Origin of the sequence: Paenibacillus sp. J45TS6 (genome assembly GCF_018403285.1) — a bacterium.
Classification (GTDB): Bacteria; Bacillota; Bacilli; order Paenibacillales; family Paenibacillaceae; genus Paenibacillus.
Genome location: NZ_BOSJ01000002.1, coordinates 288358 through 346028 on the forward strand (window position 1 = coordinate 288358; position 57671 = coordinate 346028).

Below are 57671 nucleotides of genomic sequence, written 5' to 3' on the forward strand. Positions count from 1 at the left end.
CGTGACTGGAGATAGAGGAGTGTAAGCATCCGCCGTTGTAATGCCAAGCGTCGGAATTTCCTGAAAGCTTTTCTGTGATATGGAGGTAATACTATCTAGTCTTCCGGCTGTAATTGTTGCTCCAAGTACACTTGTGATCGTACCGTTTAGCAAACTCGATAGAGTTCCTGCCGTGATGGTTGTTCCCAGGACGCTCGTAATCGTCCCTGCGGTAATCGTGGTTCCTAGCACACTCGTCAGCGTTCCTGCTGTAATTGTTGCTCCGAGCACACTTGTCAGGGTTCCATCCAGCAAATTCGTGAGTGTCCCTGCGGTGACTGTTGCTCCCAGTACTCCCGTTATCGTCCCTGCGGTAATCGTGGTACCTAGTACACTCGTCAGCGTTCCTGCTGTAATTGTCGCCCCGAGCACACTTGTCAGGGTTCCATCCAGCAAATTCGTGAGTGTCCCTGCCGTAACTGTCGCTCCCAGCACTCCCGTTATGGTCCCTGCTGTGATCGTCGTTCCTAACACGCTCGTCAGCGTTCCCGCTGTAATCGTTGCTCCGAGTACACTTGTCAGGGTTCCCGCCGTGATTGTCGCTCCGAGCACACTTGTCAGTGTTCCATCCAGCAAGTTCGTCAATGTTCCTGCGGTGACTGTCGCTCCCAGCACTCCCGTTATGGTCCCTGCTGTAATTGTGGTTCCTAGTACGCTCGTCAGCGTTCCCGCTGTGATCGTTGTCCCCAGTACACTTGTGAGTGTTCCCGCTGTAATCGTTGCTCCGAGCACACTTGTCAGTGTTCCATCCAGCAAGTTCGTGAGTGTCCCTGCGGTCACTGTCGCTCCCAGCACTCCCGTTATGGTCCCTGCTGTGATCGTCGTTCCTAGCACACTCGTCAGCGTTCCCGCCGTAATTGTTGCTCCGAGCACACTTGTCAGTGTCCCCGCCGTGATTGTCGCCCCGAGTACACTTGTAATTGTACCCGCAGTAATGGATACGCTCGTGATGCTAGGCATGTTACTAATCGTACCATCCAAAATAACACCCACCAGGTTACCCGATGGATCTGTACGAACAGGATGGGATACTTCCTCATTGTCCGTGCCATATATCAGCGTCCTTAAATTGTCGGGGTTTAAGTTAAAACTCGAAAAGTTTGGCATCAAGGGCCTCCTCCATAGAACATGATCTAACACCGCAGCAGTGCTACGTCATTCTATGCTAGGACCTAGCGAGTAGTAACGGCTCAAGCCTCACTCTTTTTTTCAGGGTAAGGACAACCCAAACCAAATACGCACATTTTCCATATACTAGTCTTGGATAATACTTATCATCAACCGTGTTTGAGCAGCCATAACAGAGGGAACTTAGGAACTGAATTTTACTAAAGGAGGAAGATCGATGACCAACTATAATGTATTTAATTCACCCAATCGGCCTCTGTATACACAGCAGATGAACACTTATGTATCGCCTGGTGTTGAAGCTACTCCTGATGCAGGAGCTGCTGCCGCTGGAAGACTGTTCTCCTTAACAACGGGAAACGTTGCGGTAGCTTCGGGTAGCAGTCTGTTATTACAGGTAGTTAACCCAGCAGGCAGCGGTCGTGCTCTATACTTCTCGCAAGCGATCGGGGGGACTACAGCTGCTGCTTCGCTTATTTTATACCGGGGAGGTACGTTAACTGGCGGAGCTGGATTAACCCCGATTAACAATCTTTTTGGAAGCCCGGTTACAAGTGTAATGACGGCGCAGCAAGTGGCGGGTTCCATTACAGGAGGCCCTGTGAGCATCATGAGCATCCCCCTAACCTCTGGCGCTTATGATATCCGTCTTCCAGGGACTATTATTGTTCCACCAGGTCAATCCGTAACATTTAGTCTTGGAACCGGTGCACTGACGGGATCCATCAATGTAAGCTGGTGGGAGTTCTAAATGAAAAGTTTTTAAGGAGGGATACTAGTCTATGCCTAACGATCATATTTTTAATAGTGCGAACAAACCTCTGCAGCAGCTGCAACTGAATACGTATCAATCTCCAAGCGCAGCGGCTCCTGCAGAAGCAAGTGCAAGTCAGGCGGGAAGGCTATTTACAGCAGGAGCAACGAACTCAGCTACGCTCGGACTGCTTGGTGGGTCTTCTATCATTACCATACAGCTGACCAATCCCGCAGGCAGTGGAAGAACCACTTATATCTCTCGCATTTCGGGCGGCATCAATGTCTCACTTAGCTTGTTATCCTCATTTTCCGGCTCCATGACAATCATTAGAAATGGTACTTTAACAGGACCGACGACCCTGACAGCTTCTAATTTAAATTTTGCAAGCAGTAACACAAGCCTAATGACCGTCCGCTCGTCTACCTCTGCTTCTACGGGAGGAACTCCGATCCTCTCCATGCCTCTAGCTGCAGGACCCCTTGAATATAATGAGTTCGGTGATTTTATCATTCCTCCAGGTCAATCTTTCACACTAACCATAAGCGGCGCTTTGTCCGTTGCAGGGGTTCTTGCCAGTACAGCCAACCTCGTCTGGTGGGAGGTCTAAGCAGACTCTGTTCTTTTCATAGATTCTATGGCCTCTCGGTTAGACTTTTCTCCCCATAAAAAGGAACCTAGTGCAAAACCGATAAGTCCAATCACTGCCACAGTACATCCAATCCAGAAGAAGGTCGCTTGCACCCCAGCAGATTCAATAACAAACCCTCCAAAGAGCGGCGCAGATACAAGTACGACACTAACCACCGTATTACTTATACCAAACACACGTCCGACCATATCTTGGCGGCTTTCTTTTTGCATAATGGTCTGGTTGGTTACCATGAATAGTCCATTTCCTACTCCGATCAGAACAGCAAACATGACAATATATAGAGCACCATGTACTTCCCCAAGCAATCCCAATCCAGCGATGCCAAGCCCAATTCCAAGGTATCCGCCTCCGAGTCCAAGCACATAGGAGAGCTGCCCTATCCTGTTAACAAGTATCATAACAACAACCGACCCTGCTCCAATAGCGGCCACAAGAATACCAAGCATCGACTCCCGGTCCGGAGCTATTTCCCTGAGCAGCACCGTAAACTGATAATCAATCATAAGCAGCGCAAATAACCCAAACACAGCATAAATTAAAGTGCAAATCAGTACTCTCTGCTGAAAAAGATACCCCCATCCTTCCTTCCATTCAGTCCATAGGGAGCGATGCCCGCCGGCAGAATCTAATGCCTCTGAATCCACGTCAAGCTTCTTGCCTTCATGGGACAAGTTCTCAGTGAGCAACAACTTGTCCTTCACCGATTCCACACCTTTTATACTCCACAACAATGATGCCGAGATAAATCTTGCACAAGCCCCGATCGCGATACATACTTGCGGTGAAAAAATAGCAAGCGTAACTCCTCCGAGAAGAGGACCTGCAATCTTAGAAAACTGGCTAACAAGACCATTTAGTGAAGTCGCCTGAACGAGCTGCTCTTCCCTTACGAGCGATCTTGTCATTGCTTGATGTGCAGGCATGATAAAAGAAGAGACGGCCGCACGGCACATGAGTATGGGAATGACTGCATAAGGATGGGAAGCCGTGAGAAGGATCAGGGTAAGAATACCTGTTAGCAGATCCGCGAACATCATGAGCTTTACTTTTGGGAAACGGTCTGCTGCCACTCCTGCAAATGATCCGAGAATAAGACCTGGCAATGCCATTGCCACAGGTACTAGGGCTAGTGTTACCGGGCTTGCTCCCCACCTGTAGACCATGATAATTTGGATCGCAATCGCATCAAACCATTCTCCAAAAGAAGCCGTAGCATAAGCGGTAAACATCCGCATAAAATGCCTGTTTTTAAATAAGCTGCTCTCGCTAGTGCGTTTGCGGTTTGAAAAATCTGTTTTCATATAAATCCCCCGTCATCGTAAGTTTGATCTTACAATAACGGAACATTGTCAGAGGAATATCAGACAGAAGCGAGGAAATTTAATATTTGGTCACTAGCTTGACCTAGTAAAACGTCATATTGGTGCTTCTCATTTAAATCAGCGAAAATACGTTTTATCTTAAGGCGCAAAGTTTTGACCTCTTTTTCCTGTTCAGGGCGGGGATTTCGATCTATATAACGCATGAACTGTCCAAGCGAGATGAGCAAATGCGGGGTGCTTTTGGATTCATAATATACTCGCATTCCTAGATCAACAGAAGAAGTAGCCTCTTGAATAAGCCCCTGCGAATACTGCCAGATTCCCTCCAAAAAATGAAACCGAATCAGCTCTCGAAGATAAGGTGTATCCTCCAGCATGAGACGGATCTGCTCCATCTTCTTGTTCACTTTTTCAGGCTGATTCTGCAAGATATAGAGGTACAGCTCAGCAGCAGCCACTGGAATATGGAACCCGATCAGTTCATCTTCCTTCACAACCCGGCGGGTCTCAATTAATCGTTCCTCCGCTTCTGCAAATCGGCCACTCTCTGCATAGATATCTATGATATTCAGGATATACATCTCCCTATGCTGATGAGGAGATAGCAGACCCGATTGAAGGATCTTCTCTAAGAGCTCAAGTGCTTCTTCAGGCGGAATAAGGATTCCATATAGTATCGATATCCAGTACAGCTGATCCTGGACTGGCGTTGTGCTGTCATGTACAAAATAGGCCAGATCTCCATCTAGAAAGTGCAGATATCTGGAGTAGTATGAATTAACCTCAATCCCAAGCACCTCCTGCTGAGCAGCAAGGGCCATCATGGAGTCGCCTTGACCAAGCAAATGGTATTTCTGAAAAAGCTGACCTACCGCCGCTTGTAATTCAGCATCGTAGAGGGATGGACGCATACGCAGGCCATTCGTTTCGTGTACACTCAGTCGATATCCTGTACCACGTACGGTGAGAAGTTTAAACTCAGGAAGAGGAACGAGCTTTTTACGAAGCCGGTAAATGTGATCATCCACCGTACGCTCTGAGGGGTATTCCATCCCCCACACCTGATTCAGAAGATGCTCCCTGGTAAAGGTCTGCCCTTGATGACGAACTAAAAAGGTAAGGAGTGCATACTCTTTTGCCAGCAGTATCGCTTTCCCTGACGGGGTAGTAACAGAGTAGGTGCCTTCATCAAAATCAATCATGAGATCTCCTCCGCTTGTCTTTATCGTTCACTTTCTTTCATCTCATTGTACACGCTGCGTTCCGGCATTACCTCCGTCTCCATTAACAAAAAAACCGGCACGCTAAGGTGCCAGCTTCCTGTTCCATTCTATAAGAGCACGGCTCTATCCAAGGTCTCTATCCAAGAACAACCCGATCATCAGCTAGCGTAGTTCCACTGATCTGCTCGAACTCCCGCAGCAGTTCTGCCACGGTCAAAGTTGCTTTACGCTCTGCATTTACATCAAGGATAATCCGGCCTTTATCCATCATAATTAGCCTGTTCCCCAGCCGAATCGCTTGTTCCATATTATGAGTCACCATCAAGGTGGTCAGGTTCATTTCTCGGACGAGCGATTCTGTGATGCTCGTAATCAGCTCAGCCCGTGATGGATCAAGTGCAGCGGTGTGCTCATCGAGAAGGAGAATCTCAGGGCGAGTAAATGTCGCCATAAGCAGGCTGAGCGCCTGTCTTTCCCCACCAGATAAGAGTCCTACCTTGGCTCTAGTCCGATTTTCAAGTCCAATCCCCAGCTTCTCCAGTTGTTCTCGGAATAGCAACTTCGTTCCCTTACTAATACCAAAAGAAAGCCCTCTTGATTTCCCCCGGCGGTAAGCCATCGCAAGATTCTCTTCAATCGTCATCTGAGGTGCAGTTCCTGCCATCGGGTCCTGAAATACCCGGCCGATCCACTGGCTCCGCTTATACTCTGGCAAACCGCTTATCGTCTTATCCTTAATTCTCACTTCTCCGGCATCGGGTTTCAATACCCCTGATATCACATTCATCAAGGTAGATTTGCCTGCGCCATTACTGCCAATAACCGTTACGAAATCACCATGGTTCAAAGTTAAATTTGCATCCATCAACGCAATCTTCTCATCTACCGTACCTGGATTAAATAATTTGGAGACATGATCAATGTGCAGCATTAGAGACCACCTCCTACATTTTTCCCTGTATAACCTGTTCCAGATAACAGATCTGCCGTCCGTTTCTTCGCCATCTTCTTCTGTTTTATTTTCCGCTGAGTGGAAGGAATAAGCAGTGCCAGAATGACGATTACCGCTGTAATAATCTTAAGGTCAGAAGTCTCCAACCATTCAATGCGATAAGCTAACATGACCACAATTCGGTATACAACCGAACCAAGAATGACGGAAACAATCGCCCAGAAGATACTGCGCTTACCAATGATCGCTTCCCCGATAATGACAGAAGCCAGTCCGATCACGATCATTCCGATTCCCATCGAAATATCTGCAAATCCAGACTGCTGTGCAATAAAAGCACCGGACAAAGCAACAAGACCATTGGACAAGCTGATCCCTACAAGCTTTGTTGTGTCTGTATTCGCACCAAAGCTGCGAATCATACGCTCATTGTCACCCGTCGCACGAAGAGCAAGTCCTAGATTCGTTTTAAAGAAAATATCAAGAAGCAAGATAACGATGGCGGAAATGATCAGCATGAAATACAGAGGAGATACGCCTGTAAACAGAGTATCCGTATTAATCAGCGATACGTTGGGTGCTTTGAGAATTCGCATATTAATCGAATAGAGAGCAATCATCATCAGAATACCGGATAACAGACCGTTAATTCTCCCCTTGGTGTGCAGCAGTCCTGTACATGCTCCCGCCGCAATTCCTCCGCCAAAAGCAGCCAGGGTCGCAACCCAAGGAGCGTGCCCCGCTGTAATCATCACCGCCGCAATCGCCCCGCCCGTCGTAAAACTTTGATCAACGGTTAGATCGGGGAAGTCGAGAATCCGAAATGTAATATATACGCCCAGCGCCATGAGTCCATACAATAGCCCCAGCTCAATCGCTTTTGGCGTGGATGCAAGCAGTTCGAGCAGTGTACTAACCATACTTTTCTCCTCCTAGTTAAAGAGAACAGGGTGGGAGTCCCGCCCTGTTCCGCATTGCTGTCCTGTTTCTAGTTACCATACATCTTGCCTAACCTATTACTGAATAATATTGGTTTCCTGATCTGTTACACTTGCCTTCATTTCCTCTGTGACTTCAATTCCTTGTTCTGTAGCCGCACTGAGGTTAAGAATAAGATCAAGTTTGTCTGGTACGGTAATCGCAAGATCGGCTGGATTTGCGCCATTTTTCAAAATATCTACAGCCATTTCGCCTACTTGATATCCATGGTCAAAATATTTAAAACCTACGGTTGCGAATGCACCTTTCTCTACCGTATCACGGTCACTGGAGAAGAACGGGATGTCTTTATCGTTCGCAATTTTGATAATCGTATCTACCGCACTTACCACGGTATTATCGAGTGTAATGTAGAGGGCATCTACTTTACTGACTAGGGAATCCGCTGCCTGCTGTACCTCGGACGTATTCGTTACTGAGGCTTTAATGAGTTCTATATCATGCTCCTTGAAAGCCGCTTCCGCATTCCCTGCCATAACTACCGCATTCGCTTCTCCTTCATTAAGTACAAGGCCGACTTTTTTAATCTCCGGCATTTGTTTTGCAATGAAAGAAGCCAATGTCTTAATTGCTTCTGGATTCGTATCCGATGCTCCTGTAACATTGCCGCCCGGCTTCTCTAGATTGGTCACAAGTTTTGCATCAAGAGGATCTGTTACTGCGGCGAACAATACAGGCTTATCTTTGACTTGCTGAACGACAGCTTGAGCAGAAGGGGTAGCTATACCGAGCACAAGATCACTTTTATCTGTAGCAATCTTCTGAGCAATGGATAGGTTATTCGCAGCATCGGCCTGTGCATTGTTCAGGTCAATTTTCAGGTTGTCTTCCTCTACCAGACCGCCGTCCTTCAATGCAGCAATAAATCCATCTCTTGTGGCATCAAGCGAAGGGTGTTCAACGTACTGCGAGATCGCAATGGTATACGCCTTCTTCTCGCCTGCCACATCTCCACCTTCCCCGCCCGAGGTACCGTTCGTACCAGTACTCCCTGCATCGTTTCCACAACCTGCTGCCAAAGCCATCGAAGCACCAAGAATCAAAGACATCCACATTTTTTTCTTCATATATAAGACCCCTCTCTTTTTCTTCTCGCTTACTTTGCTTCCATTTAATACCTCTAACATACAGTGTCACATAGTAGCATTACTGTGTTAAAGCACACGGAGCTGAAAAGGCATAATTCCTCCATGATGAAACCGTTTGTAAGAATCTTAAAAATAGGACGACCAGTCATTTATTAACGCATGGTCAGAAACAACTTTTCCCTAATATTACGGGTGCTTGTACTATTCGTCAATTACTACTTTTACTGGAAGTACAAATATAAAAAGAAAACGCCACAATAGAACCGAAGTTCCATTATGACGTTTCCATAATTAAGATGGTTTTATCTTATACGTACAGCAGCGTCCGCCTTTGGCAAGGCATTCGGTGCGGGTTACCGAAGCTTGCAGCAGGGATTCAAATAATTCTAACTCACAGCGGCATGCCTGTTGATATACATCGGCAACCTCAGAAATCGGACAGTTGTATTCACGAAGAATATATCCTTCTTCGTCCTCAGTGAGTTCGGTCATATAACCGCCATCATTTTGAATCCGTGCCAAAGAATGAACACGGCTTTCTAGATCTTTGTCTTCCATCTCTTTAATATATCGTTCGCGAAGCTTGTTTCTGCGCCTCTCAAATAACAGATCGATCATTTCCTCACCGGCTTCGTCTTGTAGTTCCTCAAGCAGATCCAGCGTAACCTTTGGATAGGTTTTGGGGAACAACGTTTCGCCTGTATCCGTGAGTCCATACACGGCAGAAGGACGGCCAGCAGTCTGCCGAACTAAATGAGGGGCAATATACCCGTCCTTCTCCAGTGTTGCAAGATGCCTGCGTACCGCCATCTCTGTAATCTTCAGTTCGGCAGTGATCTCACGGGCACTCAGCGGACCTTGAAGCTTTAACATGTGCAGCACTTGCTGGCGTGTTGACATATCTCTTGGTGCACTCATAAGAATCACCTGCTTTCGTATTATGAAATCGAAGCAGCCGCTATGTTTGCTTTTTCCCGGCAAGCATCCGAACAGAACAAGTCATGCTCTTCCGCACAAGAATCACAGGACACATACTGTAAATTACATGTCGGGCAGTTCACATATTGGTCTTCTATCGTTCCGCAGTGATAGCAGGAAGCAATCACAATATCTTCGTCTGTACGATTAATCGGTACAGAAATACGTTCGTCAAATACATAGCATTTACCGTCAAACAGTCTGCCCTGAACCTCAGGATCTTTACCATAAGTAACGATTCCGCCTTCAAGCTGAGCGACATCCTGGAATCCTTCTTTTAGCAAGAAACCGGTAAGTTTCTCACAGCGAATACCGCCTGTGCAATACGTAATGACTTTCTTGTCTTTCACATCACCCAGGTTCTCACGAATCCACTGCGGGAATTCACGGAAAGACTCGACTTCAGGGCGGATCGCTCCGCGGAAATGTCCAATTTCATATTCATAATCGTTACGGCCGTCAATTACCACAACATCATCGCTTTGCAGCTCTTCATAAAATTCTTTAGGAGAGAGGCGTTTGCCGAACAAGACGTTTGGATCCAGCTCTTCTTCATAGCGGAAAGTCACTAGTTCTTTTTTGTGACGCACAAACATTTTTTTGAACGCGTGACCTTCTACTTCGTCAATCTTAAACCATATATCGCTAAACAGCGGGTTTGCTTTCATATCCTGCATGTATTGCTCTGTTTGTTCATAAGTTCCCGATACCGTTCCGTTAATTCCTTCTTCCGCAATCAGTATCCGGCCTTTCAGTCCAAGATCCTTGCAATATTGTAAATGTTCCTGAGTTAACGTCTCTGGATCATCAATGTGGACAAATTTATAGTACAGCAGTACACGGTAATTAGATTGACTCATTCTCTGTTTCCACCTGTCATTATTTATAGTTCCAAGCTATGAATTAGACGACAACAACGAGGAAGTAAACCTTACTGTTGTTCACTTCGCAGTTCAATTACAGACCCTTAAACAACAAGAAGCAGCCACAAGAAGGATGAAAAAGATCCCTCTGCCGCTACATGTAAATTCATGGTCAAAATGATATTCCTAGTCTAACGAAGTGTCTCTACTTAGTCAATATAAAGGTATAAAAAGTTGATTAAGTCCTTCTTCTTGATCCTCCTTTTTTAATAAAAAAACGCCCTGCACTTCCCTTGTTAGGAAATACAAGACGTTCTTATTTAGCTAGAGTATTAAGCTTTGATGGACCCCTGAGTTACTCCGTTAATAATCCACTTCTGAGCAAAGATGTAGATGATGATCATCGGCAGCATTGCCATGAGATAAGAAGCGAAGGCCAGGTTAAAGTCCGTGTTAAACTGTCCTTGGAAAATATACTGCACAAGCGGCAGTGTATACTGACGTTGATCGCTAATCATAATCAGCGGCAGCAGGAAGTCATTATACGTTGATAAGCACGTCAGAATTCCGACAGTAGCACTCATGGGAGCAAGCAGCGGGAAGATAATGCGCCAGAATGTACCCCAAGTCGTTGCTCCATCCACTTTCGCTGCTTCTTCCAGTGCCATAGGGATGGAACGAATATAAGCAACATAGATAAAGATATTAAAGGCAAGTCCATACACAGTATGCAGAAAAATGAGACCCACCAAATTCGTCATATGCAGACCAGACGTTAATTTTACGACAGGCAGCATAATGATTTGGAAAGGAATAAACATGGCACTGACAAAATAAAAATATAATCCTTTAAAAAATTTATGATTCATGTTTCTTGCAATCGCATAAGCGACAAGCGAATTTGTCAGCAAAGTAAGAGTGACGGTTGCTGTAGTAACCAAGGTACTGTTCCCGAGTGCTCGGAAGAATCCAGTCATCTCAATCGCTTTTGAGAAGTTACTCCACTGGATATCCGCAGGAAAAGCGAAGATGGACTGACGCATCTGTTCCGGGTTTTTCAGTGCGATGGTAACGGTCATATAGAGCGGAAACAACACCACGATGGTCCCGAGAACGATCAGGGTCATGACGATCCAATTCGTACGATTACGAGGTTTCTTCATTATACGTCACTCTCCCTTCTCTGCAGGAATCGTAGTTGTATGATCGAGATAAAGGCAATCAGAATAAAGTAAATGATGGCATTCGCAGATTGATAAGCAAATTCCCCGCCTTCAAATCCGCCTGTGTAGATCAGATGGGCAATTGACTGGGTTGCCCGCCCAGGTCCGCCATCGGTCATGGCAACAACCAGGTCAAAGACCATAAGCGAGTTCTTCATCGCAAGCACCATATTAATCGTAAAGAAAGGAGCGATCAGGGGGAATGTAATACTCCAGAATTCACGCCATTTTCCTGCCTCGTCTAGATTTGAAGCTTCATATAAATCCGTTGGGATGGTTTGCAGACCCGCTAGATAAAGAATCGTGTTAAAAGCAATCCCTTGCCAAATGGCAACGGTAACCACACCCACCCAAGCCAGATCCTGACTGCCTAGAATGTTCGTTGTCAGCGCCGTAAGCCCCAGGCTTTCTCCCCATAATGGAAATACGTTAGAGAAAAGATAATTGAAAATATAGCCGACAATGAGAATACTCAGAATATTCGGTAAGAAGTAGACTGCACGAAAAAAGTTACGAAACTTAATCTTGGCGTTAAGACCAAGGGCAATGAGTAAACTGATGACATTAATAAAAATCGTAGCAACCACAGCAAACCGGATGGTAAACCAGTAGGCATTCCCAATATTGCTGTCCTGGAACAGGTTAACGTAGTTTTTGAATCCAATAAAATCGTATGTATCTCCGAAACCGTTCCAATTGGTGAACGAGTAGTACAGGCCCTGCAAGGCAGGCAAAGTCATAAATATAAAGAAAAGTACCACAGCAGGCAGAGTCATCCAGTAATACGGAGTGAGCCGGTTCTTCATCTTCCATCCTCCTTAGTGGGGAGAAGGACTTTTGGTTCCTTATTTTCAAAAGCCCGTTCTCTCGTCATTCTCTTGTTGATTTATCTGCGATTCGCTACCTTATCCCACTCTTTATCGAGTTTGGCTAGATACGCGTCAATATCTCCATTTTGCAAAAACTCCTGTACGATAGAATTCAGCTGTACTGCCGAAGGAATATAGTGATCAGCAAAATCGGTAACTTGTCCTTTTTCTATGTAAGGAATTACACCCGCTACACTTGGATCATCCTGCTTCACACCCTCTACAGCAGAAAATAAATTCTGTTCCGTAATGTACTGTTTAATGTTGTCTTCACGAAGCAAAAACTTAATAAATTCCAACGATTCCTCTTTATATTTTGTATCATTAGATACCGTCAGGAGCGTATCGATTCCATTAACAAGATTGATTTCTTCCGGGTTGTTACTCGTCGGAAAAGTAAAAAAGCCAATTTCGATATCCGGATTCGCTTTCCTTATTTCCGGAATTGCCCAAGTTCCTTGTATGTACATAAAGGCTTCGCCATTTGCAAACGCTCGGTTGCCGTCTGCATACGTTTTACCAAAGTTATCACTGTGTCCGTAATCTAGAATGGCCAGCTGTTTCTCCGCGATTTCTCTGTATCTATCCTGAAAAGTCGTTTTGTCTTCTCTACGATCGATATAAAAATCAATACCTTCTAGATTCAGAGCTAACGCATTAAAGGAAAGACTCGCTTGCCAATCATCCTTATAGGTTAAGTAAAATGGAATTTTGCCTGCGTCCTTAATCTTTTTCGCGGTTTCGAGCAGTTCGTCCCAAGTCTTCGGAACGTCCAGCCCCATTTCTTTGAAAAGCGTTTTGTTATACATAATGCCGTTTGCATTCGTTGCATAAGGGATACCGGTAAGCTCGTCCATACCGCTTGTATCTGTTACCATTTGGAGGTAACTCGGATTAATAAGATCGATCATCTCTTGATCCGTTTGTTCCATAAAAATATGGCTTTGCGAGAGGACTGAGAATGTATCCGTCGCTCCAAGCGCTATGATGTCAGGGACATCATTTTTGACAAGTCTTGTCTTGAGTACCGTCTCCGCATCTGGCGGATTCACTTGTGTTACCTCAATCTTGGATTGTTCACTATTGAATTTTTGAACCAACTTGTCGAAGGATTCCTTCGCCTCCGATTTATTCTGAAAAAACTCCAGCTGAATTTTGTCCGATGCTCCGCTGGTACTGCACGCGCTCAATGTCAGCACGGCTCCTCCGATAAGTAAAAGCAGCTTACAACCTTTGAGCATACTAAATCCCATGGTAGCCCCTCCTCATGATGTACATAAAATCGCTTACATTTCCTTATGTAAAAAAATGCGCTGTGCTCGTCCATCGAAAACGATTCACATCACACCCAAATCAACCACTTATCCTTATTAACCTAAATCGCACAAAATTACACATTTTCTTATGTTTTTTATATCCAAATGCTTATAACAAAAAAAGGCCATCTCAGCAAGGAGATGAATCCTTGGAGATAACCTTTGTGTACCATTATAATCGGTTACTACGTTGTCCAAATCTGAATGAATAACGCGATCACCATCATCAGTCCACATAATACAGAAGACTGCTGGGAAGCTCCAAATAGAGGTAAATAAGCTTCCGTAGGATTTTCTTTGTTACTTAGTGTTTTATACACTTTATAAAGCGGAATGACAGAAATGATGGCAATAAGACCATACACCGGCAGTGCACCAAACACAACGGCGATAACCAAAAATACATAAGCAAGGGCGGTCATCATTTTTGATGCGCGCAGCCCCTTCTCTTCTCCCCAGACCACAACTAAAGTGTTCTTACCGGCTGCAGCATCCGCATGTCTATGCAAGAAATGATGATTATACAAAAGCATCGTAGTGAGCATCCCGATCGGGAATGACAATAACAGCGGTGTAAGATGGAATTCACCCGTCTGTACATAGTAAGCACCGAGCACAGGCAAAACGCCAAAGGAGATAAAGATCGCCATCTCACCATACCCTTTTCCTCGGTAACCTAACTTAAGCGGTGGTGCTACATAGAAATAAGCAAGTAAAGCGCCTATTATAGCCAAAACCAGAATAGGCCAACCGCAGATCATCGTAAGTACAAGACCGCACACCGCAGCAAGCAGCAAGAATCCCCAAGTAATACTTGCAAGACGCTTTTCCGATATTTTACCTGACGTTAGAATCGCGGAATGTGTAGCAATGTCACCTTCTAGCTCGACCGCTTTTGTATCTGCCCCGTTGCGGTAATCCCAGAGATCATTGATGAGATTAGAGAAAATATGTGCCGATACGGCCCCCACCAGTGTGACTAAAAATAAAAACCAATGAAACTCTTTCGTCACTGCATAAGCAGCTACCGTTCCGAGAATCACGGGAACAATCATAACCGTTATCGAAAATATCCGGGTAAGTTGTTTAAAAAATTCCCATTTTTTCATGATGTAATAAAATCCTCCTACGAAAATTCATGACCATTGTATAAATACTTTGTGACAATGTTCACACAATGTTAAATTATACACCCAAATTGCCAATTTTGTCATAGGAAAATTATATACTTTTCAAAAAAACATTAATCCTGATGAAAGCAACGAAAGGTATTTCGAAATTGATTCATTTAAGGAAATTTTCTTTTCTTTTGTTGAGAAGAAAAATAATTCAAGATCATCCCTATGATATAGAGAATGATTCCTACATTTAGAGCCAGATCGGCAATATTCATAATACCTCCGCCTTCGGAGAAGACAATAAAATCCGTTACCGTACCATGCCAGAACCGATCGATCATATTCCCCGCTGCACCGCCGACAAGAAATCCCGCTCCTGCATTCGAAATACGGCCCTGAATATCCCCTTTGGACCGATAATAAAGAATAAGACAGATAAAGATGACAGCAACTACACCAAATAAACGAGCATACCCCTGAAATAAGCTGAACGCCATACCTGAATTCTCATAATGCTGGAGTTCATAGATAATTCCTCTTACAGGAATCACTTCAGATATTGCGATATGGTCACGTACCCACCACTTACTGAGCTGATCAAGCAGAATAACAAGAAATGCCGTAAAGTAAAATACCATCACTTCCTCCTTATCCGCGCAATATGTAATCCGTATGTACCTTACTAATGTACCATAGCCGCAGCTTGTACATCTAAGTGAGATTATAGATCAGTGCATACAAAAGAGGCCCCCCACGAATGAGAGTGCCTCCTAGATCCATTAGTTGATAGCCGATAATACATCGATCAGCATCTGTTTAAACGCCTCACGATCTATATCTTCACATACGCGTACATTCGGGGTCTGTCCGAGACGACCATTGATATCAACGACGCTGTATCCTCTTGTATATTGCCCTGCCGCTTCTACATCAACGAAATACGTGCCGGACTTCGTCATAATCGATTCATTCGCAGCAACCGCCATCAGAAGTGTATCTGGGTGTGTCGTGCCCGGAAGTTTATGTACCTCTTTATTAAACTGCATAACCACCTTATTGATATCGATGAAGAATTGAGATCCTTTTGTACCCAGTGCCGCAATTTCTTCATGATCTGCATCATCCATCACCGAATAACGAGTACACATCTCCCAGCCGACCATCGTCATTGGGATACCAGAGTGGAGTACAATTCGTGCTGCTTCCGGATCAGTATAGAAGTTATATTCTGCTGCAGGCGTGATATTACCAAGTGCGTTATTCGCCCCGCCCATGATATAGATATGAGGGATAAGTGGAATAATCGTAGGGTCTTTTTGAATCGCCATTGCAATATTCGTAAGCGGTGCAATCGCCAGAATGTGGATTTCTCCAGGATTTGCATGTACCGTCTCAATGATATAATCTACCGCATGTTTTGTTTCGGGACGCTGAACTGCTTTTGGAAAATGAGCTCCGCCCATGCCGTCATCACCATGTACATCATCTACATAACGGTGCTGAGCTGTTCCGAGGGTAAGCATCGGGCGCTCGATCCCTTTATATACGGGAACTTGTCCACCTTTTCCAGCGACTTGCACCGTATATAATGCGTTCTCTACTTCCTGATTAAACTCTACATTTCCCCCGGTGATGGTGATTCCTTCCACCTGAAAATAATGAAGCGCTGTCAGGATCGCTATCGTATCGTCTCCTGCCGTATCCGTATCAATAATCACTCGTTTCATCTGTATACACTCCCTGTTGTCTTGTTCTTTGCCAAAAAAACATGTACTTCTTTCATTATTGAACCATTTCCCTCATCATTCTTGCAAGTATTTATCTCGCCTTCCACCCTATTAGCATGGTCTCTAATACGGTTACAATATTCCCTTTATTTGCATTCCTTCTTCCTTTTCGTTACCATTTTAAAGAACTCATTACGATTATACAGGAGGATTATTTATATGTTAGAAATGCAAAGCTTTATCCATCGTTGGAACACACACCGTGAAGTGCTACATAAACTCGTTGATCTGAATCAAGAAGGACTTGCTGAGTATAAACCATGGGATGGCAGCATGAGTTATGGAGAACTCGCTCTTCATATTGCCGGCTCGATGGAGATGTTTGCAAATACCGTGATTCGCGGCGAATTCACTCCTCCACAAACAAAAAATGAGTGGACTACGATGGAAGATGTGCGTAACCTCGTTCATCGTTATACAGAGTCTACATCCTCCCTGCTCGCTTCCATTACTGAAGAACAGTTGCAACAAGAAATTGCATTGTTCGGAAAAACAGCACCCGGCTTTGCTATCCTAAACATGGCTCTAGACCATGAAATTCATCATAAGGGGCAGCTGTTCACCTTTGCTCGTGTGGCAGGGGTTAGTGAACTGCCATTCTTCATGTAAAAGCATAGATTTGTCCTCTTTGAACCAGTCCTATACGAAGTTTGTAATGGGCTGGTTCTTCTGTTTTTTACCCAAACTATTTATTTTTCCTGAATTCCAATTCATTGTCTTGAGATCTGGGTAATGAGTAATAACTTTAAGTGGGAGGTATTTTCTTTTGAAAAAGTGGAATGTATTTATGATGGGGATCGTTCTTGTCCTCGTACTCGCAGCTTGCGGCAATAACGATGCCGAGCCAAGCAACGGAGGTACAACAGAAGGAACTCCAACAGCAAACGAACAAACTTCAGGTAACAACGAAGACGTAAATGAGACAGAACAACAAACCCCTACAGCAGAAGAATTACTCACACGGATTACCGAAGCAAGCAAAGGAATTCAGAGTTACTCTATGAACAGCAAAATCGAACAAAACCTCACAGTTACCATGGATGGCCAAGAGCAAAAGCAAGATGTAAATATGGATATGAAAACAGATCTGGTGCTGAACCCTGTCGCTGCATATCAAGAGATCAAAACCTCCATGCCCGGTCAAGAGGGTACACAGGAGATAAAACAGTATATTACGGAAGACGGAGTATACACGCAAATGGGAGATGCTTGGATGTCCCTGCCTGAAGAAGCCACCGCTCCCCTGCTGGAACAGATGAAGAATCAGTCCAACGCAGGTTCTCAGTTCGAACAACTTAGCAGTATCGCAAATGATCTAGCGGTTGAAGAAGAAGGAGATATCTACTGGCTGAAAGCTAACCTTTCCGGCGATAAAGTCAAAGAACTTGCAACCACCATGCTGTCTCAAAGCGGTGCTACCGATCCGCAGATGGCAGCCATGATGCAGCAGATGAACATTAAATCCATGGACATTTCCTATAGTGTAGACAAAGAGACCTACTATCCAAAAGACCTCGTCTACTCCATGAATATGGATATGGACATGGAGGGTCAGGCACTCTCGATTCTAATGAAAATGGACAGCTCACTTAGAGATTACAATAAGATGGAAAGCATAAAAGTACCGCAGGATGTAATCGATAACGCGGTTGAACAGCAGATGCCAGCGGAGACAGCGACACCATAGAAGACATAAAAGAAAAATAGCGACTGATCCCTTGTGGGAAGGTCGCTATTTTTCTTTTTAGGATTCATTTATTTTTAATTGTCTTCTACTATATATATTGACTGTATTCTCTTCATTAAAAGTGATATCGTACCACAGTTCGTACATTTTCTATAGTTTATTCAGGAGATTAGACGGTTGCTTCCTTACCTATGTTCTCAAGTAAACCTCTGATCCCATCGGTATATCTGATGGAACCAAGGATTTCCCAACACATATCCCTATCGTTTTTCTATCAATGAGTGAGTTCGAAACTTGAACGGAAATCACTCTTAAATCTAACTCTTTGTTATCGGGTGTTCGAAGTACAATATCGTCACCTATGCTGCTTTTGATTTCAGGATGACTTAATGTATTAAGTTCAGAATTGACTCCTACAATAATCGTTCCGTGTTCTTTGGATTCAAATACATCTCCAATGTCCAGTAACTTGTGCATTTATAATCTTCCCCTCTATTCTATCGGCCGCTTCATTCGGTATCATTTCGAATTTCTTTGACTTGATGTGCCAAATCGACCTGAGAGTGATCCAATTCTACTTTCACTGTGCCTTTACGCCGCAATTCTCGCCATTCACTCAATTGTTCTTCCGTCTCTAGCTTGAGTTCAGCAATTTCCTTTGCCCGATCGAAAATGTATTTGGATGTGTAAAGCAATCGATAGATACCTAGACCACCCGAGATAATTGGCTCTTCTCGTTTGATCCATTTTTCGACCGATAACTTCACATAAAGCTTATCTTCCGTTCCCTTTCTAGCAGGACGTTCCTTTAATTCACCTCTCCGGACGACTTTCCAGTCCCTTACCTTGCCATACCAATGAATTCCCGTTTCACCCGTACCCGCGAATTTTCCTTTCGACTGATAAAGAGCGACGTACTCAATCTGTGTAAGAATCTTATGGTCGGAGATATTTTCAAGCGGTAGATGATAGTAATGATACTGTAGTGCACTTTCTAATTGAGCAACCTCTCTTAATGATCCTACCAGAACATTTTTACCGGATAGCTTATCCTGATAATAACTTTTCGTCCCGCGAGGACGCGTTGATCGCTCATATGCTTTTTCTGGACTATCCATAATAATCTCATCCAAAAATGCATCCATTAACTCCGTGGAGTTTGGCAAAAAGGGAAACGCACCGACGTTAACGAGCTCAATACTTTTATAAAATTTATGTTCACGATACGTTTTTTCGTCATGATATGGAAATAGTACGTAAGCTCCAAACATACTTCGCTCTAATTCCTGCCCCCCATCAGCATACACAATCGCATCTCTATACCTATGCATTGTATTAATATCATCCTCTTCAGGCCCAGGCTGCTTGTACTTCTGATAATAGTAAGACCCTTCATAGGCAGGGTTAATCCGGTACTTTGCATCAAAGATATATTTGTACTCCATAGCAGACTCATTCTTTTTCAGGGTCAACACATTATCTGGTTTTTGGCCAAGGGTTGCACTACGATCACCACGAGGCAGCGCATTATAGTACAGCGTAAAAATTTCTCCCGTTTTCTGATTACGGTATACCATTTTGGCTGCTTGCGATTTATCCAGCGTAAAAAACACACCCGTACGATTAACCTTAATGATATCTTGTTTTAACAACTCATATTTGCGGGCTAACAGCTCATTAATCTTCAGGAAACACCAGTATTCGTACAGTTGCGCTAAATCCTTCATAGACAATCGGAATAAATCACTGTGTACCGTGAGCCCTTTCATGAGCATCAAGTAACTTCGATATACCTCTCTATATCCTGGTGCCATCTGCAGCACCAGCGTGACGGAGAGTTGTTTCATTTCCCCCACATTCTTCAGAAAATCCAGTTGTAAGAGCCGTTGTAACTGATTCTGCATGGATGTCATTTTCTTATCCAACAAAGGGTCTTGGAGTTTCCCTGATACGGCAAGTTTCATCTTCATCTGTTTCAGTTTCTTAGATACTCGCATTAATACCCATCTAACAAAACGATTCTCCATCGTATCATACTCAGCATGACGTTTCGTTTCGAGGGCATGTGTTGGGTATAGCCGTTGCCCTTGATGCGGAATAAAACCATGCTGTTCATGAGGTGTAAGAAGATGTGGACGTTTTGTTATGTAGGCTATATTCTCTTTGCCTGCTTTCTTTACTTTAGACGCATCGACTACTCTTGGTTCTCTTTCCAGCCTATAATGAGGATTTATATGAATCCGTTCCACTGCTTGCTTAAGCTGATCAAAAACATACTGTAAGATTGTAAAAAACTCCGTAAGACTCTGATGATGTGTCTCTTTTAACCCCATTAGATGATACGTTTTCCTTAAAAAATCAAAAGACAGATTATATATCTGCCGATTAATATCACTTAAGATCATCTGGTAATCTCTTTTGTAATCCATCTTAGAAGGATAGATTTCAAGTTGCAGCTGGAATAACGGTCGTCCTCGGTATTGAAGTTCCAGCTCTGTAAGCCCTACCTCATTCTGAAAATTCAAAATGCCAGAAAGAATCGAACGACCTAGTGGCTTTACAGCCTGACGAATATAAACATTGTTATGATGAAAAGTAAGTTCTGACGTTTGCTTTTTTTCAATGACAAGTTCATATGACTGCGTTTCATAGAATAAAGGGTAGCTTTTGTCCCCTGTCTTCCAAAGAATCAACTTCCCCTGTTCAGGTGAAAAAACATACATATTCTCTAGTACAAGCTCATCCGATAAGATCTCCATCTGCAGGGTGTTCGAATCTATCCATGCTCCTGTATCCTTACGATGGAGTTGTAGAGATTCTACCGTAGGATGATATGGCTTTCCCTGGATATATAGGTTAAAGAGATTGGTCTCTATGCGAACGAGCTCTACACTTTGATTAAGAAAGCCAGTATGAGGTGAATCCATCTTCTTCTAACCTCCGTAACATAAAGGCAATCTTTCGTGCGGATTGCGGATATTTCACATCTACATCCTGCTGCTTTCTGCCGTATTTCCCATACAATTCGGAAGCATCATCTAGCAGATCCTTAATTGGGATAGACTTACCTAGAGCTTCCTGCATCAGCTGCAACAACACTCTTTTTACAGATAAGCTGCTTCCCTGAATTCTTGGTAATATCTTTTGAAGGAGCTGTCCGTCAAAAGCCTTATCAATGGGCATCAGATCAAAGCGCTGATTATACACCATATAAAAACAAATGGAGTCGCGAATTCGGAAGCCGACATGAGAATGAATTTCTTCGAGAATGTTGTTGATTCGAACAAGCTTGTCCGTTGTCGAATGCACCAGTTCTTGATATGTGCTATACACATCGGATAACTGTAAATAATCACTTCTCAGAAACAGATTATTTGCCCCTGAAGATGAAAAACCTTCTTCCTCATCATAATCAGGATATTGCTGAAGATTAATGTAGTTGAACTCAATCGTGTTGGCGCGGTCCAACACCTTTTTGCTAAACGGATGCGTCGTTTCATCCATATTAACCGTTCCAATAACGTACACGTTATCTGGTAGTGATACACCGCCGTACATTGGCCGGTCTTCCTCTCTTAATGATTCAGACCCAATCAGGGGAGAAGTAATAATACGGTCACCGTTCCATTCTTGGGTTTCCATGACGCTTAGAATATCACTAAAATAATACTCCACTCGTGCCAAGTTCATCTCATCCAGGCATATAAAATAAGGCTTGTCCTTATTCTCCGGCTTCAATGCTTCTACCAGCACTTCTGTTAATCTTCCGGGTCTGAAGACACCTGCAAGGTCTTTGTAACCTAAGAGATCAGAAGGATCACTCCAGTCCGGCCTAACGGGAATCAAAGTAAATTGTCCGTTATCCATCGTAGCACCTAATGCTTCAGCAAAAAGTTTTACCAGCTTCGTTTTCCCTGTCCCCGATACACCCGCAAGAATGACAAAGGGCTTTGACTTGAGAGACAAGTAGAAGTTTTCCATGAGGCCATCTGGATAAAGGAACCCTTTATGATGAATATAGCTTTTCACTTGTTCCAGTTGTTCTTTGACTGTTAGTGTCACCGGATTTGGCTCCTTATCTGAAGTAAGTTCTTCTCTACTGTGAAGGACGGAATTTAATTTCAGTTTTTCATTATAATTGTTCAGTTCCTGGAGGGCGTAGTTTTGCAAATCAGTAAGTGTGTCTTCGTTGAACCAATCTGCATTCGCGAAAGTGAGACTCTGATCTACTTGATTGAAATGAAGAACAGATGATAAGGCTTCGATCGGTGTTTTTAATAGAGTCTTTGTCTGACCTAATGAGAATTCATTCCATCCGGACGCTTTCTGTTCTGGCGGTGAATCTACTATATTTCCTTCGTTACTTTGATGTTGGTAATATTTCAAAAACTTCTGAGCTATTTGATCTAGTGAGGCGTGAGCAACTTGGGTTTCCTTATAAGCTTCAATTATGGATAGAATAAGAACCATCTTATATGACTTTTGTCTGGCTCGAAAAATATTTGAAAGTTGCTCTGGCAGCATATTGACCTCCGTGTAGATGACATGATTAATGCAATTTTAAAGAAATAAAAGCAGTTTCCTAATTGAGTTTCAGAGAATAGGATTTACCATGGAAACAAATGATTCACTGATAAATTATAACAACAGTAACCAATTCGTGATGAGTGGGCAAATAAAGATCTATAAGATAACATTCCAATTGTTTACTTTTTACTTAATAAGTTTAATTTAATGGGCAAAGTAATAACTATAACAACGTATTGGAGGTAATCACAATTGATAATCTTAACCCTGAAACACGAAGAAAAAATATGAAAGCAATACGGTCTACCCATACGAAGCTAGAAGATAAGGTATGCAACGAATTATGGAAAAGAGGATACCGCTTTAGAAGAAATGTGAGATCGCTTTACGGAAATCCAGATATAGCAATTAAAAAATATAAAATTGTTATTTTTATTGATTCTTGTTTTTGGCACGGATGCAGTGTTCATGGAAATACTCCAAAAAGCAATCAGGAATATTGGATAATGAAACTAAATAGAAATGTGGAAAGAGACCGTATGGTGACAGATTACTATATTAAAAAGGGATGGGCAATTTTGAGAATATGGGAACATCAATTAAAGAAAGACTTGTTTTTTCAAACAATAGAAGAAGTATGCTCATTTATTGATCAAAAAAAATAGAAGCAGGGCTTCATTAAAAGCCTCACTTCTATTAAAGACTGTCCTACCATTAAATCAAGTAACCAACTGATTCTTCTTTAACTTTGTTTTTAGTAAATATAATGGAATCTTCCCTTTGATCAAAGGTCCATTTAGAATCTACATGCTCATATTCAATACCTGCAAAGGTTTTTAATATAGCTTCAACTATTACTTTTGCACCCATAGGAGGCACTGCCATGCCTATTTGTTTTCTAACTGCCTCTTTTCCGCCAAGGAATTCATAATTGTCAGGGAAAGTCTGCAACCGAGCACGTTCACGATTGGTTAATGCCCTTGGATAATTATAATGATACATATGTGTTCCGCCCCCGCCACTTCCAGTAACTGTATAAGCAGGTTTATTCGGATCTAAACGTTTATAAATTTGACTGATCTTTGTTTTTTTAACGTTTAATCTAAGATGTTCTGGTAAACCTTCATACCATGCATTTTCTCCCGGCGGAATAAAAGAAAGCATCTCAACCACTTTATTTTGGTGTTTGGTAAGCTCATTATTCAACGCATCCTTAGGAATAGGAGGATCCTCTAAAGCTTGTTTTGAAGTAATATAACTATCGACCCCATGTGTCGGTGCAGGAATCTTAAATTCGAGCCCTAAGTCTTTACGTATACCCACGATAATAATCCTCTGTCTTGCTTGAGGAACTCCATACTCGTGAAATTTATATAGATGAGGTGTAAGATTATAACCTGTTTGTTCTAAATCAGAAAGTATTTTAATAAATGTTTCTCCTTCATTTGCACTTTCTAAGCCCCCGACATTCTCAACAACAAACCAAAGAGGTTTATGAGCATTTAACACTTTAACGCCATAAGTATAAAGAGGTCCAAAATCACCATTAATCCCTTTTTTCTCTCCGACATTACTATAATCATTACAAGGAAATCCAAATGAAAAAGCGTCAATCTTAGGTAAGGATTCTATATCTATTAATCGCACATCTCCTTCTATTACAGAATCTGGATCGGATGGGCAAATATTATGTCTGAAAGTACGGCATGCATCAGGATCATAGTCATTAGCCCATTTATGCTGTACTCTAAAAACTTCACCGTCTGGTGCTATTACCTCTGCCATTTTGGCACCCAAGGATAATCCGCCAGGTCCGCAGAATAGTTCTCCTTTATTAAATATCATAAAAACAACTCCATATTAGATTGTTTGTGTGTCTCGATCATACACGAACTTAAGTTCTATTATACCTTAAGCTCTCCCATAAAGGGTCTATAAAGAAGAAAAATAAGGTCCATATACTGAACCTTATTTTTCATTTTTCTTTTTTAAATTTTCGATTTATGCGCTTGATTGGGAGTAAAGTCCATATAAAAGGCATCATCACTTATTTTATAAATAAGCAACTTATCTGTACCATACTGATCCAAGTGCTTTCTCTCAACTTTCTCACCTAGAGGAATGCCGAGTCTTTTTCTAAAGTATTTTCCTAGCAAGCTGTTGTCTTTAGTATGGATAGCTTTTCGGTTTTGCTGAGCTACAGTACACACAAATTGCTCTCCGTCATCAGTTATCAGCATAAATTCTATAGATAAATCGGGGAAAAAATCAGGCATTGATTTGTGCACATCACTAGAAATCGGTATATACGCTTGATTAGGTTCCCTGCCTTCTCTTTGCCCCCAATTCAACCCGCTTTTTTCTTGGACTTGCCCGTCTTTTTTCTGCGTTAAATAAAGTTCAACCCTTTGACAACTCTCTAACCTATTCCTCAAGGACCCTATATCAACAACTGTTGAGTTGCTTTCTGGTCTGTAATATAACATTTTTATTTGTGACATTATATCATGATCTCTAAAATCCTTTAGTGAATCTTCATCTGGAAAAATATGAGATATGCTGGATAATTCCGCTTTGGCCATGATTTCACGATAGTTTTTAAAACCATTCCAAGTCAAATTAGCTGTTCCTGTAAACACTAGATCATATTCCCCTGCAGAGTTCCTCCATAAAATCACATTGGCATGTAATGGCGGAAAAGAATTATAGTAACGGACACGAAGCCTGCCAGTATTTTCAGCCATTCTAATATATTCTTTGTGATCCCAAATATACGGAGGATATTTTGAAGCCATTCCAATAATTATATCAAGATTTAAATTCTCATATTTGTATAATAAATGATTAATAAAGGGAGCAGAAGCAAAGCCTGTTATTACCGTAGCGTAAGTTCTCCCTGCTTCGTACTGTTGTTGCAAGATTTGAGAGTATATATCAGGTTGTTTCGCCATGTTAATATCTCCTTTAGGCCTCCTGTTTATTCCATCCAACTTTCAAAATGCAAGCCATTTAAATCAACCGTATAACTAATATGAACAATTGAATCTGGGATTTTTGAGTTTATGAAAGAACGGGATGTAATAGCAGGAAAAGATTCATCAACAATATATTTTCTCATATCCAAAAGTTTATATTTTCTTTGCCTAATACTGCTGCCGTGTTCTAAACCAAGTTTAATTAGTGCACTGTTTAGTTCATCAGAACCTACTCCTTTAGAAACAAGCCGATAATACATGTCATCTATAGATATCCCCGATTCCGAAGGCTCAAATCGGCAAAATACAAGATTTAAATTGTGAGCATTATTATTCATTAATTGATATTGGCTGTTAATTGTAACCTCCGATGAATAACGAGAAATAGTAGATTTAACCTCATAGCTGCTTCCAGTTAATTCTAGATCGTGGGTTGCATTTTGGAGGGCTGACCACTTAGGATTTTGGCCCAAAAACAGAAGTTTCTCGTAGACAATCATCTCTCCCAATATACTATAAACTTCTTTATCCTGTATCGAATTCCCCAGGAGACTTCTCCAATTACTCCACCAACTTAAGGGATCATTTAATATCCTCTTTCTTTCTTCCCCTTTTTCCCCCGGATCTGCAAATTGAGCGCAGACAGACGCAAATTCTCGCCTCAGCTCTTCTACAGTAGATGTAAGTAAAAGCATAGGCACCTCTTTATTTCCTACATTCAGCACCCTAGACCATAGTTTTACATTGGAGAATTTCTCAACAATACATAAATCTTCATCTGTATGGGGAATTCCAACTCCATACCAGTCATCGTATTTAATAACCCAAGCCGAATATTCACTCGGCATTGATTCTAATTCTAAGGCCTTACCATATCCTATTTCAGCAAACTTACGTTTTATTTCTGATAAAATCTCCATTATAATACCGCCGCCTCTGGTTTTAGTACTCTTAAATTTTGTATCATTGTTTCCGCGATGGATCGTGATAACAAAGGCGGCACTGCATTTCCTATCTGTTTGAATGCATCTCCCATTGTACATTGAAATAAAAATCCATCAGGAAAAGATTGCAGTCGTGCAGCCTCTCTCACTGAAATCCCGCGCGGTTCCCACGGATGTAAATGGCTGTAAGTATCAGTACTTAGGTGAGCCACTAGTGTATGAGACGGTTTTTCTGGATGTAATTTTTTCCACTTTGAATGAAACTTATCTCTATCATATGGGGGAACTATCTGCTTTCTTAGTTCCTTATATTTTAAATAATCTTTTTCTTTATCAATTCCTTTAGCATAACATGCTTGTTCCAACATACTTTCTGCTATAAAAGAAGCATCTCTGTAATCATCTCCAGGCTTCATTCGTTCAAAAATAGGGAAATCTCTATCAGTTCTTCTATACGCATGTCCTGTAGTAGATTTTTGTTCCTTATTAAACCACGTTCTCATCAATTGCTGATATTGATTTTGAGCAGAGCTGCTATAATCTATTTTAATATTAAGTCTGTTTAAGTTGTACTTACTATCCGCAGTTGGAAATAAACTTGGGAGATCAGATAGAGCCTCTCTAACTGTAACCCAATTGGGTGCTGACAATCCCGATTTATTAGGCAACCTAAAATGTTTATTTTCAGAAAGTTTTTTAAATCTCAGTTGCCCCTGCGTACATTTTCCGTTAATCGGTTTATGCGTAGGCATAGGCAATTTAAGATCATGTTCAATATCACTCTTTATAGCAATTACAAATACTCGTTCACGAACCTGTGGAACACCGTAATCAGCAGCGTTTAAAATGGTCCAACATGCGTCATAGCCGCGTTCTTCTAAAATTTCGCATACGTGTTGAGGTACATTCAGTCCCCCGTAATCAACAGCCTCTAACACATTTTCCATCACAATCGCCTTTGCATCTAATTCAATAGCAAATCTCAAAAAATCTTGATAGAGATATCCTCTACGATCATTTGTGTGTTTCCTATCTTCACCAAGCGAACGTAATTTTGCTCTGCCAATAGCAGAATATGCTTGGCATGGCGGGCCGCCAATTACTATACACCCTTCATCCCCAATATCATCCTTAAATAATCCGGTCTCCAACTGTGTAATATCACCACAGATATGCTTACCTTCCAATCCATCCCTCCAATATAGATTATAAGAGGCTGTATTAACTGCTGCTTGAATCATCTCAACACCATGTTTGATTTCATACCCTGCTGATTTAAATCCTAATGCAAGCCCTCCACAACCAGAAAATAAATCTATAACTACCGGTAACTTATTTTTTGCTATCAAAATATAAAAACAACTCCTTGACGTACTCGGTTACCCCCCCTGCGGATAACGAAGGTTCAACAACTCTGGTTCTAGCAGTATTCAATTTCATAATTTTACGAAAGATATCTGAGCTTCTTTTACGCTTATCTACATCAAGCGTACTGTAGTGTCTCATTATTTGTCTATATAACTCGACTCTGTATCCAGATCGTCCTGATCGCTCAACTAACTGCACGATTTCATCTGTAGTGTTTCCTTCCAAAACCTCTATTGTAGATTTAATACTTCCCTGCCAAGATAAAAAGATATACCACCAAAGGGTTTTGAGCCATATTCTACGCGGCTCTTTCCAATACCTTGAAGGATTATCCCCCCATCTGACGTTTACCAAATCAGGAACTACACTAATAGATAAGAATCTCCATATTCCATCTTCAGAAGCTTGCCTTGCCGTAAATTGATATTTGTCAGTCAATAAACTGTATATTTTTATACCAAAATGTAAATCAAATAAATATACTTTATTTTGAATTTCATTTCGATCTATATTCAACAAGCTCAACGTATCATTAAATGCCTCCAAGAAATCATCTCTAAGTTGATTATATTGACCCTCGCATTCAATGCGCCGATTTATTAAATATGAATTTAACTGCTCTTCAGATGCAGACTTGTTTAATTTTTTCCAATTCACAAAATTACCCCCTTCTATATTCTCGTTTCAAGATCTTGCCGAATGGAAATGGCAAGATCTTCAGGGGAATTTACGTCCCATTCAAAAGTATTGAGGAAATAATGAACAGCCTGAGCAATACTGCCGGAATCAAAATTAACACCATTCTTAATTTCAGTCCAACTTTCACTTTCTCTAACTTTCTGAATGATAATCTGTACTGCAGTCGAAATTATCTCTATCAATAAAGGAGATTGTCCTATGTTTTCATTTGCTAGTTTCAATACCTTATAATTCTTATGTTTTTTATTTATGCAGATACGCACATTCTCTTCATCAAAAGCATCAGCCATGGGATCTGCCCAATCACACTCGACCCACCATAGCGGTCGAGATTTATGCTCGACTTCAACTATTGGGAAGATTGATCCGTTTCCATCAATTATAATAATATCGCTGTCTAATCGACCCAAAATCACTCCCGAAGTATCCGCTAAATGCTTCTCCTTCTCAGTCAGCTTCCCCGGGTCCTTAAGGTATAGAATCGTTTCTAAATGAATACTTCCTCTCAGCGAGCCTGCTTTAAATTCTGTTTCCAAGCTTAGTTCAACCTCATCGGATGAATTTCGAAAGGATCCGATATGGTTTATTCCTCTTTGATTCGAAGTCTTGGATGACCACATAACCGCTAAGCCAATCTCAGCATCTTTAGAAGCTACACCATTTTCACCAAATAAAAAATGGGGATTATTTATAAAATATTTTTTTTCAAGATATAAAGCATGTCGTTCAGGATCCCATTGTCCTCTTTGATCTATAATTTGATAACTATTGTTTTGTAGCTGTGCATCTGTTTCACATTCTAAAATATGATATTCATTTTCTTCTAGATAATAAAATTTATATCTGCTCGCTTCTACGGCAATTTTATTTTCCAACTCCTCGGTTATTACCGGAAATAAACTTAAAGCTGTACTCATGCTCCTGCTCCCTCATTTTCTTTCAGAACAAATCTGCCTTGTAATTTATTGTCACTGCTCGTGAAAATTAGTGACCCTGATAGTTGAGTTATTGAGGTATCATCAAGGTTAATTCTCACTCCAGATAGCACCTCGTGCTGACTTGTTCTGACAAAAGATATTTTTATATTATCCAATCCTTCGGACGATTGTCTTTCTTTAGAGATACTAAGTTGATTTATTTCCTTAGGCTTATTTGTTCCTTCCCAAATTTTATTTACTGAAAAATGCTTTATTTCAAGCGGAAACGGCCGGTCTAAATCAGACTCCCACCCATCTGGTTCGATGACTCCATTTTCCATAAGAATTTGAGCTTGAATTAAATACAACGTATCTGCTTTTTTACATTTCAACTCATAATCTACCTTTAATTGTCCATCTTCAAATGTTATTGGAGAAAATTTAATTCCTCTTACAGATCTGTTTCCATTTCCTCCGTTTTCTGTACTTTTTTTATTCTTAATACTAGCCTTGCTTCCAAAATTCTCAGGTGGAAGCAAGAGCTGTGCAAGTATTTTTCCAAGGCCGTTATTTTGTCTATAATTGTTTGCTTTTTCTTGATTTTCAGTATAGCGAACGGTTATATGCTTTCTAACATGTCTTTGAATCTTAGAAACTGTAAACGGATTGAAAGAATCTCCACTCCAATCAGACCATGAAGTATGGTCTGCTTTTTCGCTTTTGCGCAGGTACTCTTCTACAGTTAAAACTTCATTTACATTCTTGAATGTGTTCATAGAATTAGCAACAAATATTCCTATGATAAATTCATTAGCATCAGTTTTAGGAATGCCGTCAGTCCAAGGACCGGAAGTTACATACTCTACAATCATTCCTGGTTTTCTGACATACATAATTAATGGAGGGTTGCCTCCGTTTTCTTCAATATCTAATATATTTGCTTGGTAATATGGGCTGCAGTGGTTATTCGGAGGGAGCATCAATAAATTATCCTTAGATAATTTTACAAACGCAACATGACCTGCCGTACTATCACCACTAAAAATATTCCTCAATGAAATCTTTTCTACTGCTACTTCTGCATTTGCAAGAAAATCACACTTAGCATTACTTCCTATAGTAGAGATAGTTCTGTTATATAATGATTGAACTGTTTTAAAGAGCGGCAACATACTCTCCCTTTTAATTTCTTCTTGGTTGACAAATACTCTCATCCATTTCCCATACTCATATTTATCATTTGACAAACGCGGAGCATACCAGCGTTGAACTGCTACACGTATATATTCTTCAACAGACTTTGTCCACCAAGGTCTGTTGTTGAGTCCGTCTTTTCCAGTGTCAGAAGGAAATATACCATTCAGCAATGTTTCTTGATTGATATAAGGTATGATTATTGAAGTTCCTGTCTCATCTTCTGAATATGGTTCAGTATCAAAAATAGATAGTATTTTTCTAATCTCTTCTTCATTGGTAATCGGTATAGTAGTCGAAGGACTAGCTTCATCGCCCCACCAAGCGATACCTCTTTTTGGCTTTTCCTCTATAGAACCTAAAATAGAGTCATGATTCTTTTCATTCTCTACTAAACAAGCAGCTAATCGAGAAGCATAAGAACCATCATCATTTAAAATTCTTGTGTAATAAAACACAAGCCCGATACCAATTCTAAAATAAACCGTTTTGCCAAGACCCCAGGAGCCTCCTGCTCCCTCTTTATGCTGAGGAATACTAATTTCATAAATTAGTTTCAATAAGTTTCCAAAGTTATCGTCCTCAATATCTTTATAATTTAGCGGACCAGTAAGGCCTGTGGTTCCTGAATCTCGTATTTCCAGTAAAGAATACATCTTCTCAGGAAATCTACGATTAAGAGCAGATTCCGCTCCTTCCAATTCATGATTTAACTTGGCAGCTTCAAATTCATTTATTCTAAATGAAATATTTACTGGTTTGTTATTATGGGAAACAGATGCATCCAAGCTGTTCTGAATTGATTCTCTGACCAAGAGATCGAGCAGAGGCATATCATTGTTTTGAATTAAACGTAAGAGAGAGCTTCCTCTCTCTGACATTCTTGTATGTTTGGCAACTTCTACTTTCATTCTTCTTCTCCCCATGTGTTGTTAAGTTTAATAGTAAGGGCTTTTGCCTTCGGTTTACTGCCTTTACTACCCGGAATAATCACATTAATACCAATAATATCTTCGACTGCATTTAAATCAGCTCGATTTGAATCTTTTTGGCCAGTTCTTTTAGAATCGCGTGCTTTTGAGTTCTTATCTATTCTATAAATCAATAGTTGCGGCGTTTTATCTAAACCTGCATTTGCCCTTATCATAGATATATCAGAACTATTTGCAGTGTTTGCACTGCTATTAACATCATCCTCGGGGACATCCGCTAATAAATCTCTTGGTGCACGGAGAACCCCAATATTGATAATATTTTCATCTTGAATGTCGGTCTTTCGAGAACGATTAACTTTTCCTATCTCATGTTCACCGATCTTCCATATAGCAGATTTATCATCCGAAGGTTCAATACCAGCTGCGATAATATTCCAGTCATTAAGATTCTCTTCATCGCTCACTTTTTCTACCCATTCCACAAACGAAGACAGTGTTTCCGAGTTTAATACCCTGGTTCTTTCATGGAATCTAAATTCTTTAAATAAAGAGTTATTGATCTCATCAAATTTAATTCCCTTCCACACTACTGCAGAATTCTTCACAAATTTACTAGGTTGTTCTAATTTTTTTAAGAACTGTTCTGTTATTTGTACATTGTGTTCTAATATTTCCTTATTATTTTCAAAAATAAAAGTTTGAACATTGGTGCCGGTAAAATCCATCTCTATCTCTTGCATACTCTGCATTTTATTATTTGCAGTAATTCGCAGCCAAGACATATCGGGACTATTTAGTATTCTCGGACCATAATCTTTTGGTTCAACTCCAGCATGCATAAAACGATGTAAATCTGCTCTCAATTCATGCTCAATCACAGCCATCAGTTTAAACTTATTTAAAGTATCCTTAGTCATCCATAATCTAGGCAGCAGTTCATAACCTCTCCTATAACCAAACCATCTTCCCATCTGCATTAAAGTATCGGCCTGACAAGAAGATCTGAGAAAATAGGTACTTACTAATCCCTCTATAGTTAACCCGCGTGACAAAGTGCTGCCCCCTACAATTATGAAGGCCGGTGCGGGCTTTGGCTGCTCCTTACCTGGATCAGGATAAGCCAGTCTTACATGCATGCCTTCCTCATTCACACCGTTATTAGCACAATTATCCACACATAAATGTATTCCTTCATGATATTGAAGGTCGCTTTCATCATCTAATGAAATATGTGTTATATCGGTAAGTAAAGTTCGTATATTCATTAGGATATCATCAAAATTAGGATAGTTTCTTATTTCATTGATTCTCCCATAATTCGGGTAAGTAGCTTTAAATGAATCTATAGTGAATTTTCTTTTTTCTTTATCCCAAAGTTCTTTGCACATAGCTACAATATGTTCTTTATTATTTTTTATCCATTTTCTAACAGAATCAGAAACTAGTTTATGATGGTCTTGCTTCTGGCTGGTATGGATGAGCATACTGATCGGTTTTTTATGACCTAAGTATCTCATAGCAGCCGCAGAACATAAGAACCAGCATATTGCATCCTTCAATGATTGAGGTATTGTATCTGTATCCCCCTTGTGTAATCTCCTCAATTCTTCATAATCAATATCCGTTATTTCCCTTACAATATTTAATCCATCACAATCATCCGTGCCTTCAATCCCAAAAATCTGCTTAGCACCGAAGTACTCATTAGAAGGCTCAAGCATTCTAATAAAGTTCCTTGGATAGAGCGACTCAAGGGAAGATTCATTAAGGAAATTAGCATATGGGGTTGCAGTATAGCTGATATAATTCATTGACTTTACTCTTGGCTCAAACATTGTCCCCTTGTGAGTTTTTCCTTCAACTAGATTTACTATTAAACCGTTAATTTTTTTCCTTTCTTGTGTATGAATATCAGCAGTGTTCACGCTAGCTTGGTCAGCTTCATCATCTATCACAATAACTTTCAACTGTTTATACTTGTTTGGATCTTGTTGCATCCACTCTATCAAGTTCTTTAAACGACCTGAATTTTTCAAGCACACATTAAAATACCTTGGATTTGCACCTTGTTCTAATCTTAAATCTTGGATTCTGCTTCCCAGAGCACTTCTTTTAGAAAGGTGCTCTAAACCTATCCAATTTATGTTCCCCGGATGGTTTAAATCCCTTAGCAATCTTTCTTGCGTTTGTCTCCTTAAATTTTCTATCGTGCCGGAGAGCACAATAAACATATTCCATCCCCAGTCCGCGGCCATAGCCATAAGAGCAGCCATATTTGCCGTTTTCCCTGACTGTACGTGCCCCACAACCATTCCTTTAATAGGCTCAGATTGTGTTGTATCATTATTCAAACGTTTTAATATAGCTAGAGTAGCTTGTTCTATTTCGTTTATAGATTCTTTACTGAATTTAGACTGTTCCAAATGTCTTTTATACAACTGCCATGATGAATTGCGGTCAGCAGGAATTTTAACATTAGCATCAGCCCTGTCATCTACTAGTGCAGCTCCCTTCTCAATTACAAAAACATTCTGACTCCTTTCTTCAGCTTCCTTCTCTGATTTAACAATTTCAAACCATAGTCTCGTTGTTAGACTCGATGGCCAATAGCTGTCAAAAATCTGATTTTGTAAAAACTGTTCCAAACCATTTTCATCTTTTCGTCTGCATAACTTTATCTCTTCCCAGTTTAATTTCTTTTCCCTTGAATTTTTTATCCACTCTCTGCAAATGTCATATTCCGGCGTTGTAATATCTACAATATCAGTGGCATTCATTATTTTTTCCTCCTAAGGTTATTGATATAGCTTTTCAATTTTCATATTCTATTAAAAATAATCTCATCATCTAGATTAATTATTACCTGAATAATGTCTCCGGGTTTTGCCGATATTTCTTCAAACCACCAGCCAAACAATTTTAAATTACGATATCCTTGGAATTGCTTAGCATACCTTAAGTTTTCTCCAGCAGATCCAGAAGCTTTAATGAGTGTGTTAAAAAATCCATCTGCTGTTCTGCCTCTATATATACTCCCGGATAAGATATTGTTTTTTCGCGCTTCTGAAAGAGGAATAGGAATATATGCCTCGTAAACACTTCTTTGATTATGACTCCTAGATGAACCTAAAGTGCCCCAGTTAATATGTGCTCTTTTAAGAGTTACTTCGAAAACAGAGGTTGAAGATTTCATTAGAACCCTCCTGGAATTTGTTTAATGTAAAAAAATACTCTGTTAATAAGTGATTTATCTTATTAGTCAGCTACAATTCCTTGAAAATAACTTATATCAACTTGATTCATAATTCTCGTAAGTTCCCAAACACTCTATCTCTATCACTAGGACATATAATAGGTATCCAGTAATATAGAAACTATTTTCAATACTAAAATAGAAGTTAGAAGGTATTATTTTGATAAAACTAGAGTTAGGTATAGACTTTTTCTTTAACAATCATACAACCTGCTCCATCTCTCCAACCTTTCCCTTATAACTTCACGATAACTCACCGGCTCTAGGATCTCGGCATCCGGCCCATACTGACTAAGCCAGTTTAGAAACTCCCGATCGTGATTTAGCGTCACTTCAAATAATAAACTTCCATCATTTAAGTCCCTCATCTTCGGACTGACAAACAGCTCCTCTTCCTTTATGTATCTCGCTACATCAGCCGAGAACTTCACCTTGAAGTGAATCTGCTGTTCTCCCCGCTCAATGGACCATGTGTTCTTCATATAATCCTTCAAATTAAAATCTCTGCGGTTAAAATGGTGATCCGTAATATCCATGGTCCGGAAACGGCTAAGACGAAAAGTGCGAATCTCTCCTGCCTGATGACAATAACCTATTAAATAGAATCTCTGATCTCGCGGAATCAAATAGTACGGAGCAATTTCTCGTTCTGTTAATTCGTTCCGGCTCTGTGTATGATACTGAACACGTATTACTCTCTCTTTTAAAATAGCCTGGATCACCAGCAGTAAATTATTCGGAGACTCTTCCTTATATGCCGGCGACCCCATCTGGATAATATCCGTAACATGTTGAAGCAACTCTTTATCTTTTCGTTTCTTTCTATAGTGGGAAGACATAACTTTGTCATAAGCACTGTCGAATCCAGGCGGCATGTTCGTCTGATCTATAAAAGAAGGAAGCATAGTAAATACCAACTGTTCTTCTTCCGTCCAGTTAAAAGGAAACATTGCAAAGTTCCCTTCAAACGCATAACCCTTTCCATATCCTTGATTAGCAATAGGGACAAGGGTATCAAGAGCTCTCAAATCTCGGTAGATCGTCCTTACATCAGACTCGCACTTGTCAGCAAGCTCGGGAGCAGTTATGCCAGGTCTTGCTTGAATAGCATGAATAATCTTAAACCAGCGAAAAAATTTATCAGACATAGATCTTTTCTCCTACAAAGTGTAATAATTCAACATGCTTATTAACTCACGATATATTTTTATGCAATACGAAAGAACTACTACCATTATATAGAATAAATTAGTTTTGTGTCTTATAAATTTGCAATAATATGAAAGATTACATCAAATATTAAAGAAAAATCATGGATTATCCCTCCACTACCTTCGTTTTTACGTAATTTTTTAGTTTTTTTGGGACACTTGTTGAAATTATTATCTCACATTAAATAAGCAGCCTATTGTCAGCAAACATTTGTTCTTGTTAAAATTATTTTTCATTTGTTCTTCTTTGACCTTTGGACGAGTTTTCAATAAAAAACCCGCCCTTTATGAACTGCACCCCAAATGTTAGACATCAACTAACATTGGAGGTGCAGTTTTTATATGGCTAAGTTTAGTTCAGATGAAAAATTACAAGCAGTTATGCGTTATCAAAATGGATCCGAAGGTATAAAAACAATTGCGAGATCTATAGGGATCCATCATTCTGTTTTATTAAATTGGATTAAACAATATGAGCACCATGGTGAAGAGGTTTTTAAAAAGCGCTATACACCGTATTTCTTACAGGATAAACTAGACGTACTTAATTATATGAACGAATTCGGGACGTCTGCTAGAGAAACGGCAGCAATATTTAATATTGCGAGTCATAGTACCATTTTAAGCTGGCAAGAGAGCTTAGAATTACATGGAATAGACGCCCTAAGACCAAAGAAAAAGGGGCGTACATCCGTGAAAAAAGAATCGATCAAACAAAAGAACCAACCGTTAGTAGAAGGGTCTGTAGAGGCCTTACAGGCAGAAGTGGAACGTTTACGAATGGAAAATGAGTATTTAAAAAAGTTAAATGCCTTAGTTCAAAACAAGAAAAAATCACCAAGGAAGACAAAGTAAAGGTCATCTATGAATTAAGGCATAAATACTCGGTGAAGGCGCTTGTGGCATTCGCTGCTATTCCACGAAGCACGTATTACGATGTAGTGAAGAAGCTAGATCGTCCAGATCCAGACGCTGATTTGAAGGCTGAAATCAAAGCAATTTACGAGGAACATGAAGGTCGATATGGCTATCGTCGCATTCGTGATGAACTAGCCAATCGTGGGCAAAAAGTGAATCATAAGAAAGTGCAGCGTATCATGAAAGAATTAGGGTTAAAAAGCGTAGTTCGCATGAAAAAATATAAGTCGTACAAAGGAACGGTGGGCAAAATTGCACTAAATATTCTAAACCGTAACTTTACGGCTGAAGCTCCGAGCGAAAAATGGGTTACGGATATTACAGAATTTAAATTATTCGGTGAGAAGCTCTATTTATCACCTGTATTAGACTTGTTTAACGGTGAAATCATTTCCTACACAATTGGCTCTAGACCAACGTATTCCCTTGTTTCTGAGATGCTAGAACAAGCATTAGAATGTTTACCCGAAGATCACAAGTTAATATTGCATTCAGATCAAGGCTGGCATTATCAAATGAAACCATATCGCGAAGCTCTTCGAAAGAAAGGGATCACACAAAGTATGTCGCGTAAAGGTAACTGCTATGATAACTCAGTAATGGAGAATTTCTTTGGGATTATAAAGTCGGAACTCCTTTACTTAAAGGAATTTGAGAGTGTAGAACATTTTAAATTAGAACTAGAGAAATATATGAACTACTACAACACAAAACGATTGAAGGCAAAATTAAAAACGAGTCCGGTGCAGTACCGAACTCGTTTTACCCAAGCTGCCTAATGAAATAACCGTGTCTAACATTTAGGGGTCACTTCATTACGGGCGGGAGCATTCTACTCTCTCTTCTTCTAATCTACATCCTCAAACTCTTACCTACTGCTCACTTCGCTTCACCACATAATCATCATAGTTCCCCAGGTAAGCACTCAGCTTCCCTGAATCCAGGGACCATACTTTCCCCGCAATGCGATTAATAAAATACCGATCGTGTGAGATCGCAAGTATGGTGCCTTTGTATTCGTCCAACGCTTCTTCGAGTGCTTCACGAGAAGTAATATCCAGATGATTGGTCGGCTCATCGAGCAGAAGTACATTTGGTTTCTTGTTCACAAGAACAGCTAGACGAAGCCTTGACCACTCACCGCCGGATAACTTGCCGATCTCCCGGAATACCTGCGGTCCATAGAACATATACCTCGCGAGCACCGACCTAGCCTCTCCTTCTTCCATGGGAGCATGCTCACGGAAATAGGCGAGTACAGTTTGTTTCGGTGTCTTGATCTCTTCCTGTTGCGCGAGATAGCCAACGCTAACTCCCGCACCCCATTCCATATATCCTGCATCTGCGACCTCTTGATCTAACAGCAACTTGAAAAAGGTAGTCTTACCAGATCCATTTGCGCCAAGCAGCGCAATCTTATCCTGATAAGCCATCATTCCTTCTACTGCATCTAAGATGTTCTTATCTCCATAATGCTTGGTGAGTGCTTCAAATAGGAGCACGATCTGACCAGAACGCTGATCCGGTTTAAGTGCAAATTCGGCTTGTTTCTGTACAAGTTTCGGTTTCTTCATCTGCTCCATGCGAGCAAGCGCTTTGCGAATAGAGGCGGCACGCCGGAAGAACTTTTCGTTCCCGCCGACTCTTCCCCACTCTTCGAGCTGACGAATCGTCTCTTTCATCTTCTTGATTCTCTTCTGTTGTTCTTGGTATTCGGCAAACTGGTGCATGAGCCGTTCTTCTTTTGCTATGACATAACGGGAATACGTTCCCGGATAAGAGAATGCTTCTCCATCTTCTAACTCGATGATCTGACTTACAACACGGTCCAGAAAATAACGATCATGCGACGCAAGAATACATGCACCAGGATAGTTTCGCAAAAACTGCTCCAGCCACTCTACACCGGAGAGATCCAGGTGATTCGTTGGTTCATCTAATAGCAGCAGATCAGGCTTTCGGATAAGCTGTGAAGCAAGCGCAATCCTTGTCTTCTCCCCACCTGACAGGGTGCTGAAATTTCTAACATACATCGCTTTATCTATCTGCAGACCGGTTGCTACCATGTCGATGCTGGCATCCATCTCATAGCCGCCTTCTCGCTCATACTCTTCCTGGAAAACTGCATAACGATGCAGCAGCTTGGCTAGGAAATCCTCATCCGCGGCTGCTTCGAAGCTTCCCATTTGCTGTTCTAACCGCGTCATTTTCTGCCGCAGCAGCAGCAAATCCTCGAATCCATGAGCCAGCACCTCATGTACTGTCTTCTGCTCAAATTCCGCGGGAATCTGTGGCAAGTATCCGACTCTTACCTCTTTCTTCACCGCAAGCATGCCTGCATCCGGTTTATCCATCTTGGAGATCAAGGACAGTAAAGTAGACTTTCCGCTCCCGTTCACGCCAATAAGCCCTACTTTTTCTCCTTCTTTTACTTCAAAAGTTACATTATCCAGCACGAGGTTTGCCCCGTGATATTTTTTTAAGTTTTGTCCGTTTACGATGATCATTATTTGTATCCTCCTGAGTAGGAAGATGCATCTCACCACACAAAAAAGAGCCGCGGGAACAAGCCCGCGACCCTTCATTCGGAAATAAGTACTACAATCCGCTTGAGGTTAAGGTAGGCATCTTCTCGAAATGGTTAATCTTATCTAGTGCAAAATGGACAGACTTCTCCCGTGATAAGAAACCTCTGAAGAAAATGCCAGACAGTACCATCGGCAGCTGGCTCAAGCGGCTGTTCACCATTTCAATATTCACCTACCTCACCTCCTTTTCTAAAAGTTATGGTTAACTATATCACATAAACCTGAGCTATAACACCTGGCATGCGCCAAGAAAATAACTATAACTATTTATTACCGAAGCCATGATTCAAAAAAGGCCCGATATCCATCCTTCATCACGGTTCTCGAAAAAGCACCAAACGCATACTCCCTGTTATCTTCTGATACTTTGCGAGGTGCGGCGGCTGCCATATTAAGCAGTTCAAAAAAGTTGCGTTCATTCCCGCCAAACGTATGGGTCGAACTGATATGTCCATAGCAAGGATGCTCGGGCTTTACGACCATTTTTCCCATCGCCATCGCTTCGGTCAGCGGCATCGCAAACGTATCAAAACGTGAGGAACTCCAGTATACCTTGGAAGAATTCATCAGCTGGAATACTTCATCCTGGCTAAGTGCAAACTTCAGTTTCACGTTACTTGGAATATCGTACTTCTTCATGCTTTCTTTGTAGCGCTCCCCGCCGAATACCATATAGACTTCTTTATCCGGATTCTGATGCGCATATTCAATAACCAGATCAGGGCGGCGGTTGGCTTCATCCCGTCCGATCCACATAATCCGGTTGTCGACGACAGCAGAAGGATCATAATGTTTATGGGCTAGTCCTTCATCAAAACCAATGGGAATCACCGTCACATCATGAACTCCATACTGAGCCGCCATCTCCCTTTTCAGGAAATCAGTCTGCACAATCGCTTTGTCCACGATCTGGTAGAAAGGCTTCATCATCTCATACCCTGTGAGGGCAGGATCAGGAAAGCTGTGCGGAAACAGCACGCTGTTCTTCAGAAACATTTTCAGATAGGTAAAACCAGAAACTGTATAGATGACATGGTCGATATCCTGTGAATAGATCTGATCGAGAACGATATCATAGTTGACGAGGTCGCCTTTTTCATGTTCATATCCCGGAACCCAGTCATAACCGCTCACATGGCGCTCTGGTGAGATGAATACAATCTCTACACCGAGCTCTTCCCCAATGGCTTTCAGCCGGTCTGCAAAAACTCGGGGTCCTTGCGCCTCCGTAAACTGAATTTTACGCATCACGAGTCCTACTTTATCCATCAACGTATCCTCCTTTTTTCCATAGCACAAAAAAACCGCCATATGGGAAGGAGAATCCTCGCCGTATCGCGGTACACTTACAGAGTTTTGCTATTTTTACAAACACTTACTTATGCAAAAACGATTATGGTACTAACTCGTTACCCTTTTCTCATTGCTTTCAAATCATTTGCTGCGTTGGATAACACGGGCAACATTCTCATTTCCCGTTCCATCGGTGAGGAACATAAACTGCATTGTGGCTCGCTTTCGAATGCGAAATCATCACGCATCCAACCTTTGCAGTCGTCATTGGTACAAGACCAGACCTTCGTGTTCTCCTCGGGGATTTCCTCTGATACTTGACGTCTGTACATGAATACTTCCCCCCTATCTACAGAATAGACGAATTCGATCGCATACTCCGTATCGCTTTTTTTTGGAATGAAAACAAGAACTGCCTTCAACTTGTCAGTCAAAGGCAGCTTGCAGGTCGGATTAGTATACTTTTACTACGTTCTCTGCTTGTGGTCCGCGGTTACCTTCTACCACGTTGAATTCAACGCGTTGTCCTTCGTCGAGGGTTTTGAAACCTTCGCCTGTGATTGCGCTGAAATGTACGAAAACGTCGCTTCCGCCTTCAACTTCGATGAAACCGAAGCCTTTTTCTGCGTTAAACCATTTAACTGTACCTGTTTGCATTTGGTCATTCTCCTTTACACTTATATTAATATGGTTATTTTCTTTGAAAAAAATTCACATATTGGAAAAAGTGTCATTTTCGGAATGAGTCTCTTTCCAAAATGTGAATTACATGACAGAACTAATAATAGCATATTTACCAAATCAACGCAAGAGATCGGAGCATAAAAATGGTTTTATTTGACATGTATGTATAGACATAAGACCACCCCTGCTACTCATCTTCGCTTCTCCATTATTTCCACAAAAATAGGAGGTTCATACCATTTCGGTATATAATATCGCCATTTTAATGCCATGGATATCCTTTTTTTTCAAATCATTTTGTTACTATATGCGCAAAGATAAGAAGCATACCGACCGGCATGCCCCTGCTTATTCGTGCTATCTTTTGATCGAACGAGTCCAAAATCCACCATGGAATTGTTTGGGTTCTACGGTAATGATAAAGGCTTTTGGATCAAGTTCTAAGATCGTCTCATACAGTTTTTTCTGGTTTTTACGTTTTGCCAGTATTTCCATTACCAGCCGATCTCCATCTCGGCCATTGCCAAGCCAAGACGTTACGCCATATCCTTTTTCCCGAAGCGTTGTCACAATCGTACCGCGGGCCTGATCGCATATTACCTTGACCGTTATGTAGCCAAGCGCGATTTTTTCTTCAATCCAAGCACCAATCAGAATGCCTAGACCATAACCAAGTGCATATACAACAAGAGCTGAGATCTGGTCTAAGTAGCTGAGCACCAAATTCAGTCCGAGTACATAGATCACAATTTCAACCATACTTATCAAGGCTGCGATGTACTTTTGACCCTTTAATGTCAGAATCATGCGTAAGGTATACGCCGAGACATAAACAATCTGGATGGCAAATATAAAAAGTAGCGTTTGAGCCATGGCTAACACCCTCCTAACTGCAGAACTTTCCGCATAACAACACCATACCATCCAAAATACCACATCTTTGTTCTCATGAAACCCCTTTTTATCGAAAAAGTTGCTTATAAGGTCATTAGCATAACAAAGAGCACCTGTCATTACGGGCAGGTGCTCTTCGTATTCTTTTCACATGAATGCTATATGAATTTAGTCGTCCTCACGGTCGATATCTACAGATAAGATGTCTCCTGTATTTGCATCAATTGTAACTTCGGCTTCGTATTTATTATTTACAAGTTCGATCTCATATTCATAACGACCATCATCAAGGTCAAGCTCTGTACTAATTACTTTACTGTTATCAAGTTGTTTTAACGCAATTTGTGTTGCTTGTTCAAGTGAAACTTTTACAACTGCCTCCGAAGCAGGAACTTCAAAGTCAAGGTCTTTAGATACGTTAAGCACTTTCCCTGTATAAGCATCGATCAGCACCGTAGCATCGGCCTTAGCTGACTCGATCTCTACCTCGTAGTATACTTTTCCGTTCTCTTTCTCTAAATCAATATCATCAATGGTACCTTGTACCTCTTTAAGTGCTGCCTCTTTTGCCTGCTCCACAGTGATCATCTTGCTTGTTGTTGAAGTGGATGTGGATGTTGGTGCAGAGGATAGTTGACTAGCCTCTACCGTTGATTCTCCACCTGTATACGCTGCTGCTCCACCAATTAAGAGTGCCGCACTCAGAACTCCACCCGCTAAAATACGTTTATGTTTCTTCATATCTCATCGACTCCTCTTCTTATTTGTTCTTTCGTCTCACTTGCTTACAAATACATCTTACCTCTGCCAAATGAGAGTAAAGAAAGAGTTAGATTAGAATTCGATGAGAAAAGAAGAAGAGCTTCTTAAGAATTAGTCATCCCAGGTCACCGATTGAACTTTTCCTGTGATCGCATGAATTTGAATAACGGCTTCTTTATCATCATCCGTCTCGATTTCAACTAAATAATAAGGATGGTTTGTGTCTTCCCCTCGGAGTTCGGTATCATCTACTTCACCTGCTACTTCTGACATCGCAATTTTCTCTACTTCTTCTTCGGCTAGAAATTTTTGATTCTCTTCTTCCTCGTCCTCTTCGTCATCTTCTTGATCGATGGTAATCGTTTGTCTTGATAACACTTCTCCCGTATAAGGATCTATCTCAAATAAAGTACGCTCTGTATCCGTCTTTACTTTGGCTTTGTAGATATCTTGATCTTCCTTCGTAATCAGCTCTAGGAAGAGCAGTTTGCCTCCTGTTTCACTCAGCAACTTCTCTTTCACTGTATCCCGGCTAAGAATGGCTTGTTCTTTCGCACCTGACTTACTGATCTGCTGAATAGACATAATACTTCCATCGCTGCTATCCACGGTAAATTCATAGGTGCCTGTATCCGTACTTATTCGCAAATGATATTCACCATTCTCCAGTGTACTCTTCTCCACCGTACCTGGATATTGGCTTATCACCGTCTCTTCCACTGCCTCGGCGGACAGAACCGAATCCGCATGATTCCATGGCTGAACAAACAAGAGAACAAGTCCGACCAGCACAGCTGCTCCGGCTCCCGCATATCCTAGTTTTTTCTTTATATTCATTATAAAAAACTCCTTCCTGTTTACACTTCACACCTGTCACCAGTATAACTCTTAACTATGAGAATTCTCTGAGAAAAGCAAATCATCTTGCCTTTCTACTTAGGCAAGATGATGAACTGGAAACTGTATATATGCAGTGGTGCCTTTACCATAGGTACTTTCCAAACGAATTTTCGCCTTAATCTGCGCAGCAATCTCACTCGCAAGTGCCAAACCAAGACCTGTTCCGCCCTGTTTACGCGATCTTGCTTGATCCACCCGGTAGAAACGGTCAAACACTTTGGGAAGTTCATCAGCAGGAATCCCCGGCCCATAATCTGTTACGCTTATGGTAACGTAACTGGCGTCAGGCTGAACACGGATAAGGATGGAGTCCTCGCTATATTTTCTGGCATTATCCAGTAAAATAACGAGCAGCTGCTTCGCCTTGTTGATATCAGTAGAAGCAAAGCAAGGTTCAGATGAGGGAGTTTCGACCTCAATTTCCCTCTGATACGCTGTCCCGTAGGAACGGGCCATATCAGTCACCATACCGGCTAGATCGTGTTTCTCTAACGTGATGCTTCCGGACTCCGTCTGTCTAGCCATCATGAGCAGCTGTTCCGTCATCTCTCGCATTCGGATGGCTTCCGAGTGAATGGCTTCAACGGATTCTTCAAAAAGGTCTGGACGCGACATCCCTCTCCTTTTCAAAAGACTGGCATAGCTCTCAATCACCGTCAGCGGTGTCTTGAGTTCATGAGAAGCATTCGAGACAAACTGCTCCTGTTTCTCATAATTTCGCTCAAGTCTGCCCATCATTCGGTTAAAAGTCTCGCCCATTTCGTATAACTCGTCTTTGGATTGGTTCTGCAAATCAAGGGTCTTGAATCCGCCGCCGTCCTCAATGATCCGCATCGTCTGCGTCATACTTGATATCGGCCGAATAATAATACTTCCAAGCAGCCGGCTTGAAGCAAGTACAGCCAGCAGCGCGACCAGGGACACGGAAATCAAGACAACCTGGAGCACCTTCAGATTGTTATCTACACTTGCAAGACTTTCTGTCACCTGAAGGTTCACTACTTCTCCATCGGCCCATATGACGGGCATGGATACAAAAACATAACGTACACCGTCTATTTTTAACACTTCGGTATGTTTATTAGGATAAAAAGCAGGGTTAATCTGAGCAAGACGCCGTTCTGAGAGCGAAGTAACCGCAGGTGGGTTATCGCCTGTCATTCTCACCATCCTAAGCATCCCTTCTGCTGGAACAAAAGAACGCAGTAAATCATCCGGAGCTACGATATCAGCTGCATTACGCACACCTGTTGAGATCGAATTCGCTTCTGCTTCTGCCCTTTTCATCTGGGTATCTGTCGACATTCGGTCAAACATGAAATAGATAAATCCATTAATCAGCAACAGCAAGACAATAAAAAGTACCGAAGTATATACATAGATGGTTGTACGCAGCTTCATGTCTCGGTCCTGAGAACGTAACCTACACCGCGAACCGTATGGATCAGCGGAGAGCGTCCATGATCTATTTTCTTACGAAGATATCTGATATAAACATCGACCACATTGGTGTCACCCATGTAATCATACCCCCATACCGCCTCGAGAATCTGCTCCCGGTTCAGGACTTGCCGCTGATTACGAAGTAAATAAACCAGCAGATCAAACTCCCGTGGAGTAAGCTCTATTCCATCTTCGGCTCGCAGTACCTCTCTTGTTTTTTCATTCATCTTCAGGTCACCGGCAGACAGCCATACTTCCTGTTTCTGATTTTGTTCTTCTGTTCCCGTCATACTCGATTTCTGAACTTTACTATGTAAACGGAGGGCGGCACGAATCCGGGCAAGCAGCTCTTCAATCTGAAAAGGTTTGGTGACATAATCTGTCGCCCCGAGATCAAGGCCAGAGACCTTATCTTCTACGGAGCCCTTAGCCGTCAGCAAAATGACAGGGATATGTTCATCATGACTGCGTATGCGCCGCAAGACTTCAATCCCGCTAAGACCCGGTAACATGATATCAAGTAATACCAGATCAAAATCACCATTTTGAAAAGCTTCCAGCCCTTCCGTACCGCTCATTGCCTTGGAGACCTCATAATCTTCATACTCCAGTTCAATTTCTAACACCCTAGCAATCTTCTCTTCATCTTCGACTATGAGAATGGATGGTTTCATAGCTCCTCCTCCGCTTTATTCAAAGCAATGTTATATATTTTGCACAATTTCCTGAATTGAATGCTCTCCAGATACAAGAGGAATCGCTTTTCTATAAGTATTCTCTGCATTTAGTACCGCTACAATAACAGATGCGACATCTTCACGCGGAATGCTTGTCTCTCCATGCTCGGTATCCGTTGTTATTTTACCACGACCCGGCTCATTCAACAGCCCGCCCGGACGCAAAATCGTATATTGCAGAGATGATTGTTCGAGCTGTTTATCTGCATAATGTTTGGCTGCATAATATGGTTTAATTTGATCAGACCAGCGTGTCCGATCTTCTGCATGCAGAGCACTTACCATAATATATCTCGAAATTCCTGCCTGCTCCGCAGCTTCCATCGTTTTAACAGCTCCATCGAGGTCAATAAGCAGTGTCTTATCTAAACCTGTGCTTCCGCCTGAACCTGCCGTAAACACAATCGCATCGCTGCCCTTCATCGCAAGTGCAAGTTCCTCTACAGTTCCTTCTAAATCCGCAAGTACAGGTTCTACACCCGCCTTATCAAAGGCATCTGCCTGCTCCTGTTTACGAACCATGGCTCTTACCGTATGCTCTTTGTCATCCTTAAGCTGTGAGATAACCTGTTTCCCGATCTGTCCGTTTGCCCCAATTACTAAAACATTCATGATTCATTTCTCCCTTCAAATTGGAATTTATTCATCCATTCTCTCCCTTCATTTACCCTTCAGGCACGATATATAACAAGTCTGCTCCTGATGTAGTGCAGGGTGCCAGTTCCTGATCAGATGAAAAAAAGAAGACAGACAACCCATGATGGGCGTCTGCCTTCCTATTCTTCTATCGAAATAGATTAGTACGCAAGAGCGAACAAACCATCGATATGTTTTAGATAACGGATGTTACTTGCTTCTTTCATAAGCGTTGCAGGCAAGCCTTTCAGGCGAGTTTGGCTTCCGCCAAGCATAGCGATGGCATCTTTACGTCCCAAGCTTCCCAGTGTACCGGAGAAGACTGGCGTGAAGACTTCAAGGTCGCCGCCTTTGATTGTTGCAGCAAGGTTATGTCCAATGGTTTCACCCATTTGCCAAGCAAGCTGAGCTGTTGGAGGATAAGGACGAGCACCTTCGCTAGGAATGACAACTGCACTGTCGCCCGCGATGAATACATTCTCGTGGGAAGTAGAGTGTAGTGTTTCTTTTACGGTTGCACGGCCACGGTTTACTTCGATACCACAGTTAGCTACAACTGCGTTACCTTGTACGCCGCCTGTCCAGATCAGTGTGCTGGTTTCGATGGAGCTTCCATCTTTCAGCATTACTGTGTGTTGCTGCATTTCTGTGATTGCCACACCAACGATGAATTTCACACCGCGTTTTTCAAGACTTGTTTGAGCACGCTCAACAAGCTCTGGCGGGAATCCTGCAAGAATAGAAGGACCTGCTTCTACGTTGTAGAGCTGTACTTCCTCACGTTTGATCCCTTTTTGTTTACATACATGATCCAGAATGTCAGCATATTCACCAACAAGCTCGATACCCGTCAAACCGCCGCCGCCGACAACAATCGTTGCGTCTGCTTTGTTTCCGGTTTTTTTGTAATTATCCAGGCAAGCTTCCACGTGTGCACGGATTTTGTTAGCATCGTTTACGGATTTCAGAGTAAAGCTGTACTCTTGAAGTCCTGGGATACCGAAGAATGCTGTTTCACTACCAAGAGCAACTACGAGATAGTCATAGCTGTAGATCGTTCCGCTTTGCATTACAACTTTGTTCTCGTCTGGTTTGATCTCGGAAACTGTGTCAATTTTCAGGTTAACTTCTTTACCGCGAAGAAGTTTCTCCAGTGGAAGTGCAACAGCTTTCTCAGCGATGGAACCTGCTGCAAGACGGTGTAATTCAGTAATAATTTGGTGAGTTGGGAAGCGGTTCACAACTGTAATTGTTGCTTCTTCAGCGGACAAATACTCACGCGCTGACAGCGCGCTCAGCAAGCCGCCGTAGCCTCCGCCCAGAATCAAAATTTGCTTCGACATATCCATCCTCCGTTCTTACTTTCGTATCAATAACTTTTTTAGTCTTGTTTTTGCCCTTGACGCTCGTTAAGCACATTCAGGAATGCTTGAGCAAAACGAAGAGATTGCTGTACGTTAGGATCTTTCAACATTTTGAGCATACCGAAAAGACCAACAGAAGACTGTTCCGCTTGAGCACGGTCTCCAGCTTCGATAGCCGCGGATGCTACACCTTTTGCTTTTTCTACTACAGGCGTTGTAAACTCTCCAAGAGCGACTTTCATGTCGTTAACGAAGACTTTATCTGTTGCCAAGCCTTGAGCGAAATCATAAGCTTTTGTCATAGCAGTTACCATTTCAGCCAGTTTAGGCAGATTCTCCACAAGAACAATAAGAGAGTCTTGAACCTCCGGCTTCATCAATTGATCAAGTACATCCTGATTTTGTGCAGGAGCTGCACCGTTTACTGGTACCTCTTGTTGAGTCGGTTGTGACATAAGAGAACGTCCTCCTTTACTTTGGGTTAAAAAGCCCGCTTGCTTGACCCTACCTGATAATCAAATGAACGACCCGTGAGTGCACATTGAATTGTAATGTAACAATTTTCACACATTAGAAAAAGCCGCGGCCTTTCAAGCGGCACAGGCAGCTTTAGCATACACATGTGATGTACTTCATGGATCTTTTGCAAAAATGAATAGTTGTTTATTCCATCGCAATCACAAATTTATCCGAACAGGCCAATTACGAACCTATACCCTAATATTACACTTATTACACATAAACACGAGTTAAATCTAACTATACTTGTGAATACCTTGTGAACATTGTAACAAAACCTCTATTTTTGTCAATACAATGAATTTTCGCTTTTGGGCTTGAAAAAGGCACATATTCTCGCTTTTTCTACTATATACAGTGCTAATTAATACCATTGTTAACTACATCTATTTATTTGGAAAATATAGATTTAGTATTCGTATTTTTTGAAATAGACAATCCTTTGTATCTTACAGATGAGCAGAGAGAAGTCCTATAGTCCCCACACCCGGCCCTCGCCAGTTGAAAAAATCAGCATATGGTAGTAAGAAGTGACATTACCTTGTACGGATGTAAATCGTGCGTGGGCTAAATTGTAAGAATAGGGCGCCCGGTTCCCTTCACTATTTTATGAGATCCAGACTTGACCCGCTGGGAGGCTTATGCTCGCTTTTTTTCATACTGACTACCAACGCTAGGACTTCTCTGCTGCAATTTAGTCTGAACGTACTTTATGACGATTCTATAAGTTCGGTTGTCCAGTTGAGCTCTTGAATACGCGTATCAAGCTGACGATGTTCTTTGGCAAGTTCATCAATTTGTTTCTGCAGTGCGCTGATATCAACGGTCGTTATAAACTTAATCTCTGTCCTGCTGGACCGGTCGTAACGAATAGACGCGGTATCCATGACATCACTGAGCACACTTCGTTTCAATTGGAGCTTCTCCCGGCGTGCAAGCGCATCGGTAATCGTCATACCCTCGCCGTATTCCGTTTGTGAATTGGTTTTGTTAATTCGCTGAACAAGGGACTCAAACTGCTCAAGTACTCCATTCAGTTCACGAAAAAGATCAGATGGATTCTCGGCTGCCTCTTCGCCTTCCTGAATCTTAATCACATTACGCAAACGAAAACGAAGTTCCTGGATTTTCTTTTGTAGATCAGAACGTAGAATGAGTGCTTCGGCAAGTTTCATAATCGTAGTTACGCCTCCACATATTAAAGGTGTCCTAATTGTAACTTATTGGTCTGCAGATATCCAATCTCTTACATTCGCTCGAATGAACGCCTGTTTAACGCTTCTTTGGGTGTGGTACATAACAGTTAATAGTAATTTTTGGAATATTAAAAATATAAGCCATGATAAGAGGCACAAATAGCCTTATTCATGGCTTTATTTCTACGAAAGGAGAGCGTTTATTATGAAAACGACCCATCTAGAGACGAGTGTATATTACTTCAAAGATGACGGGGTGATTCCCAATAACCCGGTACTGCCTGTCATTCTCTATCCAGGAGCCTTACGCGGTGAGGAGCAGAATACGGAGAAAATTTTCAACAAGCATAACTGGCGAAACAGCTGGACAGGCGGGGTATTCCCGTACCATCACTATCACAGCAACTCGCATGAAGTACTTGGTGTCATCAAAGGATCGGTTAAACTTCACATCGGAGGAGAAAAAGGGATTATTCTGACGGCAACTGCCGGCGATATTCTTGTCCTTCCTGCCGGAACAGGTCATAAAAAACTGGAGTCAAGTCCCGATTTTCAGTTGGTAGGTGCCTATCCAGATGGGATGTCCTACAATACCCACACGGGAGACAAAGAAGAACGCCCGCAGGTACTCGGGGAAATCGCTCGTGTTCCGGTTCCAGACAAAGATCCCCTGCTAGGTGCCGAGGGTCCGCTGCTCGTCCACTGGAAAAAGGCAGAGAACCCTAATTAACATGAGCTCTCAAACTCACTGTATGTGAGAAGACCCTGTATAATATCGTTCGATCATTCTGCTGATCCAAATCGTGCATCCTATGAACAAGAGAATACCGACTAAAATTAGGGGCTGTTCCATAATAGCAACTAGATTCGTACCGATAAAGGTCACGTAAAACACCATGATTCCTTTACCTAATACGGCTGCAAGTAAAAAAGATCGTGGGCGCATTTGAGCAATACCGGCTGCCATATTCACAAGGACGAACGGCCCTACCGGAAACATGCCAAGTAAAAAAACATAACTGAATGCATTACGCCGGATCCAGATCAGACTTTTCTGAACCTTTGGTCTTTCAGACCAGTGACTTGCCCATCTCGTTCCTGCAAGCTTCCTTATGACCATAAAGGTAAAGAAACTTCCTCCTACAAGTCCGATCCAGGAGTAGAAAAAACCGGCCCATCCATACACAAGTCCATTCGCTCCCACAAGGAACAGCGTAGGCAGTGGCGGAATAAATGCTTTCATAAATGTGAGGAGAATCCCGGGTAAGGGACCCAGTGCCCGGAATTTTTCCAGCAGTCTAACTATATTCTCTTCTGTAAAAAAGGAAATAAATTCGGATACGGAGAACCCTTCCATGCAGCACCACATTCCTTGCGTTTGAATTGAATAGCCTTTACCTACTCACAGTATAACTGACCAACTTCATGAGTGTGTGAAGAGTTCATTGATATTAGATGAGACTAAAGAAGAACCTGCCATCCATATTCACGGGGCAGGTTCTTTTGATTCTTCTATGATATGGATTCTGAAAATTTCATTGACTGATGCACCGCATCCGGCGGTACAGACGACAGATTGGGAGAAGATCCTGGAACTTTTCCACATTCATGGAGAATATGCTCCACATGCTCCAAAACGTCTTTTACTGCTTTTCCACAAGCTTGACACTTCATTATTAAATCACCTTTAATCATATATTATTAACCAAGAATGAGATCATTCTAATTAGTCCATGTCCTTGTTATGCTAAACATGGATGTGAGGTAATACTCGAATATTCGGCTTCTTCCTTTGCCCTCTTCCTATTAACCTCCTGCCCGTCTCACGAAACGGAAATAAACCTCTCCTTGGTCCGGACTTCCATTATATTCAGCTCGTTACCGAAATATGACACCCTTTTACCCACTAAAATAATAAACGCTGCAAATAAAAAAAGGTTTCGGCATTCGTCCATTTTTACCATATATTGTTGACTAATTCTTTGTTTGGTTGTATGGTTAATTACATAAGTAACTAACCAACTTGGTGGTGATAATGTATGGGCATGCAGATGGATGATGACCGCCCGATCTTTTTACAGATTGCAGAACGAATTGAAGATGACATCCTCGAAGGAAGGCTGCCCGAAGAATCACAGGTCCCTTCCACGAATCAATTTGCATCCTTTTATCAGATTAATCCGGCAACAGCGGCCAAAGGCGTAAATCTCCTGGTCGATCAAGGAATTCTGTATAAGAAAAGAGGGATTGGCATGTTTGTAGCAGATGGAGCACAGTCTGTGCTGGTAGAGAAGCGGCGTGAACAGTTCTATGAACAGTTCATTATCCGAATGGTGCAAGAAGCGCAGAAGCTTGGGATCAGCAAAGCTGAACTATCTGAAATGATACACAGGGAGGAGAAGTAGAATGGCAGATGTAATTGAGTTAAACGGCCTGACCAAAAGCTATGGAAAAACATTTCATGCCCTCCAGGATATAAACCTCACCATTCAGGAGAACAAAATTTACGGACTGCTTGGGCGTAATGGTGCGGGAAAAACTACACTGCTTCATCTCATTACAGCTCAGCTCTTCCCCACGTCAGGAGAACTTAAAGTGTTCGGCGAAGCGCCGTATGAGAATAAGGAAGTCCTTCGGCAGATTTGTTTTATTAAGGAAAGTCAAAAGTATCCGGATACGTTTCGAGTACGAGATGTACTCTCGGTAGCCTCTTCCCTTTATCCTAACTGGAACGCATCCCTGGCTGATTCCCTAGTTTTACAATTCAACCTGCCCCCAAATCGAAGAGTCAAAAAACTATCAAGAGGCATGCTTTCTTCTGTTGGCATCATTATCGGTCTTGCGAGCCGTGCTCCGCTTACCATCTTTGATGAACCTTATCTTGGGCTTGATGCTGTAGCTAGACAGTTATTCTATGACCAGTTAATTCAAGACTATATGGATTATCCCCGCACCATTGTTTTATCAACGCATCTTATTGATGAGATTAGTGCCATGCTCGAACAGGTGATTGTACTTCATCAGGGGAAGCTTTTGCTAAATGAGGAAGCAGAACAATTTCGAGGATCGGCTTTCCATGTTAGCGGCAAGCAGTCTGATGTAGATCACTTCGTTATAGGAAAAGAAGTGCTTCATCAGGAAGAACTCGGCTTTATGCGTAGTGTTGTCGTTCGAACAACTGACCAAAAAGACTTCCGCAAACAAGCGGAATTAAACAACATCAGTCTTGCTCCTGTCTCTCTGCAACAACTCATGGTGTATTTGACCAAACAAACGAACCGGGAAGAGGTGCATTAAGTATGCCAACGATCAAAACCGTAATGCGTACCCATCTTGTTGATTATTGGTTATGGCTTATCGTTCCCCTCATTGTGCTTATGAGTAGTTTTGTAGTTAATTTGATCATCAGTATATCGATTGGTTCATTTACGACCGGAGGACTGTTATCAATCTATGGGTTCATGATGAGTGTAGGAATTGCGGTAATTCCCATGAATTTCTCATTTTCACTGAGTTTCGGTATTCGACGTAAAGATTATTTCCTAGGTACAATCAGCATGTTTCTTCTCTTCAGCCTGCTCTATTCCACTGCACTTACCATCGTTAGAGAGATAGAACAGCTTACTTCAGGCTGGGGTACAGGGCTGCATTTTTTTGATGTCCCTTTCCTCAGCAGTCTCTCCTTCCTGCATCTCGCCCTGCTGAACTTTGTCGTCATTTCTCATCTGTTTCTATTCGGTTTCGTTATGTCGAGTATAGCGAGAAGATTCGGGAAACTGGTCTTAATAAGCTTGATCCTGCTCATCGTCATTGTCTTGGGTGCAGCAAGTGTCCTCGTGACTTACTGGCAATATTGGGACGATTTCGGCAAGTGGGTCATGACCTACCAGACGGATATTATCTGGTTCCTCGCTCCTCTTACTTTGCTGTATGCTTTCCTATCCTACGTATGGCTGCGAAAATCCACGATCTAATATATACGCAAAAAGAAGCATCCCATATAGACGGGAATGCTTCTTTTTTTTGAAATATTACGAAATAACGATAAACGATAACCGTTAAACGATAAGGTATTCTCGCTTGCTTAAGCAGGCAGATTTGGTTTCTTTGGTTCCCCGGCTCCTCGCTGCGGTTTAGGCAGGTTACCGAACAGAATCCAGGATTTAGAGAAGTGAGATGCCAAACCAACCACAATATATGATCCGATTAGCGCAAGCAGGAATCCACCGACATACCATAAGTGATGAAGGATCGAAATTCCGGTTTGCGGCGGGAATTCACGATAAACAAGCAAGAAGAATGGGTGAATTAGATAGATCCCGAAGGACAATCCGCCAATCTTAGACATCGTACGTACCAGAGCGCTCTTACCGTTGCCGTATAGCAGGAAGGCAATCTGGAATAACACCAGCGCTGCCGAGAACGTATGGATATTCCACAGGAATTCATACCAAAGGGAATCATAGACAGCAATCCCTTTACGGTTCAAGTACCAGATATACACATGTGCTAGACCTGCACAGATCCAAACAATCCATAGCATCGTCCATGCTGTAACTTTTCCTGGTGTAGCGTAGCTTCTTCTGATAACAATCCACTCTTTAATTTTCGGGAAATATACACCCAAAAGTGCGCCGAGCATGAAATAGGAGAAGTACGAAAGGGACCAGCTTCCCTTATTCGCTACGCTGATAACACCGTATTTGTTCATGACGATAAATCCCCACTGAATGGCAAGTCCAATCGGAACTGCCCACTTGACGAGAGAAGGTACTTTTTTGAATAAAGCGAGTACCAGCGGGAACAGAATATAAAACTGCATATTAATAAATACAAAATATAAATGAGTGTACGCTTTACCTGTAAACAACTTGGTTGTAAAACTTACGATCGTATCGATCAGAGAACGATCGGGATAGTACACAACATGTAAAATCAGAAAATAAAACAATGAGAACATAAAGTAAGGAATTAAAATGTAAAGCAATCTCTTCTTATAAAAACCAAGAACCAGTTTCTTATCCAGCGGTCTTGTATAGTAATTATAAAACAACACAAAACTACTTAAGAAAATAAACGTCGGTGTACCAAACTTCATGAAAATATTGAAAAAGTTGTACAGCCAGTACATACCCGAATTCACCATATCTACGGTAGCAAAAGAAGTCGAGTGTACGCTTAGTACACCAAGAATTGCGATGCATCGTACAAGATTAAGCTCGGGCAGACGTTCCCTTTTTTCAGCTGTCATTGTTTGACTCATTATATTAACTCCTTGGGTTTAGTTTGTTGATTGATAGAGACGTTCCATTCGATCGGCTCAAAATCACCTTATCTATAGTAAAACTTCTGAAAACAATTTACATTAAAAATCCCTTAACTTAATAATAATAACAGAATTATTTAAGGATTTGGACAAATTACGATAACATTTATTCCATATCTATCCTAAATAATAATAAAAATGGATTTTGTGCTCTGTAGCTCCTATGTATTTTGACATGAAAAAGCCGCCTTTACGGCGGCAGAAACATACGCTGAGCAGCTGCATCATACGGACGACCCTCGCTTAGATGCTAATTACAGATCACGAAGTTTATAATGCAGCTGGCACAGCAGATTCTGAATCTTTTGAAGCGGGTTGCTCCACGAGCGCATGACGGCGCCAAGCACCATTTTTCCAGCGATAATGCATGATGAAGGCACGAATCCATTCATCCACTGCGTTTGCTACCCATACACCTAGGATTCCCATGTCTAAATGGAAGACAAACCAATAACCGAGCGGAAGACTCACGCCAACCATAGAGATCAGCCCCATATACACTGGGAAACGAGCATCCCCTGCTGCACGCAAGGAATTAATCATAATCATGTTACACGTTCTTGCTGTTTCCAATACGATACTGAACAAGAGTACTTGAGAACCTAAGCGGATAATCTCTGCGTTATCCGTGAAGATTCCCATCAGCGGCTCCCGAAGCAGAATAATAATAATATCCACGGTTATCGTGGAGATAAGGCCGATTTTCACACTTTTCTTCACTCTTGCGTAGGCTTCATCCTGCTTTCCTGCCCCGACGAATCGTCCGGTCAGAATCGATGTTCCCAGCGATACAGCCATACTAAATAAGTAGATATAATTAGAAATCTGGGCTGCATACTGCCGTGTAGCAAGTGATTCTGTTCCGAGATAAGTCACATAATACAGAAAGACGAGCTGACACATTTGATACGTAATTTGTTCAAAGGCGGAAGGAATACCGATGTTCAGTATTTTTTTTACATAATCTTTGGAGATCATGAAATAATGTCTCCATTCAATCCTTACGGCCATTACTTTATAAAGTAACCAAATGAAGATCGCGACACAGACCAGCCTGCTAAGTACGGTCGAGATGGCTGCTCCTTTTACACCCATCGGACTGAATCCAAAATGACCAAAAATGAGTGCATAGTTTCCAACTAAATGAAGGAGGTTCATTACAAGCGATACAAGCATAGTCTGCTTGGTGAAACCATAGGTACGAATAATCGCGGACATAATATTAATCAAAGCTTGTAAGAAAATGCCCCCGCCGACAATCGTTATGTACGTATTCCCGAGCTCTAAGATTTCGCCATGAAGATTCATGAGTTGTAAAATATGACGGCCGCTAAATACAAAAATAACACTAATGATGAGCCCGACACATAAGTTAAGTGTAATGGCTACAGCAGATACACGAGATGCTTCCGCAAGTTTTCTCGAACCAATATACTGAGCTACCACAATGGCTGCTCCATTCCCAATCACCTCAAGAATGAGGATGGCAATCGATACGATCTGATTGGACGTCCCTACCGCAGATACAGCCTCATCGGATACAGCACTGATCATAAAGGTATCCACGGTACCCATCAGCATAAATAACATAATTTCTAGAAAGATAGGCCAGGTTAATGAAAAAAGATTGAGATTTTCTGTCTTAAGAACACGCCCGTCGGCTGCTGTTGTCATAGATTCACCTTCAGCTTAGTAGTAAATGTTTATATTTTCATAAAATTACGTAAATTTTTCTGAAACAAACCGTATCTTAGCATAAAATTTTCATATATGCACGATAATTTACCATCTTTTTTTAACACGCGTAAAAGAAGATAAGCAGCCTTCTCGTCTTGCCTCTAGCCATATATATTTTCTCGATATGGTTTAGTTCTCCCCCGGGGTGGTTATTTCTGAATAAAAGCACTTATAGATTGCGGCAGTCTGTCATCACGCAAACCACATCCTTTATGGTGTGCTGTAGTAAGAGAATGATACTAATGAGAGGGGGGCGGCCGTATGATAAAACGCAATCATACTATGATGCAATTCTTTGAATGGCATGTAGATGCAGATGGAGCACACTGGAAACGTCTGTCTGAAAGAGCTCCTGAGTTAAAGAAAAAAGGAATCGATTCCGTCTGGATCCCTCCTGTCACCAAAGGCAGTTCACCCGAGGATACAGGCTACGGAGTATATGACCTTTATGATTTAGGCGAGTTTGACCAAAAAGGTACGGTGAAAACCAAATACGGCTCTAAAGAGGATCTGCTGGAAGCCATGGGAGTCTGCACTCAAAATGGAGTTGGGGTATACGTAGACCTTGTTATGAACCATAAAGCAGGGGCAGATGAGACCGAACGGTTTCAAGTCATTGAGGTCGATCCGAACAATCGTACGAAGGATAT

General features: G+C 41.7%; 56 protein-coding genes (2 of these 56 only partly in view). 12 read left to right on the plus strand and 44 right to left on the minus strand.

What is annotated here, in order from left to right:
* Positions 1-1146, minus strand: the 5' portion of a protein-coding gene (locus tag KJS58_RS25370; protein ID WP_249716880.1) for a DUF6385 domain-containing protein. It extends 255 nt beyond the left edge of the window; only the first 1146 of its 1401 coding nucleotides appear in the window; it begins with the start codon at positions 1144-1146; the stop codon falls past the left edge of the window.
* A 238-nt stretch (positions 1147-1384) separates the two neighbouring features.
* Between KJS58_RS25370 and KJS58_RS04005 the strand changes: the two genes are divergently transcribed.
* Entirely contained in the window at positions 1385-1918 is a 534-nt protein-coding gene (locus KJS58_RS04005; protein WP_213530657.1) for a hypothetical protein, read from the plus strand.
* A gap of 31 nt (positions 1919-1949) precedes the next feature.
* On the plus strand, positions 1950-2531 hold the full coding sequence (locus KJS58_RS04010; protein WP_213530659.1) for a hypothetical protein: 582 nt from the start codon (positions 1950-1952) through the stop codon (positions 2529-2531).
* Here the strand turns inward: KJS58_RS04010 and KJS58_RS04015 are convergent.
* The 13 genes from KJS58_RS04015 to KJS58_RS04075 form a co-directional block, all read right to left on the minus strand.
* Positions 2528-3877, minus strand: a complete 1350-nt coding sequence (locus KJS58_RS04015; protein WP_213530661.1) for an MFS transporter — start codon at positions 3875-3877, stop codon at positions 2528-2530. The genes KJS58_RS04010 and KJS58_RS04015 overlap by 4 nt on opposite strands.
* Positions 3878-3936: 59 nt before the next feature.
* On the minus strand, positions 3937-5100 hold the full coding sequence (locus tag KJS58_RS04020) for a winged helix-turn-helix domain-containing protein (RefSeq protein WP_213530663.1): 1164 nt from the start codon (positions 5098-5100) through the stop codon (positions 3937-3939).
* 157 nt (positions 5101-5257) lie between these two features.
* Positions 5258-6052: an ABC transporter ATP-binding protein gene (locus KJS58_RS04025; protein ID WP_213530665.1), complete on the minus strand. Its 795-nt coding sequence runs from the start codon at positions 6050-6052 to the stop codon at positions 5258-5260.
* A complete protein-coding gene (locus KJS58_RS04030) occupies positions 6052-6993 on the minus strand; it encodes an ABC transporter permease (RefSeq protein WP_213530667.1) in 942 nt (313 codons plus the stop codon). The genes KJS58_RS04025 and KJS58_RS04030 overlap by 1 nt, the downstream gene beginning before the upstream one ends.
* A gap of 96 nt (positions 6994-7089) precedes the next feature.
* Positions 7090-8139, minus strand: coding sequence for an ABC transporter substrate-binding protein (locus KJS58_RS04035; protein ID WP_213530669.1), 1050 nt, complete (start codon positions 8137-8139; stop codon positions 7090-7092).
* 312 nt (positions 8140-8451) lie between these two features.
* On the minus strand, positions 8452-9078 hold the full coding sequence (locus KJS58_RS04040; RefSeq protein ID WP_160032586.1) for a helix-turn-helix transcriptional regulator: 627 nt from the start codon (positions 9076-9078) through the stop codon (positions 8452-8454).
* Positions 9079-9098: 20 nt separating this feature from the next.
* Positions 9099-9998 carry an oxygen-dependent tRNA uridine(34) hydroxylase TrhO gene (gene trhO, locus KJS58_RS04045; RefSeq protein WP_213530671.1) on the minus strand — a complete coding sequence of 300 codons (900 nt, stop codon included), beginning with the start codon at positions 9996-9998 and terminating at the stop codon, positions 9099-9101.
* Positions 9999-10333: 335 nt separating this feature from the next.
* Positions 10334-11164 (minus strand): carbohydrate ABC transporter permease, encoded by an 831-nt coding sequence (locus KJS58_RS04050; RefSeq protein ID WP_213530673.1) that lies wholly within the window; start codon positions 11162-11164, stop codon positions 10334-10336.
* On the minus strand, positions 11164-12030 hold the full coding sequence (locus KJS58_RS04055; protein ID WP_213530675.1) for a carbohydrate ABC transporter permease: 867 nt from the start codon (positions 12028-12030) through the stop codon (positions 11164-11166). The genes KJS58_RS04050 and KJS58_RS04055 overlap by 1 nt, the downstream gene beginning before the upstream one ends.
* 80 nt (positions 12031-12110) lie before the next feature.
* Positions 12111-13346 carry an ABC transporter substrate-binding protein gene (locus KJS58_RS04060; protein WP_374705780.1) on the minus strand — a complete coding sequence of 412 codons (1236 nt, stop codon included), beginning with the start codon at positions 13344-13346 and terminating at the stop codon, positions 12111-12113.
* Between the two features lie 248 nt (positions 13347-13594).
* A complete protein-coding gene (locus tag KJS58_RS04065) occupies positions 13595-14518 on the minus strand; it encodes a prenyltransferase (protein WP_213530677.1) in 924 nt (307 codons plus the stop codon).
* A gap of 179 nt (positions 14519-14697) precedes the next feature.
* Complete coding sequence (lspA, locus tag KJS58_RS04070) at positions 14698-15165, minus strand: signal peptidase II (protein WP_213530679.1); 468 nt, start codon at positions 15163-15165, stop codon at positions 14698-14700.
* Positions 15166-15306: 141 nt separating this feature from the next.
* Positions 15307-16254: a nucleoside hydrolase gene (locus KJS58_RS04075; RefSeq protein ID WP_213530681.1), complete on the minus strand. Its 948-nt coding sequence runs from the start codon at positions 16252-16254 to the stop codon at positions 15307-15309.
* A gap of 219 nt (positions 16255-16473) precedes the next feature.
* Between KJS58_RS04075 and KJS58_RS04080 the strand changes: the two genes are divergently transcribed.
* On the plus strand, positions 16474-16923 hold the full coding sequence (locus KJS58_RS04080) for a DinB family protein (RefSeq protein ID WP_213530683.1): 450 nt from the start codon (positions 16474-16476) through the stop codon (positions 16921-16923).
* Positions 16924-17080: 157 nt separating this feature from the next.
* Positions 17081-18001 (plus strand): DUF6612 family protein, encoded by a 921-nt coding sequence (locus KJS58_RS04085; RefSeq protein ID WP_213530685.1) that lies wholly within the window; start codon positions 17081-17083, stop codon positions 17999-18001.
* 189 nt (positions 18002-18190) lie between these two features.
* On the opposite strand, the gene KJS58_RS04090 is transcribed toward KJS58_RS04085, so the two are convergent.
* Genes KJS58_RS04090 through KJS58_RS04100 form a run of 3 tightly spaced genes read right to left on the minus strand, consistent with a single transcriptional unit; the run spans position 18191 to position 22525 of the window.
* Positions 18191-18478, minus strand: a complete 288-nt coding sequence (locus KJS58_RS04090; protein ID WP_213530687.1) for a hypothetical protein — start codon at positions 18476-18478, stop codon at positions 18191-18193.
* Positions 18479-18510: 32 nt separating this feature from the next.
* Positions 18511-20928, minus strand: coding sequence for a restriction endonuclease-like protein (locus tag KJS58_RS04095; RefSeq protein WP_213530689.1), 2418 nt, complete (start codon positions 20926-20928; stop codon positions 18511-18513).
* On the minus strand, positions 20900-22525 hold the full coding sequence (locus KJS58_RS04100) for an McrB family protein (RefSeq protein ID WP_213530691.1): 1626 nt from the start codon (positions 22523-22525) through the stop codon (positions 20900-20902). The genes KJS58_RS04095 and KJS58_RS04100 overlap by 29 nt, the downstream gene beginning before the upstream one ends.
* 254 nt (positions 22526-22779) lie before the next feature.
* Between KJS58_RS04100 and KJS58_RS04105 the strand changes: the two genes are divergently transcribed.
* On the plus strand, positions 22780-23193 hold the full coding sequence (locus KJS58_RS04105) for a very short patch repair endonuclease (protein WP_213531055.1): 414 nt from the start codon (positions 22780-22782) through the stop codon (positions 23191-23193).
* Positions 23194-23242: 49 nt separating this feature from the next.
* Here the strand turns inward: KJS58_RS04105 and KJS58_RS04110 are convergent, their stop codons facing one another.
* The 10 genes from KJS58_RS04110 to KJS58_RS04155 form a co-directional block, all read right to left on the minus strand.
* Positions 23243-24373, minus strand: a complete 1131-nt coding sequence (locus tag KJS58_RS04110) for a DNA cytosine methyltransferase (RefSeq protein ID WP_213530693.1) — start codon at positions 24371-24373, stop codon at positions 23243-23245.
* Between the two features lie 143 nt (positions 24374-24516).
* Complete coding sequence (locus KJS58_RS04115) at positions 24517-25479, minus strand: restriction endonuclease PLD domain-containing protein (RefSeq protein ID WP_213530695.1); 963 nt, start codon at positions 25477-25479, stop codon at positions 24517-24519.
* A gap of 26 nt (positions 25480-25505) precedes the next feature.
* Positions 25506-26423 carry a PD-(D/E)XK motif protein gene (locus KJS58_RS04120; protein WP_213530698.1) on the minus strand — a complete coding sequence of 306 codons (918 nt, stop codon included), beginning with the start codon at positions 26421-26423 and terminating at the stop codon, positions 25506-25508.
* Positions 26423-27796 (minus strand): DNA cytosine methyltransferase, encoded by a 1374-nt coding sequence (locus KJS58_RS04125; RefSeq protein ID WP_249716882.1) that lies wholly within the window; start codon positions 27794-27796, stop codon positions 26423-26425. Before KJS58_RS04125 ends, KJS58_RS04120 begins: the two co-directional genes overlap by 1 nt.
* A complete protein-coding gene (locus KJS58_RS04130) occupies positions 27780-28472 on the minus strand; it encodes a DUF6339 family protein (protein WP_213530699.1) in 693 nt (230 codons plus the stop codon). Before KJS58_RS04130 ends, KJS58_RS04125 begins: the two co-directional genes overlap by 17 nt.
* A gap of 14 nt (positions 28473-28486) precedes the next feature.
* Positions 28487-29431 (minus strand): hypothetical protein, encoded by a 945-nt coding sequence (locus KJS58_RS04135; RefSeq protein ID WP_213530701.1) that lies wholly within the window; start codon positions 29429-29431, stop codon positions 28487-28489.
* Entirely contained in the window at positions 29428-31536 is a 2109-nt protein-coding gene (locus KJS58_RS04140) for a hypothetical protein (protein WP_213530703.1), read from the minus strand. The genes KJS58_RS04135 and KJS58_RS04140 overlap by 4 nt, the downstream gene beginning before the upstream one ends.
* Positions 31533-34337: a Z1 domain-containing protein gene (locus KJS58_RS04145; protein ID WP_213530705.1), complete on the minus strand. Its 2805-nt coding sequence runs from the start codon at positions 34335-34337 to the stop codon at positions 31533-31535. The genes KJS58_RS04140 and KJS58_RS04145 overlap by 4 nt, the downstream gene beginning before the upstream one ends.
* A gap of 41 nt (positions 34338-34378) precedes the next feature.
* Positions 34379-34753 carry a hypothetical protein gene (locus KJS58_RS04150; protein ID WP_213530707.1) on the minus strand — a complete coding sequence of 125 codons (375 nt, stop codon included), beginning with the start codon at positions 34751-34753 and terminating at the stop codon, positions 34379-34381.
* A 254-nt stretch (positions 34754-35007) separates the two neighbouring features.
* On the minus strand, positions 35008-35961 hold the full coding sequence (locus KJS58_RS04155; RefSeq protein WP_213530709.1) for a helix-turn-helix transcriptional regulator: 954 nt from the start codon (positions 35959-35961) through the stop codon (positions 35008-35010).
* Between the two features lie 405 nt (positions 35962-36366).
* Here KJS58_RS04155 and KJS58_RS04160 point away from each other — a divergent pair.
* Positions 36367-37721 (plus strand): IS3 family transposase gene (locus KJS58_RS04160; RefSeq protein ID WP_213530711.1). Its coding sequence is split into 2 segments (ribosomal slippage): positions 36367-36820 and positions 36820-37721, totalling 1356 coding nucleotides; the frame shifts between segments, so codons are not numbered across the junction.
* 93 nt (positions 37722-37814) lie between these two features.
* Here the strand turns inward: KJS58_RS04160 and KJS58_RS04165 are convergent.
* The 14 genes from KJS58_RS04165 to KJS58_RS04230 form a co-directional block, all read right to left on the minus strand.
* On the minus strand, positions 37815-39449 hold the full coding sequence (locus KJS58_RS04165; protein ID WP_213530713.1) for an ABC-F family ATP-binding cassette domain-containing protein: 1635 nt from the start codon (positions 39447-39449) through the stop codon (positions 37815-37817).
* A gap of 91 nt (positions 39450-39540) precedes the next feature.
* Positions 39541-39702 (minus strand): hypothetical protein, encoded by a 162-nt coding sequence (locus KJS58_RS04170; protein WP_191802631.1) that lies wholly within the window; start codon positions 39700-39702, stop codon positions 39541-39543.
* A gap of 98 nt (positions 39703-39800) precedes the next feature.
* Positions 39801-40799 (minus strand): glycosyltransferase, encoded by a 999-nt coding sequence (locus KJS58_RS04175; protein WP_213530715.1) that lies wholly within the window; start codon positions 40797-40799, stop codon positions 39801-39803.
* 140 nt (positions 40800-40939) lie between these two features.
* Positions 40940-41155, minus strand: coding sequence for a cold-shock protein (locus tag KJS58_RS04180; RefSeq protein ID WP_213530717.1), 216 nt, complete (start codon positions 41153-41155; stop codon positions 40940-40942).
* A gap of 121 nt (positions 41156-41276) precedes the next feature.
* A complete protein-coding gene (locus tag KJS58_RS04185; RefSeq protein WP_047912726.1) occupies positions 41277-41480 on the minus strand; it encodes a cold-shock protein in 204 nt (67 codons plus the stop codon).
* Positions 41481-41864: 384 nt separating this feature from the next.
* Positions 41865-42380: a DUF2179 domain-containing protein gene (locus KJS58_RS04190; protein WP_213530719.1), complete on the minus strand. Its 516-nt coding sequence runs from the start codon at positions 42378-42380 to the stop codon at positions 41865-41867.
* A 189-nt stretch (positions 42381-42569) separates the two neighbouring features.
* Positions 42570-43142 carry a PepSY domain-containing protein gene (locus KJS58_RS04195; RefSeq protein ID WP_213530721.1) on the minus strand — a complete coding sequence of 191 codons (573 nt, stop codon included), beginning with the start codon at positions 43140-43142 and terminating at the stop codon, positions 42570-42572.
* A gap of 132 nt (positions 43143-43274) precedes the next feature.
* Positions 43275-44000: a PepSY domain-containing protein gene (locus KJS58_RS04200; protein WP_213530723.1), complete on the minus strand. Its 726-nt coding sequence runs from the start codon at positions 43998-44000 to the stop codon at positions 43275-43277.
* A gap of 99 nt (positions 44001-44099) precedes the next feature.
* The gene (locus KJS58_RS04205) at positions 44100-45464 is read right to left on the minus strand and encodes a sensor histidine kinase (protein WP_213530725.1); all 1365 of its coding nucleotides are present in this window, start codon (positions 45462-45464) and stop codon (positions 44100-44102) included.
* On the minus strand, positions 45461-46180 hold the full coding sequence (locus KJS58_RS04210) for a response regulator transcription factor (RefSeq protein ID WP_213530727.1): 720 nt from the start codon (positions 46178-46180) through the stop codon (positions 45461-45463). Before KJS58_RS04210 ends, KJS58_RS04205 begins: the two co-directional genes overlap by 4 nt.
* 30 nt (positions 46181-46210) lie before the next feature.
* Positions 46211-46855: an SDR family oxidoreductase gene (locus tag KJS58_RS04215; RefSeq protein ID WP_213530729.1), complete on the minus strand. Its 645-nt coding sequence runs from the start codon at positions 46853-46855 to the stop codon at positions 46211-46213.
* A 185-nt stretch (positions 46856-47040) separates the two neighbouring features.
* Positions 47041-48222: an NAD(P)/FAD-dependent oxidoreductase gene (locus KJS58_RS04220; RefSeq protein ID WP_213530731.1), complete on the minus strand. Its 1182-nt coding sequence runs from the start codon at positions 48220-48222 to the stop codon at positions 47041-47043.
* Positions 48223-48260: 38 nt separating this feature from the next.
* Entirely contained in the window at positions 48261-48698 is a 438-nt protein-coding gene (locus tag KJS58_RS04225; protein ID WP_213530733.1) for a DUF1641 domain-containing protein, read from the minus strand.
* 774 nt (positions 48699-49472) lie between these two features.
* Entirely contained in the window at positions 49473-49937 is a 465-nt protein-coding gene (locus KJS58_RS04230; RefSeq protein ID WP_213530735.1) for a DIP1984 family protein, read from the minus strand.
* A gap of 226 nt (positions 49938-50163) precedes the next feature.
* Here KJS58_RS04230 and KJS58_RS04235 point away from each other — a divergent pair, with 226 nt between their 5' ends.
* The gene (locus KJS58_RS04235) at positions 50164-50688 is read left to right on the plus strand and encodes a cupin domain-containing protein (protein ID WP_213530737.1); all 525 of its coding nucleotides are present in this window, start codon (positions 50164-50166) and stop codon (positions 50686-50688) included.
* 15 nt (positions 50689-50703) lie between these two features.
* On the opposite strand, the gene KJS58_RS04240 is transcribed toward KJS58_RS04235, so the two are convergent.
* On the minus strand, positions 50704-51315 hold the full coding sequence (locus tag KJS58_RS04240) for a TVP38/TMEM64 family protein (protein ID WP_213530739.1): 612 nt from the start codon (positions 51313-51315) through the stop codon (positions 50704-50706).
* 76 nt (positions 51316-51391) lie between these two features.
* Here KJS58_RS04240 and KJS58_RS04245 point away from each other — a divergent pair, with 76 nt between their 5' ends.
* The 4 genes from KJS58_RS04245 to KJS58_RS04260 all read left to right on the plus strand — a co-directional run bounded on the left by KJS58_RS04245 (position 51392) and on the right by KJS58_RS04260 (position 53932).
* Positions 51392-51649, plus strand: coding sequence for a hypothetical protein (locus KJS58_RS04245; protein WP_213530741.1), 258 nt, complete (start codon positions 51392-51394; stop codon positions 51647-51649).
* A gap of 348 nt (positions 51650-51997) precedes the next feature.
* Entirely contained in the window at positions 51998-52363 is a 366-nt protein-coding gene (locus KJS58_RS04250) for a GntR family transcriptional regulator (RefSeq protein WP_213530743.1), read from the plus strand.
* A gap of 1 nt (position 52364) precedes the next feature.
* Positions 52365-53255, plus strand: coding sequence for an ABC transporter ATP-binding protein (locus KJS58_RS04255; protein WP_213530745.1), 891 nt, complete (start codon positions 52365-52367; stop codon positions 53253-53255).
* A 2-nt stretch (positions 53256-53257) separates the two neighbouring features.
* On the plus strand, positions 53258-53932 hold the full coding sequence (locus KJS58_RS04260; protein WP_213530747.1) for a hypothetical protein: 675 nt from the start codon (positions 53258-53260) through the stop codon (positions 53930-53932).
* A gap of 110 nt (positions 53933-54042) precedes the next feature.
* Here the strand turns inward: KJS58_RS04260 and KJS58_RS04265 are convergent, their stop codons facing one another.
* Positions 54043-55221 (minus strand): acyltransferase, encoded by a 1179-nt coding sequence (locus KJS58_RS04265; protein ID WP_213530749.1) that lies wholly within the window; start codon positions 55219-55221, stop codon positions 54043-54045.
* 333 nt (positions 55222-55554) lie between these two features.
* Positions 55555-56958, minus strand: a complete 1404-nt coding sequence (locus KJS58_RS04270) for an MATE family efflux transporter (RefSeq protein WP_213530751.1) — start codon at positions 56956-56958, stop codon at positions 55555-55557.
* A gap of 327 nt (positions 56959-57285) precedes the next feature.
* Between KJS58_RS04270 and KJS58_RS04275 the strand changes: the two genes are divergently transcribed.
* Positions 57286-57671, plus strand: the start of a protein-coding gene (locus KJS58_RS04275; protein ID WP_213531059.1) for an alpha-amylase. It continues 1111 nt past the right edge of the window; 386 of the gene's 1497 nt are visible here — the first part of the coding sequence; its start codon is at positions 57286-57288; its stop codon lies beyond the right edge, outside the window.

What these genes read in the sequence shown, in the direction of transcription:
- KJS58_RS04225 (WP_213530733.1), bottom strand. Translation starts at nt 48,698, where the DNA reads ATGTCACAACCGACTCAACAAGAGGTACCAGTAAACGGTGCAGCTCCT.
- KJS58_RS04015 (WP_213530661.1), bottom strand. Translation starts at nt 3,877, where the DNA reads ATGAAAACAGATTTTTCAAACCGCAAACGCACTAGCGAGAGCAGCTTA.
- KJS58_RS04205 (WP_213530725.1), bottom strand. Translation starts at nt 45,464, where the DNA reads ATGAAGCTGCGTACAACCATCTATGTATATACTTCGGTACTTTTTATT.
- KJS58_RS04095 (WP_213530689.1), bottom strand. Translation starts at nt 20,928, where the DNA reads ATGGATTCACCTCATACTGGCTTTCTTAATCAAAGTGTAGAGCTCGTT.
- KJS58_RS04210 (WP_213530727.1), bottom strand. Translation starts at nt 46,180, where the DNA reads ATGAAACCATCCATTCTCATAGTCGAAGATGAAGAGAAGATTGCTAGG.
- KJS58_RS04240 (WP_213530739.1), bottom strand. Translation starts at nt 51,315, where the DNA reads ATGGAAGGGTTCTCCGTATCCGAATTTATTTCCTTTTTTACAGAAGAG.
- KJS58_RS04055 (WP_213530675.1), bottom strand. Translation starts at nt 12,030, where the DNA reads ATGAAGAACCGGCTCACTCCGTATTACTGGATGACTCTGCCTGCTGTG.
- KJS58_RS04195 (WP_213530721.1), bottom strand. Translation starts at nt 43,142, where the DNA reads ATGAAGAAACATAAACGTATTTTAGCGGGTGGAGTTCTGAGTGCGGCA.
- KJS58_RS04135 (WP_213530701.1), bottom strand. Translation starts at nt 29,431, where the DNA reads ATGAGTACAGCTTTAAGTTTATTTCCGGTAATAACCGAGGAGTTGGAA.
- KJS58_RS04075 (WP_213530681.1), bottom strand. Translation starts at nt 16,254, where the DNA reads ATGAAACGAGTGATTATTGATACGGATACGGCAGGAGACGATACGATA.
- KJS58_RS04050 (WP_213530673.1), bottom strand. Translation starts at nt 11,164, where the DNA reads ATGAAGAAACCTCGTAATCGTACGAATTGGATCGTCATGACCCTGATC.
- KJS58_RS04175 (WP_213530715.1), bottom strand. Translation starts at nt 40,799, where the DNA reads ATGGATAAAGTAGGACTCGTGATGCGTAAAATTCAGTTTACGGAGGCG.
- lspA (WP_213530679.1), bottom strand. Translation starts at nt 15,165, where the DNA reads ATGGTATTTTACTTTACGGCATTTCTTGTTATTCTGCTTGATCAGCTC.
- KJS58_RS04140 (WP_213530703.1), bottom strand. Translation starts at nt 31,536, where the DNA reads ATGAAAGTAGAAGTTGCCAAACATACAAGAATGTCAGAGAGAGGAAGC.
- KJS58_RS04185 (WP_047912726.1), bottom strand. Translation starts at nt 41,480, where the DNA reads ATGCAAACAGGTACAGTTAAATGGTTTAACGCAGAAAAAGGCTTCGGT.
- KJS58_RS04145 (WP_213530705.1), bottom strand. Translation starts at nt 34,337, where the DNA reads ATGAATGCCACTGATATTGTAGATATTACAACGCCGGAATATGACATT.
- KJS58_RS04035 (WP_213530669.1), bottom strand. Translation starts at nt 8,139, where the DNA reads ATGAAGAAAAAAATGTGGATGTCTTTGATTCTTGGTGCTTCGATGGCT.
- KJS58_RS04155 (WP_213530709.1), bottom strand. Translation starts at nt 35,961, where the DNA reads ATGTCTGATAAATTTTTTCGCTGGTTTAAGATTATTCATGCTATTCAA.
- KJS58_RS04150 (WP_213530707.1), bottom strand. Translation starts at nt 34,753, where the DNA reads ATGAAATCTTCAACCTCTGTTTTCGAAGTAACTCTTAAAAGAGCACAT.
- KJS58_RS04005 (WP_213530657.1), top strand. Translation starts at nt 1,385, where the DNA reads ATGACCAACTATAATGTATTTAATTCACCCAATCGGCCTCTGTATACA.
- KJS58_RS04260 (WP_213530747.1), top strand. Translation starts at nt 53,258, where the DNA reads ATGCCAACGATCAAAACCGTAATGCGTACCCATCTTGTTGATTATTGG.
- KJS58_RS04065 (WP_213530677.1), bottom strand. Translation starts at nt 14,518, where the DNA reads ATGAAAAAATGGGAATTTTTTAAACAACTTACCCGGATATTTTCGATA.
- KJS58_RS04025 (WP_213530665.1), bottom strand. Translation starts at nt 6,052, where the DNA reads ATGCTGCACATTGATCATGTCTCCAAATTATTTAATCCAGGTACGGTA.
- KJS58_RS04255 (WP_213530745.1), top strand. Translation starts at nt 52,365, where the DNA reads ATGGCAGATGTAATTGAGTTAAACGGCCTGACCAAAAGCTATGGAAAA.
- KJS58_RS04030 (WP_213530667.1), bottom strand. Translation starts at nt 6,993, where the DNA reads ATGGTTAGTACACTGCTCGAACTGCTTGCATCCACGCCAAAAGCGATT.
- KJS58_RS04220 (WP_213530731.1), bottom strand. Translation starts at nt 48,222, where the DNA reads ATGTCGAAGCAAATTTTGATTCTGGGCGGAGGCTACGGCGGCTTGCTG.
- KJS58_RS04165 (WP_213530713.1), bottom strand. Translation starts at nt 39,449, where the DNA reads ATGATCATCGTAAACGGACAAAACTTAAAAAAATATCACGGGGCAAAC.
- KJS58_RS04230 (WP_213530735.1), bottom strand. Translation starts at nt 49,937, where the DNA reads ATGAAACTTGCCGAAGCACTCATTCTACGTTCTGATCTACAAAAGAAA.
- KJS58_RS04115 (WP_213530695.1), bottom strand. Translation starts at nt 25,479, where the DNA reads ATGGCGAAACAACCTGATATATACTCTCAAATCTTGCAACAACAGTAC.
- KJS58_RS04040 (WP_160032586.1), bottom strand. Translation starts at nt 9,078, where the DNA reads ATGAGTGCACCAAGAGATATGTCAACACGCCAGCAAGTGCTGCACATG.
- KJS58_RS04235 (WP_213530737.1), top strand. Translation starts at nt 50,164, where the DNA reads ATGAAAACGACCCATCTAGAGACGAGTGTATATTACTTCAAAGATGAC.
- KJS58_RS04080 (WP_213530683.1), top strand. Translation starts at nt 16,474, where the DNA reads ATGTTAGAAATGCAAAGCTTTATCCATCGTTGGAACACACACCGTGAA.
- trhO (WP_213530671.1), bottom strand. Translation starts at nt 9,998, where the DNA reads ATGAGTCAATCTAATTACCGTGTACTGCTGTACTATAAATTTGTCCAC.
- KJS58_RS04010 (WP_213530659.1), top strand. Translation starts at nt 1,950, where the DNA reads ATGCCTAACGATCATATTTTTAATAGTGCGAACAAACCTCTGCAGCAG.
- KJS58_RS04100 (WP_213530691.1), bottom strand. Translation starts at nt 22,525, where the DNA reads ATGCTGCCAGAGCAACTTTCAAATATTTTTCGAGCCAGACAAAAGTCA.
- KJS58_RS04250 (WP_213530743.1), top strand. Translation starts at nt 51,998, where the DNA reads ATGGGCATGCAGATGGATGATGACCGCCCGATCTTTTTACAGATTGCA.
- KJS58_RS04180 (WP_213530717.1), bottom strand. Translation starts at nt 41,155, where the DNA reads ATGTACAGACGTCAAGTATCAGAGGAAATCCCCGAGGAGAACACGAAG.
- KJS58_RS04060 (WP_374705780.1), bottom strand. Translation starts at nt 13,346, where the DNA reads ATGGGATTTAGTATGCTCAAAGGTTGTAAGCTGCTTTTACTTATCGGA.
- KJS58_RS04120 (WP_213530698.1), bottom strand. Translation starts at nt 26,423, where the DNA reads ATGGAGATTTTATCAGAAATAAAACGTAAGTTTGCTGAAATAGGATAT.
- KJS58_RS04215 (WP_213530729.1), bottom strand. Translation starts at nt 46,855, where the DNA reads ATGAATGTTTTAGTAATTGGGGCAAACGGACAGATCGGGAAACAGGTT.
- KJS58_RS04270 (WP_213530751.1), bottom strand. Translation starts at nt 56,958, where the DNA reads ATGACAACAGCAGCCGACGGGCGTGTTCTTAAGACAGAAAATCTCAAT.
- KJS58_RS04020 (WP_213530663.1), bottom strand. Translation starts at nt 5,100, where the DNA reads ATGATTGATTTTGATGAAGGCACCTACTCTGTTACTACCCCGTCAGGG.
- KJS58_RS04090 (WP_213530687.1), bottom strand. Translation starts at nt 18,478, where the DNA reads ATGCACAAGTTACTGGACATTGGAGATGTATTTGAATCCAAAGAACAC.
- KJS58_RS04110 (WP_213530693.1), bottom strand. Translation starts at nt 24,373, where the DNA reads ATGATATTTAATAAAGGAGAACTATTCTGCGGACCTGGCGGATTATCC.
- KJS58_RS04200 (WP_213530723.1), bottom strand. Translation starts at nt 44,000, where the DNA reads ATGAATATAAAGAAAAAACTAGGATATGCGGGAGCCGGAGCAGCTGTG.
- KJS58_RS04190 (WP_213530719.1), bottom strand. Translation starts at nt 42,380, where the DNA reads ATGGCTCAAACGCTACTTTTTATATTTGCCATCCAGATTGTTTATGTC.
- KJS58_RS04265 (WP_213530749.1), bottom strand. Translation starts at nt 55,221, where the DNA reads ATGAGTCAAACAATGACAGCTGAAAAAAGGGAACGTCTGCCCGAGCTT.